The following is a 57671-nucleotide window of genomic DNA, read 5'->3' on the forward strand; positions in this document are numbered from 1 at the left end:
AGGGCCGAACCTGAAGGGCAAGTACTGCTAACCAATCCATTCAAACTGGCAGTAGTACTCGGACAAACATTTGCTTTGGTCGTAGCTGATAATGTTGGGGCTGTTGAGCCAGCATTACAAGTGCCACTACAATCGCTGCCTATTACTGTAACACCAGTAGTGTTTATCGCACCAAAGCAGTTATTGGCTATATCATGGCATACAGGATAATAAGTATCTGATCTAAAACGTTCCACTAATAGGTTCGTAGGGTCTTGCACTTTTGAAACAGTAGCAAGGGTTGGATACCATTCAAGAGTTGTTCCTGTTGGACAACTGCTTGTTACTAACGAGTTTAGATTTACACTGCCGCTTGGGCATGTAGTTCTTACGTTGTTTGTAGATAATATTGGGGCTGTTGTTCCTGCATTACAAATAGTATATGTTACGGATTCTATACATACACTATGTTCGTTTGTCTTATTGGCTCTGGTACTCGCTGTAAAACCAAAAATAGCACTTGTAGTGCCTAAATAGCTTTGTATATCAGTAGTGATTTGATTTACTAAATTTCCATCAACTTTTACGATTAAAGTTTTACTAGTGCTATTCCAATCAATTTCACAATTATGCCAGGCATTATTCTCAATATTGCCCAAATCTTTGGTACCTCCTAGCCTACCATAATATCCACGACCATTAGTAACAAAGCTAGTGCTATTTGGATAGGTGTCTATATCATCTAATTTAGTAGAACCATCATCTTCTACAACTACTAAAGAAGCATCTTTTTCTGTATCAAACTCTACGGCAAGAGAAAAGGCTATGCCAGAATATCCCATTAAACCATCAAAACTCCCACCACTAGACGCAGAACTAGGTGATCTAAATAAAAAAGCTATGCCATTACCGCCATCTTTAGAACCAAAAAATGATTTGAATTTTATATTAAAATTTTTGGTAAGATTGGCGGTTTGTTTACTCCATGCCTGACCTGCGGCAGATGCAACATCTGGTGTTAATTGTATGTAGCTATTCTTCGCTGAGGCTAATCCTGATAAATTAAACAATGAATTGCTAGGACACGTAGTTGGTACTTGTGCAATAGATTGTAACGCAAAAACAAAAAACGTCAAAAACAAAACAGTTGTTTTTGACATAAAAAATTTAAAAAAGGGTACTTTTTGCCATTCTATTTTCATTTCTTTAGACATAGCATACCGAATAGATAAATTAGTACTCATAATTGATAACATAGGTTTTAAAATGATTACAATCAAATAAAGTAGAGGTTTGGCTAGAGTACGAGTATTCTAGTTATTTGGTTGCGTCAAAAGAAAAGGTGAATCGCCAGCTACAATATTCTTATAGTTCTCTTTGATTTGATGCCGATTGGATAGTTCATGTATTTTGTGAACGCCAGCATCGCAATTGCCTTACTTTTTTTGAGAATGGATTCACGAGCCTATTTGATTACTCCATCCAACTCCCACAGGCTTTTGTTTTTTGTGGTTGAAGCTTGTTACAAAAAAATCCCCGCCGGCAGGACCAGCGGGGATTTATCTCTCTAACAGCCATAAAAACGAATACGATTAATGTTGTAACCATAATCTGTTATCCAATACGCCAGTCGATGGGTGGCCGTTGCAGCCGAGACCCATTAATTTTTTGCCGCTTCCAAAGTCACATTACCCAACAGGCCCGAAGGCATGGGTGTCCATTGGGCGGCGTTAAACGGTTTGTATTGAATGTCTACCATGTTGATTTCCTGAAACTTCTTCCATTCGGGCTGCTGCGTGTCGCGCAGGCGCATGTAGTTGGCCGAAAGGTTAGTGACCTCAATCACAATACGATTTTGTTTGTTTTTCAGGGTATTGGCAGGAATGTCGAGTCGAAAAGGTAGGCTCCAAGCTGTACCGATTTTTTGGCCGTTGAGGGTCACATCAGCCACTTCGCGGACGTCGCCCAGATCCAGGGTCATCTTTTGGGTCGGGCTAAAACCCTTGGGCAAATCAAAAGTGAGCGAATAGCGGGCCGTGCCCGAAAAATAACTTGCAGAGTCTGAAAGAGAAGCCCACGAACCGAGTTGAGTAAGGGTAGTGGCTTTGGGCAAATAGGGTTTTCCTTCCATAAATTCTAATTTCCAAGTGCCTTGGAGGGTTGCGGTTTTAACGTCGGCAAGAACTGGCCCGCGCTGGCGGACCGGTTTGGCGTTCAAGTGAACGTCGGCGAGGTTTTGAACCTCGCCGACGTTGGAATCCAAGTCCAAGCCCTCGCCGACGTTGGTGTCCAGCATCAAAAAGCAGGATTCCCCCGAAAGAAGTTTTAAGTACACCTGCGTTTTTCCGCCTTCTATCTTCATGGGCAACAGCGTAGTTTTGTCGGTCAGTGGTTGATAAAGGCCGATTTTTTTGGCAGGGGTGGAAAGCGTAATCCAATCTTCGCTGAATTTTTGGTCTTGGTTGGCAATGAAATAGATGACCTTGCCACCCTGCACTTTTCGAATGTATTTCAGCCCCTCTTTGGCCCAAGTTTCCTGACGGAGATTGGCGGAGGTCAGCAGAATTTCAAGTCCTTGAAGGCTTGGGAAGCTTTGGCCCGTCCACGTTTGCAACACTTTTTGAAAGGATTCACTTCGCTCTTTTTGCTCATGAAAACCCGTGGGTTGCTTTGGTAAATGTTCCATAAAAATCACTTTAACGCCCATTTTTGTCAATTCTCCCAGTCGCGCAAGCGTGGCTTGGGGCAGGTAAGTAGTGGCGGGAACGAGCAATGTTTTGTACTTGCCCGAAGCGTCAGGTTTGAACTGTTGGAGTTGATTATCTGAAATAAAATCAAACGCAAAACCATTGTTCCAAAGCCATTCGCTCAACTGCCCAAAAGGCAGTTTTAGCAGCCATTTGTCTACGTGATGGACTTCCAACAGATGGATGCCGCCGCTGGCTCGGGCTTGGGTGGCCCACAGGTCGTGAATGGGAAAGTACACCAGCAGGTCGTTGTCGGGTTGACTGTTCTGCAAAATCGTCTGACAGCGCTCTACGTATTGATTCAGGAGTGGATAATGTTTCCAAAAGTGCGAATTGATGCCGTAGTTGGTGGAAGCATAAAACAGCCAACCCGGATAGTCGGCATTTTTGGGCGAGTAGGTGGTGCCGTGGTAAAAAATATGGTTGATACCCGCCGTAAACAACTCATCAAGCTGGGGTTTGATTTGCGAAAGTGACACTTTAAAATGATTAGCGAGCCAAGTCGTTGATTCTGAGCTGACCAGTTTCTTGCCCGTCAGGTGCGCTGCCGAGCTAGCAAACTTCATCGCCAGCGGATTGGGCGTGCCGTAGCGGTCCACTTCGTATTGGTCATCCACACGCAGGCCTTTGATGGGGAAACGGCTGCTGCCAAAGGATTCGGTTTCGGGAATATCCGACAGGGCGTACAAATCCAACAGATTGCCGGGGGAGCCGTGGGCTTGATAGCGGGTTACAAAACCTTTTTGCCGCGACCAATCGGTCCATTTTTTGGCGTAATTCTCCGCCAATAGCTCCGACAACGTTTGGTGATAATCTATTTTGACCAAGGCAGTGGTGGTATCCGTAAAAGCGGTCCACTGGCTCTGGAGGTCGTAGCCGCGTCTTTTTTTGAATTCATTCAGAAAATCATCCGTCCAGTTGGCACCATAGACCTCGTAGGAATCGTTGTACATGGCACGAGGAAGGTCCTTGATGGTGGCAAACGCCGAATCAAAACGCTGCACGTACTTCGGAATGGCATCTATCGCAAACGGGTCGAGCACCAATCCAGCACCGCCGGGCGCGGCACGTTTGACGGCCTGCTTGGTCAAAACACTTTGGAGTTGGCCGTTGGTGTACTGCCATTTTTTTGCGGCCATGTCGGGCGTTACGTTCGGGCCACCGAAGGGCCAGCCTGTTCCGGTGGTCATGTCTACGCCGAGTCCGAGGCGCTTTGCTTCGCGGATGGTGTGCGTCAGCATCTGCATCCATTGCGGACTCAGGTAAGAAATGGCCTCTTTTTCAAGACCTTTGATGCCGTAAATCGGAATAATATGGACACCTCCCAGCCCCGCCTTCGCGAAGTTTTCGAGTTGCCAAGTGATGTCGCTCGCCGTAACGGTGCTGCCCATCCACCACCAGTAGGTCCAGGGTTTGACGGTATTGGAGACGGGCTGTGGGGTGTTGGTCTGGGCCGTGATGGATGGCCCTGCTGCCAAGGTAATTAAAAGGCAAAGGGAGATGATTTTTTTCACTTTCTATGGGGTTAATACATCATTACTTTTTCGCAAGAGGAATTGATACGTATAAATGTTTTTTTGCGAAGCTATCTACCTGTTTTTTTGCGGAAATGTTGAGGATGAATGCAATAAGCAAATTCAGACTGATTCCAAATTTTACGCAAAAATGTTGGAAATCGAACAATTTCAACGACTTGGTTGTAGTATTGTAACAAAGAAACTCAAGAATTATAACCTCGCATAACCAATATGAAAGATTTGATGCGTCTTCGGACCTCCCTCAAAGAAGAGTTGCAAATTGCCCTCAACGCCCAAGTGAAAATGGAAGCGGAGTCTTCGTCAAAATACTTGGCGATGGCGGCGTGGTGCGACCGGAATGGCTATTCAAACAGCGCGGATTTTTTCTTTACGCAAGCCGAAGAAGAGCGAGCGCACATGCTCAAAATCTTCAAATACATTGGCGATATGGGCGGGGTAGCCATTACGCCCGAAGTAACTAATATTCCGCAAGAATACCCCACGTTTCGGAGTGTATTCGAAACGGCGTTGGAGCAAGAAATTGCCGTGTCTCAATCCATCAATCGCATTGTGGGCATCAGCCGCCGCAATGATGATTATGCCACCGAGAATTTTATTCAGTGGTTTGTGAAAGAGCAAATCGAAGAAGAATACATCGCCCGCCGTCAGGTGGAATTGTTTGACGTCATCGGCGAAGAAGGCATTGGTCGCTTTACGATTGACATGGAAATCCCCAAAGTCACCTATCCGGGAGCCGCCGCCGAAGCGGAGTAGAAAGACAACATTTGTCAATCTGAAGGAATCTCAACATTCTAAAAGCGCGTCGCAAATTTTGTGACGCGCTTTTATTTTTGTCTTTATGTAAAAAATATTTGCTTAAATGTAAAGTTTATTTTACATTTGAATCGAAATTAAATTTTTAATCAATTTCCTATTAACAGCTATGGAAACCAAGTTACTTTTGCCCAATCGCTACAAGCGTCTCGGTTGGTTTATTTTTGTACCCTGTTTAATTCTCACTATTCTGAGTATTCTCCAACTAACTCCTGCCCTCAGCTTTTTTGATGATGGACACATTTTATCCCAATGGACTATGATACGAGTTGCGGAGAAAGGGTCTTTGAGTGCTTTTCTGGATAGTCAATCAAATGACATTGCGGGAGAAATTTTGATGACCCTCACAGCCATTGGTTTTTTCTTCGTGGCTTTTTCCCGGGAGCGTACCGACGATGAATGGATTATGAAAGTTCGGCTTGAATCGTTGCTTTGGGCTTTTTATGTACACCTTGGGGCCTTTTTTCTGTCGATTTGGCTATCTTATAGTTTAGCTTTCTTTGTAGTTCTATCTTGGAACATGCTCACAGCCCCGTTGGTATTTCTGGCGCGGTTTCACTGGATTGTATACGTAAAACCGTATTTGGAAGAAAGGAGAGCGACGGTATGAAAAACACCATTCACGTAGAGCGCGCCATCCGACGTATCACGCAAGCCGATTTGGCCGCCGCCGTGGGCGTATCGCGCCAAACCATTAACGCCCTCGAAGCGGCCAAGTACGTACCTTCGGTGGTGTTGGCCATGAAAATTGCCAACTATTTTGAAAAACCCGTCGAAGCCATTTTTGAATTAGGAGAGGAAGATTAACGCGTATTGCCAAAGTTTCATAACGGTCAGACGGTTCAAAACCGTCCGACCGTTATTTTATAATATTCGGAAGCCGCTAAAGCGTTGAGCCGACTCAAATTTATTTTGAGATGCGTCGATAAAAAAAACCGTGCGGTCGGTATTTATTAGTTCTTCAGGATTGTATTTTGTATTTTGCTCTTCAATCCTAAATCTCTATTAATGAACACTTTTTTGCGCGCCATCCTTCTTCTGCTGATTTGTTTTTCTTGTAAAGAAGAAACGCCTGCGCCTACCAAAACCGAATTGCTTACGGGCAAGCCCTGGAAATGGGTTGGGGGAGCGGTAACGCCGGCGTTTGATGTATTCAGCAACGGTAATCTCAACAATGGAGAGTATTGGAGCCAAGCGCCCAAATGTTGGCAGGACGATATTCGGGTGTTTACAACGGCGGGAAAATTCACGCATGAGGAAGGCGCTACAAAATGTAATGTAGCTGACCCCCAAATTTATGCGCAAGGAACGTGGCAATTTGACGCTTCTGAAAAAGTCGTTAAGATAAACGATAGTGCGCTGGGTGAACAAATGTGGGAAATACAGGAACTCACGGCCACATCCCTAAAAGTAGTGGAAGTTTACCAAGAAAAAGGTAAAACCTATACGTTTAACTATTCTTTTACGCGCTAAATGGCCACATCCTGCCATTTTCCACCCAATAATATTCGTACTTGCTCGTACCCTGCTGCTTTGGCTACTTGATATGCCAACGGAAACGACGCCGTGATTTCTTCGGGACGGTGGCTGTCGGAATTGATGCAAATCGGGATGTTTAATTCCTTCATGCGGTGGATAATCCACGGAGAAGGATACAGTTCTAAACCGCGTTTGTAGTTGCCTCGCGTATTGATTTCGGTCGTGATTCCTGCTTTGGCAATGGCTTGAAGGGTTTGCTCTACTTCTGCAACGTACCAACTTTCGGATTCATCAAACAAATGACGGGCGGCATTGTGCATTTTGATTTTATCCAAATGCCCCACCACCTGTGGAGGGTCGGTCTCGACCATTTGCCGAATAATACCGTAGTATTTTTGAATAACTGCCTGTATATCTCCGCCGTAAACCGTGTCCAAACATTCCAGAAATTCCACCGAACTGCCGTCAATTTCCCACGGTTGTCCGAATTGATTTAGCCCAACATAATGCACCGAGCCGACGCAGTAATCGAGTGTCGGAAAATCACTTGGCCCCACCATTTCAGGAATAAAATCTACTTCCAAACCCACGTAAAGCTCAATTTGACCTTCGTATTTGGCTTGTAGGGCGCGGGTTTCGGTCAGGTATTCGTCTAAGCGCTCGGCCTTCATGCTCCATTGATTTTCAAACGAAACGGGGCAGTGCGACGAAAAGCCAAAGGCGCGCAGCCCTTGGGCCAGCGCGCCTTGTACCTGTTGCTCTGGGGAGCCTTTGCCATCGCAATAGTGGCTGTGGCTGTGGTAGTTGGTGAGCATAGTGTATTATACTTACGGTAACGTACTGATTGCTTTTTCTAAACGACTGATTACTTCATCTTTCCCCAAAATCTCCATGGTAAGCATCAAGTCGGGGCCGTGGCCTGCCCCCGTGACGGCGAGGCGAAGGGCCTGCATTACTTTTCCCATTTTGATGCCCACTCGTTCAGCGGCAGCGGCCCAAATGGCCTTGGCCGAATCGGCCAGAAAATCACCTTCGTAGATTTTTAAATCTTCCACGTAGGCCGTGATGGCTTTGATGGCGTCGGCATTCCATTTGCTGGCTACGATGGCTTCTTCGTACTCCGTTGGCGCTTCAAAAAGGAAAGTCGTTTCGCTCAAAATCTCCTGCGGAAAAGTCACCCGCTCTTTCATCAGATGACAAACCTTTAATAACGTATCGTGACTTACCGCTGGCGCGTTGTGGCTTGCTTCCAAAATAGCGGCTAGTTCTTCGTCAGACTTTCCTTTCAAATACTGCTGATTGAACCACTTCGCTTTCGTAATGTCAAAACGAGCCCCTGCTTTGTGGATGCGCTCCAGCGAAAATGCCTCGACGAGCTCGCCCATCGTAAATAGCTCTTGCTCGGTGCCAGGGTTCCAGCCTAAAAAAGCTAAAAAGTTGATGATGGTTTCCTGCAAATACCCATCTTCCCTGAAACCACGCGCGATGGTCTCGGTAGCGGGGTCTTGCCACTGCAACGGGAATATCGGGAAGCCACCCAAATCAGCATCACGCTTTGAGAGCTTGCCGTTGCCTTCTGGTTTGAGCAGCAATGGTAAGTGCGCAAATTGGGGGGCGGTCCAGCCAAAATATTGGTACATCAACACGTGCAAAGGTGCCGAAGGAAGCCACTCCTCACCGCGAATCACGTGAGTAATTTCCATCAAATGGTCATCGACGATGTTGGCTAAGTGGTACGTGGGCATTCCGTCTGATTTCAGCAACACCTTGTCGTCGAGCGTAGAAGCATGAACAACTACCCATTCCCGAACAATGTCTTTGAAACGGATGTCTTGTTTTGGATCAATTTTGATGCGAACTACGTACGGGTCGCCGTTGGCGATACGTTGTTGAACTTCTTCGGCCGACAAAGTCAGCGAGTTGGTCATTTGCAAACGCGTGATGGCGTTGTACTGGGCTGCGTCGGCACCTGCTTCTTCGAGGCGTTTGCGCATAGCTTCAATTTCTTCGGCTGTGTCAAACGCGTAGTAGGCTTTGCCCGCCGCAATGAGTTGTTCGGCGTAGGTGCGATACATCTCTTTGCGTTCTGACTGGCGGTATGGTGCGTGTGGACCTCCAACCCCCTGACCTTCATCTATCTCAATACCTACCCACTTCAGCGCTTCCAAAATATAGTTTTCGGCTCCCGGCACGTAGCGATTTTGGTCGGTGTCTTCGATGCGAAGGAGCATTTTTCCGCCGTTTTTACGGGCAAATAAATAGTTATACAAAGCCGTACGAACACCGCCAATGTGAAGCGGTCCCGTAGGACTGGGAGCAAAACGAACTCTTACGGACATAGTAATCGTGATTATTTAATCGTTAGCCGCGGCAAATCCTAATAGCAAGAACGGCTAACCCCTAACTTTTAATTTTTTTGAGCGGGCAAAGTTACCACAAAAAGAAGTTCAATCGGGCAATTATGTACAACTTACTCAATAAGTTACTATTTTTAATCTCTAAACGCCAACCTTGTGTTCTGATGAAACGGTTGTTTCGGTTCTTGGTTTTGCTACTGCTCGCTGGTTCATTCCGAACCGAGTCGCCTGATTATTATGCTTTTCCATTGGAGCATTTTGTTCAACTCCCCGAATTGAAAAGTGCGGTGGATGCTCGCCGTCCCAATTATGCACTGTTGGACGCGGCTATTTTTCACCTGACCAACCAAACCCGTAGCCAATTTGGTATAAAATTACTTGAATACGATTCAGGGCTTCATCAAACGGCGCAGGGCTACGCGACCGATATGATTCAGATGGGTTTTTATGGACACAATCACCCTTATAGCCCGTCGCTGACCACGCTGGCCCAGCGGGTAAAAGTGCATACGTGGGCTTTTCTCAAAATAGGAGAAAATATAGGCCAGTATCAGCTCATTGATACTGCACCAGAGTACTGTTGTCGCAAAAAACGGGACGGTACTTTTGAGTATTTTGATTGCGAGAGCAAAACGGTTTACCACTCATACACTTACGAGGATTTTGCCCAGTATGCTGTTGGTGAATGGATGAAATCACCGGGCCACCGCCGAAATCTTTTAGACTCTACTTACACGCATCTGGGTACGGCCGTCCGAATTTCTAAAGACCCTTACGGCGCTTGCAGCGCGCCATTTGGTCGTTTTGTGCAGAATTTTGGCGTGATTAAACCAGAAGTCGCCAAACAATAACGCAGAAAAATCACCTTTTTTTCGGTTCTTTGTGCGCTAATAATTGCTAGTAGCCATGTCATTGCTCGATACTGTTGTTCACGAATTCCAGAAAGAAGCTTTTTTGATTTCTACCCAAAAGTCAAAATTAGACCTTGACTTGATTCATGATTATCTGTCAAAGCGTTCGTATTGGGCTGAGAACATCCCACGTGACATTGTTGAACGGTCCATTCAAAATTCGCTGAGCTTTGGCGTGTATTACCACGAAAAACAAATAGGTTTTGCTCGCGTAATCAGTGATTTTGCCACGTATGGCTACTTAGCAGATGTGTTTATTATCGAAACTTACCGTGGCCAGGGGCTGTCAAAATGGTTGATGGAATGTATATTTAATCAAATCCCCGAATTGCAGGGGTTTCGTAAATGGTCATTGGCAACGGCCGACGCGCACGGCCTGTATGAGCAATTTGGATTTACGACGTTGGCGCGTCCCGAACGCATGATGGAAAAAGTTAACTTTAAGAAATATAGTTAAATGCTCACAAAACGTATCATACCTTGCCTCGATGTGAAAGACGGGCGTACTGTAAAAGGAGTCAATTTTGTAAATCTCCGCGACGCTGGCGATGCCGTCGAACTCGCCGCCGTATATGCCGAGCAAGGAGCTGATGAGTTGGTGTTTTTGGATATTACGGCCACCGTCGAAGGGCGCGGAACACTCCTAGAACTGGTACGTCGCGTAGCGCATACCATTAATATTCCTTTTACCGTTGGTGGGGGAATCTCATCCAAAGCGGATGTTTCGGCGCTGCTCAACGCGGGTGCTGATAAGGTTTCTATCAACTCGGCAGCGGTCCGTAATCCCGACTTAATCAATGAGTTGGCATTGGAGTTTGGTAGCCAGTGCATCGTGGTAGCGATTGATACAAAGTCGGTTCACAGTTCACAGTTCGCAGTTCTTAGTGAATCCCCAATAGACTCATTCCTCGCTCCTCACTCCTCACTTCTCACTTCTAATTTTGTCCATACCCACGGCGGGCGCAAGCCGACCGAACTGCGCACGTTGGAATGGGCCAAGGAGGTAGAAGAGCGCGGCGCGGGGGAGATTTTGCTGACCTCAATGGATACCGATGGTACCAAAAATGGCTTTGCGTTGGAACTAACTTCTACCATATCGCGCAACGCTAACATTCCCGTGATTGCTTCGGGCGGGGCGGGCACAATGGAGCATTTTTATGAAGTATTTACCACTGGCTACGCTGACGCGGGCTTGGCGGCGAGTATTTTTCACTTCAAGGAAATTGAGATTCCAGCGTTGAAACAGTATTTGCACGAGCGGGGAATTCCGATGCGGATGTCGCGCTAACTCTGTTTGCGTTCAATAAACTCTTTTACGCTTTTTCGGTACGTGTCGCTGATTGGAATCCACACTTTCCCGATTTGTATTTTTTCTTTTTCGATGGTGTCAATCGCGTCAAATGATACTAGAAAAGAATGATGCACGCGGATAAAGTGATGAGGGGTGAGCTGTGCTTCCAAGGACTTCAACGTTTGGAGCGTCACCACCTTTTTTTCTTTGGTATGAATTGTGACGTAGTCTTTTAGACCTTCGATATAAAGGATTTCGTTGAGCCGGATTTTGACCAATTTGGTGCCGTCTTTGACAAAAATGGAGGCTTGTGTTTGGTCAATGGGAGCGGCGGTTTCGAGAGCGGGCGGCGGGGGCGCGGTGGAAAGCCGCTGCGTGGCTTTTTCGACAGATTTTAAAAACCGCTCCAGCGTAATGGGCTTTAGTAAATAATCCAACACATCCAGTTCGTAGCCTTCAATGGCGTACTCTGAGTAAGCCGTGGTAAGAATGACCAACGGTTTTTTTGGTAGTATTTTCAGCAGCGAAATGCCCGTGATTTCGGGCATTTGAATGTCAGAGAAAAGAATATCAACGGAGTTGTTGCGCAAAAACTCCAAAGCGGCCAATGGATTAGAAAACGACTTGGTCAGCTGTAAGTGACTTACTTTTAGGATGTATTGCTCCAATAAGTTTCGGGCCAGCGGCTCGTCTTCCACCACTACGCAGGTCAGGGTCATACCAAATTTAATTTAAGCCGTACGCGATATTCATCAGCGTTGTCTTCGATTTCGAGTTCAAAATTATCGGGATAACTCAATTCTAAACGTCTCTTTACATTTTTGAGGCCGATTCCAGATTGTTCTTCCTGATTTACCAAACTTTGGGGTAATTTGCTGTTGGCAACCGTATAGATGCAGGCCGTTCCTTCCAATAAAATATCGGCCGTAATCCACGCCCCTGAAAAATTGTTGCTCACGCCATGTTTAAAGGCATTTTCGAGAAAACTAATAAAAATCAAAGGCACAATCAGTACGCCGCTGGTATTGCCAGCCACCTCAAAATTGATGGGAATAGGCTCATTGAGGCGGAGTTTTTCGAGGCTGATGTAATTTTTCATGTACTCAATTTCCTTAATCAACGGTACTTTGGCGTGGTTGGAGTCGTAAATCATGTACCGCATCATCTGCGACAGTTTGGCAATCACTTCTGTGGTATTGGGGGAATTGGTAAAGGCCAAATAATACAGGTTATTGAGGGTATTAAACAAAAAATGCGGGTTGATTTGGGCTTTTAAGAAACGAAGCTCGGAGGTAAGTTTCTCATTTTCAATTTCTTTCTTTTTGGCTTCCAGTTCAAACCAGCCCTCGGCAAATTTGAGCATTCCTACAAAAATCACGATAAAGAGCGTACTCAATACAACATTAACCGTAAATTTATCTTCGTAGAAATAACAGATTTTTTGGGTATTGCCATCAATCAAATACCGTTTTAGCAGAATAAACGCCCGTACCAACACCGCAAACGGGATAGAAAATTCTACAACATAACGCACCAAACTTTTGTGTTTGAGAAATCGGGGAAGAAAGAAAAAATAATTGAGGTACACCACCAACGCCATGAAGAGGACTTCAAACGAAGTATTCTTAAACGCATCCCAAAAACTGACTTCCTGCCCTCGAATGGGAAAGCGAATTTGGTAAAAGAAAAAAGAGAAATAAACGCACCAAAAGGAAAGGTGTAAAAGTAAAATTCGGTGTCGTTTGATGAATACTTGCATGGTAGCAGGCAGGCGCAATGCGTAAAGTAAGATTCGCTAAAGCGGCTAAATTTCGGAAAAAGAAAGGTATTGTGCTAATTTCTGGGATTTAGTGGGGGATTTCTGCGCTTTTTTTCGGCATTCTTGGTATTTTAGTCGACTATTCAGCTGAATGGTTCTGCTTTACCGATTGGTCGAATAATCTACCGTGTGGCCGATTTGGTAGAGTCAATGGTCGAAAAGGTGCGGAGAAGTTTAAAACTTTATTTTTGATTTGTGCTCATTAAACTATTTGCTAAATCATTACAACCAAAACAACAATGAAAAAAATCACGCTAGTAGCCACGGCCCTTCTGATGTCATTCGCCACTTTTGCTCAAACATGGAAAGTTGACAAAGCGCACGCAAAAGTAGGTTTTACCGTAACCCACTTATTGATGTCGGAAGTGGATGGTAATTTCAAAGCATTTGATGCTACCATTACCTCCTCAAAAGAAGATTTTTCGGATGCGGTTTTTGAAGTTTCGGCCGATATAAACAGCATCGATACCGACAATGAGATGCGTGATAATGACCTCAAAAGCGAAAAGCATTTTGACGCGGCGAAATTTCCAAAGTTTACTTTCAAGAGCACTTCAATCTCTAAAGTAGCCGACAAAAAATACAAATTAACGGGCGACTTAACGCTTAAAGGCGTAACAAAACCGATTACGCTTGACTTAGCATTGACTGGAACGGGCATGAATGGCCGTACCAAAAAGCCCAAAGCAGGTTTTAAAATCACGGGTATCATCAAACGCACTGATTTCGGTGTAGGTAGTATGCCTGCCGCAGTAGTGGGTGAAGATGTAGAGTTGCGTGCCGTTGGTGAGTTTGAGCAGATGTAAGTATTGCGCTTAAAATAAGTAATAGAAGCGTCTGACGGTTTGGAACCGTCGGACGCTTTTACTTTTAGCCTAGTCAGTGGTTTGTGGTGAGTTAGATAAAATCACTGAGCAAGCCTTTGTTTTTCACCCGAATGCCTTTCTCCGTCATTTCTACCGTACAACAATCGTGAAGCGGGTCGTGGTCAAAAAACAGAATATAATTATTGTCCAATGCTTCTTTGAGCAGTGCTTCTTTTTCCTTCATGGTTTCGAGCGGTCGAACGTCATAGCCCATCACATAAGGTACTGGCAAATGAGCGTGCGAAGGAATCGTATCAGCCATAAAAACCACGGTTTGGCCCTTGTAGGCTATCTTCAACATGGTCATTTTTTCGGTGTGCCCATCCACATAGAGGGGTTGTACATTTGCCCCGAAGGGGTTTTCTATTTTATCCGAAAAATACAATTGTCCTGCTTCCTGAATAGGTAAAATGTTTTCCTTAAAAAACGTGGCTTTCTCACGTGCATTGGGAAAATTGGCTGTTTGCCAATGCTCCGAATGAGTCCAATAATGGGCCTTCGGAAACGTTAGTTCGTAGCCGCTACGGTCAGAATTCCACTTAACCCCGCCGCCGCAATGGTCAAAATGAAGGTGTGAAAAAATGACATCCGTGATTTCGTGCGCGCCAAAACCTGCTTTTTCGATAGATTTAACCAAATCTCCGTTGCCGTGGCGGTAATAGTACGACTGCCATTTGGGGTCTTGTTTATCACCCATTCCCGTATCAATGAGCATCAGCCGATTGCCTTCTTCGACGAGCAAACAGCGCATGTCCCAAGAGCAAAGGTTGTTTTCGTCGGCAGGAATCATTCGATTCCATATTGTTTTGGGCACAACACCAAACATCGCGCCTCCGTCGAGTTTGAAATGTCCAGCATCAATAACGTGTAGTTGCATGATAGTGAGTGATTGCGTAATTGGCCTAAAACAACTAAATTCTATCAAAACTTGTTATATTTACTGTATAAAAATTAAAAACTGATGACTGCCGTACTTGTCAATGAGTGGATGAATGGGGACACAGGACCCTTTACGTTGGAATTGGCCGATGAAATGGACGACAAAGCATTCTACAAATTTTGCCGCCGCAATGACCACCTTCGTTTTGAACGCAATCCCGACGGGACCATTTTAATTATGCCTAATACAGGAGGAAAAACAGGAATTAGAAACACAAAAATTGTTTCTCGATTAGACCTTTGGTCTGAATCATTTGGAGGAAAAGTTTTCGACTCTTCAACAGCTTTCAAACTTCCCAATTTTGCGACTCGCTCACCAGATGCCGCGTGGATTAGCGACGAGCGTTGGAACAGCCTGAATGAGGACGAACAGGAGCGCTTTCCTCCCATTGCCCCAGATTTTGTGGTGGAATTGATGTCGGCAAGTGATATCCTGAAAAAAGCCCAGGAAAAAATGCACGAATACATCGAAAATGGGGTGCAACTGGCTTGGCTTATTCAACCAAGCAGTCAAACCGTGTTTATTTATCGAATAGACGGAACGATTAGTAAAGTAGTTGATTTTGATAATAAACTATCGGGAGAAAATGTCTTACCCGAATTTGAGTTTTCACTAAAGCTGCTGCTTTAAGTACAGAAATTTCATCCACTTTTATATACAAACCTGAGAGCTTGATTGATGACCCACGACGCAAAAAAAATCCTCATCGTAGAAGATGACTCCCGTATTGCCCAAAATATAAGTAAAGGACTTCGTGAAAAAGGTTTTGAAACGGAGATTGCGTATGATGGACTCATTGGTAGTAAAATCGCCACCGCCAATCATTTTGATTTGGTCATTTTAGACATCAATTTGCCGTCTATGAATGGCTACGAAGTGTGTAAACTCATTCGCCAACGTGACCCCAATGTGCCCGTTTTGATGCTCACGGCCCTTGGCGAGCCCGACGATAAAATCGAAGGATTCAATGTGGGAGCCGATGATTATATCGTCAAGCCGTTTGATTTTCGGGAGTTGTTGGCGCGGGTTAACGTATTTCTCAAACGCTCACAGTCGGACGCCGACAACACAGGCGGTAATATTTTGCGCGTGGCCGACCTTGAAATAAATACCGATACCAAAATCGTGGTCCGGGCCAATCACGCCATCGACCTTACCCCCAAAGAATTGGCGCTTTTGGAGTATTTGGTGCGTAACAAAGGACGCGTTGTTTCCAAAACCGATATTGCCGAAAAGGTTTGGGACATGAATTTTGACAGCGGAACCAACGTAGTAGAAGTCTACATTAATTTTCTACGGAAAAAAATAGACCGAGATTTTGACACAAAGCTGATTCATACCAAATCTGGAATGGGGTACGTTTTAAAAGAAGATTCGTAAAAAAGGACTGAGAAGGTAACCAGTACTCACGCAATGACGCCTTCTGTGTAATCACCTGTTTTGGGGGAGTTGTTTCTCCTGCTTTACCGTTAAATTGCCGCACTTTTGCATCAAACCAATCGTTCATCACATGAAAACCTATATTTTAGCGGCAAGCCTGCTCTTCAGCAGCATTGCTTTTGCACAAAACCCGAGTAGTATGAGTTCAAATCCCCTGTTGCAGCCGTTTAATACCCCCCACCAAACGGCCCCCTATGACAAAATTAAGCCCGAGCATTTTTTGCCAGCGCTCAAAGAATCCATGGCAGAGGGGCGCAAAGAAATCGATGCGCTTATCAACAATCCTGCTCAGCCAACTTTCGAGAACACCATTCTCGCGCTTGAGCAGGGCGGCGGAAATGTGGGGAAAGTAAGCAGTATTTTGTTTCACCTTAACGGGGCTGAAACCAATCCCGAAATCCAGAAAACCATTCGGGAAGCCTCGCCGATGTTGACCGAATATGGCAATGACATTACGCTCAATGACAAGCTTTTTGCGCGGGTTAAAGCCGTTTGGGACCAACGCGATAAGCTGAAATTGGATACTGAAAGCGCGATGTTGCTTGAAAAAACCTACAAAAGCTTTTCCCGTAACGGGGCCAATTTGAACGACGCTGACAAAGAAAAACTTCGTGGAATCAACAAAGAACTGTCGCAGTTGTCCATCAAATTTGCCGAAAATAACTTGGCCGAAACCAACGAATACGCTCTCACGGTCACCGACGAAAAAGACTTGGCTGGTTTGCCTGATTTTGTAAAAGAAGGTGCCAAAGCAGCGGCTAAAAAAATGAATAAAGAAGGCTGGGTGTTTACGTTGCAAGCCCCGAGTTATGGGCCGTTTATGCAATATGCCGAAAATCGCGACCTTCGTAAAAAACTCTTTTTGGCGTTCAACGCGCGCGGATTTGGCGGAGGTAAAAACGACAACCAAGCCAATATCGCCCAAATTGTCAAACTTCGTTATGACAAGGCCAAGTTGCTAGGGTACGCAACTTGGGCCGATTATATGTTGGAAGAGCGCATGGCCAACAGCAAGCAAATTGTTATGGACTTCCTGAACGACGTGAAGAAGTACGCCGAACCCGCCGCTGCCAAAGAATTGGCTGAATTGACGGCCTACGCCAAGAAAAACGGTTTTACGGAAGACAAACTCCAGCGTTGGGACGTGTCGTATTATTCTGAAAAACTGAAGAAAGAAAAATACGCCATCAACGACGAATTGTTGAAGCCTTATTTCAAACTCGAAAACGTACTGGATGGTATTTTTACGTTGACCAACAAACTGTACGGCATCACATTCAAAGAAAATAAAGAAATCGCGGGTTGGCACCCAGAAGTGAAAACGTATGAGGTGTTTGACAAAGACGGTAAATTTTTGGCGGTTTGGTACGGAGATTATTTCCCCCGTCCTGGCAAACGTGCTGGCGCGTGGAATAACAGCATTCAGGACCAGTGGGTTGAAAATGGCAAAGAGTTTCGGCCACACGTGGTCAATGTGTGTAACTTCTCGCGACCAACCGATAGCAAGCCTTCCTTGTTGTCTTTCAGTGAAGTAACAACGCTTTTCCATGAATTTGGACATGCCTTGCACGGGATGCTGGCCAACGGCAAATACCAAACAACCTCGGGTACCAGCGTGGCGTGGGACTTTGTAGAGTTGCCGAGTCAAATCATGGAAAACTTTGCCGAAGAGCCAGAAGTATTACGGATTTTTGCAAGACATTACCAAACTGGCGAAGTGATTCCACAGGAATACATCGACAAAATCCGCGCCAGCTCTAATTTTATGGCGGGCCTCGCCAATATGCGTCAGGTAGGTTTGGGCATGATTGATATGGCGTGGCACAGTACCGTTCCCAATGGTGAAACCGTGGTGCAAATCGAAGAAAAGGCCGACGTAGGCGCTAAACTATACCCTAAAACCGAAGGAACGAGCGTTAGCACGGCGTTTAGTCACATTTTTGCGGGGGGGTATTCGTCTGGTTATTATAGCTACAAATGGTCTGAAGTGTTGGATGCCGATGCGTTTGAGTTGTTCAAAGAAAAAGGCATTTTCAATCAAGAAGTGGCGCAATCATTCAGGGATAATGTACTCTCAAAAGGCGGTAGCGAAAAGCCAATGGTGCTTTATAAGCGCTTCCGTGGCCGTGAGCCCAGACCTGAAGCAATGCTAAAGCGCGCTGGTTTGACTTTGTAACTCCTTAAAATACAGCAAAAAGGCAGGTTTTCTAAAAGCCTGCCTTTTTTGTATTTATGGGTTTTATTTTACTACCCAATAGTTGCCGCGATTTTCTCAATCCCTGCCAAAAGTGCTACTAAATCTTCCTTTGTTGTGAGGGGATTCATCAACGATACCCGTAAATATAATTTTTCATGCAGGGTGGTTTGAACAATGTAAAAATTGCCCTCTTCCAATAATCGTTGCCTAATCACCGTGTTGATTGAATTGTACGCTTCTGGGTTTTGACGCTCTCCCACAAACCGAAAACACACGATATTGCTTTGTGGCTCAACGCCTAATTCAAAACGTGGATTTGCTTGTAATATTTTGACGAAATCATGCGCTAAGCCGTGAAGTGTGTCTACGTTTTCGGCAAAGATTTCTTCGCCGTAGGCTTTCAAAATGGAATATATTTTGACGCTCATCATCAGCTTGGTACATTCAAAGGTGCGTTTGCCTGAGTTGAACCATTCCTGTGAGCCCTGATTAGCCCACAAATACTGCGCTTTTTGGTGAAAGGTTTTAAAAGCATCGTCTCCGTTTTTGAAAATAAGCGTCGTGGCTAGCGCAGGTGTCATGAGCATTTTGTGCCAATCAATCACGACCGAATCGGCAAGGTTGATGCCTGCGACCAATGATTTGTATTTTTCGGAAAATACCACCGCACCGCCGTGCGCCCCGTCGACGTGAAACCAAAGGTTGTGTAGAGCGCAAAATTCGCCGATTGCCTTCAAATCGTCGTACGAGCCTGTGGAGGTTGAGCACGCGCTTCCGATAACCGCAATAACGCTTAAACCCTTGTTGGACGCTTGTTGGTAATAGTCCTCCAAGAGTTCGGTGCGTAGTTGAAAACGCTCGTTTGTCGGAATTTTTATGATGCCTTTGCTGCCCATTCCCATGATGCGTGCCGCCCTGTCGATGCAGTAGTGGGCTTCTTCCGAAACCATCACGGCCAAGCGCCCGCTGTGACCCTCTTCCCACACATCGGTGGGGGCTTTAGCCGCACGGGCAGCCAACAAAGCCGTCAGGTTGGCCAAGGTGCCTCCCGAGGTTAACAAGCCTGAGGCGTGGGCCATGAAGCCGATTTTATTGGCCAATAAATCACTCAAAATTCGTTCTAATGGGTTGGAAACCAGTCCCATTTCATAAACCGCCATGCCGTTGTTGAGCATTCCCGTCAAAAGCCCCGTCAATGCCGCAATGGGCAACGGAGGTGATACTTGATGGCCCATGTAGCGGGGGTGATGCAAATGCGTGGATTGCTGAATTACTTTCTCAAAAAAAGCCAATGTATTGCCCTTTCCCTCCTCAAAGTCCTGCTGCCAAACTTCCAGATTCTCTTCTGGTAAACGGTACGGAATCACCGTTTTTAGGATTTGATTTTGGGCGTTGGAAAGATAATCTGCCAGCATATCCACCAATTGGTGGGCTTCTTGGCGAAAATGTTCAGGCGAATAGGCTTGTGTAAGATTCATGTTGAGGGTATGAGTTGCGGTTCTGGCTACAAAACAAATCACTATATTTGATACTAAAAAATGCTTAATTTTTACTGATTAATGCTGAATACGCATCAGTTTGGGTTATGTAGAAACCTTCCACAAGCTTTGCCGTGATTACGGTGATTTTATTTCCAAAATCGTCCATGAATCGGCCTATTCTGCGTCGGTGCTTCGATTGGTAGAAGCGGGAATTGGTATTTCAATCGAGCCAAAATCCACGCTTCGCGGTCAAAATCTCCAAATTAAGTCGGTGGAATTATCGGACATTGCCCAAAAAGCGGATATGAAAATGCTGTGGTTGGAGGAAAGGTCGGAAGAATTAAAGTCAATATTACAACTCGTCGAAAGTAGTGTTTTTGATTTCTTATTTGACATAAAATAAGATCATTTGACTAAAATCATTTTTTTTGTATTATTGAAAGATTTATTTTGACTTTACTAAACCTTTATGTGAATGAAACAGTTTAATTCTACGGCTGAGAAAGAAAGCTATTATGCCAAACGCCGCCAACGCGGACTTATCGTCGGGGCCATAGGCGGGGCTATATTGGGCCTTGGATTTCTTATTCAATACATTCTATACATGCAGGGACATTCCTTCAATGGCGTGATGTATACGCTCACCAGCATCGGTATTATTATGGTTCTTTACGCAGGAGTAGAGATTTTTGGATGGTAAATCGCGGCTATAATAAAGACATAATATTCTGATAAAGAATGCCCTAGGGCTGTCGATTTAATCGTTTTCTGAGAATTCGTTCGGCAATCAATAGGAACAAAACGGCGTTAAAGGGGAGGAGCACCTGTTGTATAAGGGTAGGATTAAGTGTTTGGTCCCAACTTTGTAATTGCTCAGTCCATAGATTTGTGGATTGTGTTTCTCCCAAAATGGACACCCCAACCAACGTGAGTATAAGCATCATTGAAATAAAGATAAAAGGCACCCATTTTGCCAACATGGTGCGTGTAGAGCGAGATTTATCGGATGCCCATTGGCGTATCACATTATTCTCAAAAGCCATCGAAGGACTTTCAAGGTGCATCGTTTCTAAATCATTATGCAGTTGCGACAATTCGATAAAGTACTCGCAGTACGCGGTATCTGTTTTGAGCCAATACTGGTGCCGTTGCCGCAATTCTTCGGTTGCAGTGCCATCGAGTACCTCAAAAAGTTCGTCGTCGTTGGGTTTTTGCATGAGTTTTTAGTACAAATTGTTTACTTCTTCTCCCAATTGCTTCCGTAAGGTGTCGGCCAAACGTTTGCGCGCGCGATGCAATTTTACTTTTATCGTTTCGGCCGATATTCCGGTTATCTCCGCAATTTCTTCCAACGATTGTTCACGCAAATAAAATAGCGTAATCATGGTTACATCGTCGGCCGAAAGTTGCTTCATCGCCTGCTGAATATTTTTGATACGCTCCTTCTTATGAAGGTTTTGGGGGGTATCTGTCACGGCATACGCCAAGGCATTGGTTTCGGTGATTCCTTCCGTCGGTTTTTGTCGTCGTTTGGCGCCCAAAGCGGCGTTGAAAACGATTCTGTAAAACCAAGTCGTAAATTTAGCGGTTTGGTTAAATTCTTTCAACGCGCCAAAAGCCTGTAAAAAGGCATCCTGCGCAGCTTCTTCGGCTTCTTCGCGGTGATTGAGAATCCGATATGCTACCGTAAAAGCAAAATCTTTGTGGCGTTGAACCAAGGCCCGGTAGGCCGAGGTCTCGCCCGCCAAAATTCGCTCAATGAGTTGTATATCTTTCAGATTTTCATTCACAACGGATTGGATGCTAAAAGGTCGAATAAGGTTACGGCTAAGTTTGGATTTTTTCAGGTAAAAGTTTTTTTAGGTATACCGTAACCTTCCGCAAACCTTTTTCATCCTATGCCCAAAGAAAATTGTTCAACACTTAAAAATAAGTCATTATGAATCCCCTTATTATTCCGCTTATCTCTGTTATTGCTGGCCTGATTATGATTGTTTTTCTCCGGTATTTTCAAAATATGGAACGAATGTCGATGATTGAAAAAGGGCTAAATCCTTTTGATAATCAATCATTGAAACGCAGTCGTATCAGTCCTGACAACACCCTTCGATTTGGGTTGTTGCTTGTAGGAGCGGGACTAGGTTTATTGATAGGTGCTATTATAGCTCCCTATACCCAAAGCGAAGGTATTCAGGTAGCGCTTGTTATGATTTTTGGTGGAGCAGGCTTGTTGCTTTCTTATGTCATTCAGATAAAGAATGACAAGAAAGCTCAGGAGTAATCAAAGGATATATTATAAAAGCGGGTTGGTGATGAGCCAACCCGCTTTTATGTTAGATATCTTCTATCCTGAACAAATGGAACGGCAGAAAATACGGGTCAAGCTCAATGTAATTGTATTCGCCTTTCCACACGTATTTAGAGCCTGTAATTAGGTCATGCACGATAAAATCTTCCCAACCCGCTTTGCCGATTTTTTGGAGTGGAATCTTCACCATATTGGCTCGTCGATTGTAACCATCTAAATTGACTACGCACAATATACGATTGCCGTCGGGGTGGGTTTTGAGATAGGCTAGCAGTTGGTCGTCGTTAATGTCGCAAAAAGTAATGTTGTTGGTATACTGCAACGCAGGGTTTTCTTTACGAGCGCGATTGACCAGCGTAATGACATAGGTAAGCTTATTGGTTAGCTCCCAATCCCAATGTTTTATCTCGTATTTTTCGGAGTTCCAATACTCTTCTTTGCCAGGAAATGCCTCGTGGACCATGTATTCAAAGGTGGGCCCGAAAATTCCATAGTTGGAAGACAAGGTTGCCGCCATAAAATAGCGAATCAAGAAATTAGGCTCGTGCCCTTGTTGCAACAACGGTGGGTTAATATCGTGCGTATTAGGCCAGAAATTTGGGCGGAAATAATACTGCAAGTCGGTTTGGGTCAACTCCGTCATGTATTCAATGAGCTCCTGCTTGGTATTTCGCCAGGTATAATACGTATACGACTGCGAATACCCTCCTTTAGCGAGTTGTTGCATGACTTTAGGGCGCGTAAATGCCTCCGCCAGAAAAAGCATATCGGGGTATTTCTGCTTGGTTTCGGCAATAATCCATTCCCAAAAAGCAAATGCTTTGGTATGTGGATTGTCGACCCGAATGATTCTAACGCCCCATTCTGCCCACACAAATATAATCCGACGAAGTTCTTCCCACAGGCTGGGCCACGCTTCCGTTTCGAAGTTAATTGGATAAATATCTTGGTATTTTTTTGGCGGATTTTCGGCGTATTGAATGGTGCCATCTGGGCGAATCTTAAACCATTCGGGATGATTTTTGGCCCAAGGATGGTCAGGAGAACATTGGATGGCCAAATCCATCGCAATCTCCATGTCGTGGGCTTTGCAGGCCTTTACCAATGCTTTAAAGTCTTCGAGGGTGCCGAGTTCGGGGTGAATGGCATCGTGGCCGCCCAATTCTGAACCTATCCCGTAAGGAACGCCAGGCTCGCCTGGTTGGCAAACTACGTTGTTGTTTTTCCCTTTTCTGAATTGATGGCCAATGGGATGAATAGGGGTTAAGTACAGCACATCAAACCCCATACGCTGGATGCGGGGCAAAAGGTCAATCACGTCGTGGAAAGTTCCGTGTTTGCCGGGTTCTTTTGCGGCTGAGCGCGGAAACAAAGAGTACCAAGAAGAGAAGCCTGCTTTGGGTCGGTCTACCCATATTTTCAACTCATGGTAGTGCGTAACGTTTTCGCGGTCTGGATATTTCGCAATCCACCCGACAAGGGCCTCACTGATGGCCCAAAGTACGGCTTCATCATATTGCTGCTCATTTCTGAAAATCTTTATTGTGTCCAGAATAACAGCCTTATCTTCGTCGGAGGCTTGTTCTACTATTTTTTCGAGCAAAGTAGCTCCTCCTAAAAGTTCGCTATTTACGTGTTGAGCGTCACGGATTTTGAGTTTTATTTCGTGCTCCCACGACGCCAAATTGTCTACCCAAGCTTGGATAGTATAGCTATAAAAGCCTTCTTTTTCTACCACAAATGAGCCGCCCCAACGGTCATTGGTAATGAATCGCATGGGAACTTCGCTCCATTTATCTTCAAGAGCATGTTTATAAAGCAGACGCGCGGCGATTTTATCGTGCCCGTCGCAGTAGATATCAGCTTCGACTTTAATGATTTCTTGGGGCACCGATTTAATAAAAAAGCGACCTCCCTCCAGTTCAGGGGTAACGCTCTCTACTATCACACGGTTTCTTCCTTGAATATCGGCGAGATTTATCATAGGTTATTTGGTTTTAAACCCTAAACCTAAAAAAATACCCCGACGTGAACAAGCGTCGGGGTAGGGCAATTGCTATTTTATTTAACTAAAATCCTATTCTTTGTCGTTCAGAAGTAGTTGAAGCATCTTTCTGTATGAGGTCAATGATCATTCTGCCCGCTATTTTCTCGCGTAGATATTGATTTTCAAGCCGTAATTTCTCGTTTTCAATTTGGAGTTTTTCTACTTCGAGTTGTTGTAATTCCTGCTGGAGTGGGGTAGTTTGGCCCATTAAAACCGCAACACTTATGTTTAACACTTCCGCAATTTGATAAAATCGGGAAAGGGTCAAATCAGTTTTGCCTCGTTCAATATCACCGTAAGCAGTGGTGGAAATGCCCAGTGAATCGGCCATGTTTTCTTGGGAGAGGCCCTGTTCAAGGCGATAGAGACGGATTTTTTCAGCAATAGTTTTCATCTTGACCTAAAAACCACAAAAGCCACGCGAAGGTTCGCGTGGCTTTCATTTGTCGTACTCGTTGGGGCGAATTATTTCGCAGCAGTAGTATCAACAGCAGCAGTAGTATCAACAGCAGCAGTATCAACTGTAACAGTAGTATCAACAGCAACAGCTGTAGTATCTGTAGTAGCAGCTTCTTCAGTTTTACCGCCACAAGCTGCAAGAGTTACCATACCAGCTACGAACAAGAATGCAAATGCCTTTTTCATTATTTTGTGATGTTTTAAGGTTTCCTTGACAAAGGTAAATCCTTTTTTAATATTAACAATACTTTTCTTAAAAAAAAATTAAAAAATACTTAAAAAGAAAATTTTTTATTAAAAAAATCCAATAGATGTTGTCAAATCCCCCTTTTTTTTACAACTCTCTGCTGAGAGCTACGGGTAAAAACTTAAAATTTACACCAATCCTTTCAAGAAATCAGGCATTAACCCAAACACAAGCGTAATGATTGTGGTGGCTATCAATATCAAACGATAGAAAGGGGACACTTTGATGGTGCTCAACTCTCCTTCGCGCATGTAGGAAGCAATGATGGCTTTGAAATAATAATAAATACCAACGGTAGACATCAAAATGGCAATGACCAGCATCCATGTAAGGCCTCGGTCGGCGGCGCTGGAAAAAACAAAAAACTTACCCCAGAAACCAGCCGTTAGCGGTATTCCTGCCAGCGACAGCATAGATACGGTTAATACAAAAGCCAATAAGGGATTCTTTTTGCCTAAGCCATTGAAGGCCTCAAAACGCTCGGCATTTTCGTACGAATGAACGCCTGTTTCTTTGGCTACTAGCATCAATACTCCAAACGCGCTGATGGTGGCAATAGAATAGGCCAGTGAATAAAATACAATGGCACTTTGAGATTGGTTGGTGAGGGCGGTTAAGCTCAAAAGCAAATAACCCGCGTGCGAAATGCTTGAATAGGCCATCATCCGTTTGAAACTTGTTTGATAGACCGCCGTAATATTGCCTGCCAATAGGGTCAAGACGGTAATAACTGCGAGGGTCATCCACCAAAAACTGTAAATTCCCGAAAAAGAGCCCGATAATAAGCGATAAATGGCCGCAAAACCTGCTGTTTTGACGATTGTTGACATATACGTCGTGAAAATCGTAGGAGCGCCATCGTATACGTCAGGGGTCCAGAAGTGAAACGGTGCGGCAGATACTTTAAACAACATTCCGATCAACAGCATCAACAACCCGACATAAAGCATGGCAGAGGGTGCATTGTTGACCAGCACATAGCCTTTGATAGCGGTAAGGTTAAATGAGCCCGTTGCGCCGTACAATAAGGCCATTCCAAAGAGCATAATCCCCGTGGCAAATGCCCCCATTAAAAAATACTTGAGCGCAGCTTCGTTGGAACGAAGGTTCTTTTTATCACTTCCTGTTAAGATAAACATCGAGACCGATAGGATTTCGACGCCGACAAAAAGCATGATTAGGTTTTCGAAGCCAATCATCATCACGGCACCTACCAATGAAAACAACATGAGTGTGTAGTACTCAGCTGGCTGCGCCGACTCGTCATCCACAAAGCCACGGGTAAGGGCCACAATCAAAAAGGCGGAGAATATAACAATGCCCGAAAACGCCATGGTAAATTTGTTTTCGAACAACATATTTTTAAAATACAGCGATGGCATATCGTTCCAATGGAGAAAATTGGCCACTAACACAATTGCCAGTACTAAAAGGGTAGCGGGAAGCAAAAGGTTTTTTGATTTTTGGAAACCCAAAAACAAAACCACAAGGCCCAGTATAGAAAGAAGTACGATTGGAAGCATTTTAGTAATGTTTCAATTTTAGAATGTAATGTGGTAATCTCAGATGACCGAATGGGCAAATCGAGCCGCCCGTTTCAATTTAGTAATGAATCATTTGTAAAAGGTTACTGACGGCAGGCTCGGTCAATTTCAAAAACGAATTGGGGTATAAGCCCATCCAAAAGACCATTATAACCAACGGAACCAACACCGCGCGCTCACTGAAAGATAAGTCAGCGAAGTGCTCGGTAAAAGATGTTTTATTGCCAAACATTGATTTTTGAAAGAGACGAAGCATATACACCGCCCCTAAAATGATGGTTGTTCCTGCAATGGCTCCCAACCAAATATTTGATTCATATACCCCTTTCAATAACAAAAACTCACCAACAAACCCGTTCGTTAAGGGGAGTGCAACGCTGCCAAGCATCAAAATCATAAAATATACGGTGAGGTTGGGGGTACGTTGGGTAATCCCGCCAAGCTGCTCAATATTTCGTGTTTTGGTTCTTGAAAAGATGATTTCCACGATGAAAAACAAACCCACTACGTTGATACCGTGGGCAAGCATTTGAATTAAAGCCCCCTGAACCCCGCTCAGGGTTTGTGAGAATACCCCTGCTGACATCAGACCTACGTGTGCAAAAGAAGAATAGGCAATAAGGCGTTTCATGTCGCGCTGTTGGATGGCGATGATAGACCCGTACACAATTCCAATGACCGATAAAACAATAGCCGTGGTGCCCCAAGTTTGTAAACCCAGCGGGACGATTGGCAAAATAAAACGAATAACGCCATAAACCCCCATTTTGAGCATAATCCCTGCCAATAACATGGTGGCGGGTGTAGGAGATTCTGTATAAGTGTCGGGCTGCCAAGTATGAAAAGGGAATACGGGCATTTTGATGGCGAAGGCGATGAAAAACGCCCAGAATATCCAACCTTGCTTTTGAGCATCCAACGCCAATTTGTAAAAAGCGGTGATTTCGGAAGTATGTCCTTGGGTACCCGTGGTTTGGTAGTATAAATACACCAACGCTACCAGCATAAACAAACTTCCAAAGATGGTGTAAACGAAAAACTTAAATGTGACTTTGATGCGGTTTTCGCCTCCCCAAACGGCGGCCAAAAAGTAAATAGGTATTAATGCCGCTTCAAAAAACAAGTAAAATAAAAAGGCATCAGTGGCGGTAAATACTCCCATCAATGCCGATTGCATAAACAAAATCAACGCGTAAAAGGCCGAAGCATTTTTGTACGGCTGACGGAATGTAGAGAGTATAATAAGGGGTGTCAGGAAGGCTGTCAGCATGACCAGCAATAAACTGATGCCGTCAATGGCGCCAGCAAATAAAATTCCTGCGGACTTAATCCAAGGATAGCTGAAGCTAAATTGCGCGCTGGCGTTCGCTTGGAATTGCGTAAAAATAAAAATTGCCAATCCCAATTCAACGATGGACCCTGCCAGAGCAAGTTGTTTAGCGCTGTTGTTTTTTGTACTTAAGGAAACTATACCCGCAATCAACGGGATGAGTATGAGGGAAAGTGTAAGCATAATTCACTTATATCGTTAAACTATTTTATTCGTTCGTTTAAATGTGTACAAAAGTATTCAATAGCCAACCAATTGACTCTTTAACGGGTGTATAATAAACAGGACTCATCCAGGCATAGTCACCCTTAAAATAATAGGTTGGGAAAAAAAAGGATATAGAAACCGCGGTTATTACAACATTCTTCACAAAAACGGGGCTTTCGGTTTTGTGAAGCATTTTTAAGGAAATAAACAGGAGCGGGAATATTAAGGTTAAACTTTTGGTTGTGTCAAGAATACTGAACGACACTACCAATGCTCCTAAAAAAGTGATAAATGCCAACAAAAACCATTTGAAATCTACACTTAGGCGACTTTGATAGGCATATACTACAAAAAGGATGAGAAACAGCCAATATCCTTCAAAAGGTAGCAACATTCCCAATGGTATGTGATTAAACTGTTCGTAAAGGCACCAGAAATAATCAGCTCCTGTGCTTCGAGGGTGTAATTTATATGACTCTGTTCCTTTGATAAAATGGATAAACAAATAATATCTGACCCCAAAATAAAGGAAGAGATTGACGATATAAACCAACGAGAATGCATTGAATTTTTTAGGAATGTACAACTTCCACCATAATAGCAAGATTGGTGAAAATAGGAGCGTGCGCTCGTCAGACCAGAACCCTAATAACAAACTCAAAAACAACACAGGGATGTTTCGGGTAACAACGGCCAATAGGGTGAAAAAATAGGCGAATGGAATCAGCCAAGTAGAAACATCCCAAAAGAAATCCTTCCCTAAAAAGATAAAACTAAAGCCAAGACAGAAATAACTTGAAATTAGTTTGTCGGCCGTAATTTCGTACGCTAGCTTAAGTACAAGGTAAAAAAAGGTAATGCCAAATAAATGTTCAATCAAGGTGAGTAAACCAACTACCCGTATTTTGTGCGTGGTGTCTAAGATCCCCGCAATCAATACAGGGGTGAGTCTGTATTGTTTATTGTGCTCATTGGTCCCCAATCTTTCTTTATTTTCACCAAATGGGTCTTTTACTTTTTGGTGAATAAAATCCCAAGAATAGTCGTGGTTTTTAAGGTTTGAAAAGTAATAGTAATGAGGAAACGAGAAAAACAACACCAACAAAAAAGAAACAGCCGTAACTCTGATTTTCCAAAATTTACCAACCAATAGGTACGAAGAAACCAGACTGTCGCTTCGTGCTATCAGAGATGATAAATAGGTTTGAATCATTGCAATTGCGTTTTTAACTGTTTATAGCCCTTCGTTAGATTTCAGAAGAAGAAAATCTTACTTCAACAAAAGATTCCAAGCTAAAATCACCAAAATACCAAGAACCATGGCAAAAACATAAAAGCCTGTTTCTCCCGTTTGTAACAAACGCAGACGCCCCGACAGGAACTGTACCAAACGGCCCGTGCCGTTTACCACCAAATCAATCAGGAATTCACCGAAGCTATACAGCAGGTCTGATAACTTGCGCATGGGATTGACAAACACAGCTTCGTAGAATTCGTCGACGTAATACTTGTTTTGTAAAACCTTGGGGAAGCCAGTTACGTCTTTGTCGGCGGCAGGAACTACTTTTTTGCTCATAAAAATATTATAAGCAAACAAAATAGACAAGACCGCTGCCCCTACCGATACTCCCATCAGGATATACTCGGTAGAATGCTCCAAATGGCCTTCAAACAAATCAGGGTTGACCTGCTTTGACAACTCAAACAGCGGGGCCATAAAATGCGCCAGCGATTCTCCGCCGCCCAATACATGAGGAATGTTTAACAAACCACCTGCGGCTGACAATACCGCCAGAATAATCAGTGGAATGGTCATCGTTGCGGGTGACTCGTGCAGGTGATGCTTCTGGTCGTGCGTACCACGGAACTCTCCGAAAAACGTCACAAACAGCAAACGAAACATGTAAAAAGCGGTCATCATGGAGGTAAACAAGCCAATTCCCCACATGATTTGATTGTGCTCAAATACGTGCGCTAAAATTTCGTCTTTTGAGAAAAAACCCGAAAGTGGGAAGATTCCCGAAATAGCCAAAGTGGCAATTAAAAATGTCCAGAACGTGACGGGAAGGTGCTTACGCAAACCACCCATGTTACGAATGTCTTGCTCGTCAGACATGGCGTGAATCACGCTTCCTGCGCCCAAAAACAAAAGGGCTTTGAAAAATGCGTGCGTCATAACGTGGAACATTGCCGAGGTATAAGCGCCTACGCCCAACGCGAGAAACATGTAGCCTAATTGACTAACGGTTGAGTAAGCCAGCACTTTTTTAATGTCGTTTTGGTACAAACCTATGGAGGCTGCCACTACCGCAGTCAACAATCCAATGCCTCCTACCACGCCCAGTGTAGCTGGCGCAAGCGAATACAGCACGTTGGAACGAATCACCATGTAAATCCCCGCCGTCACCATCGTAGCGGCGTGAATCAGGGCTGATACGGGCGTTGGGCCAGCCATTGCATCAGGCAACCATGTATAAAGAGGTATTTGGGCTGATTTTCCCATTGCACCTACGAAGAGCAAAGCCGTAATGGTCACAATGATGGTGTCGTTGATGCTAAAACTACCGTTGGCAGCTTTGGCAAAAACCTCAAGGTATTCAACTGAGCCAAAGGTTTGGATAATCATGAAAATACCCAACAAAAAGCCTAAATCACCGATGCGGTTCATGATAAAGGCTTTGCGGGCAGCGTTGTTGTAGTTGGTCACTTTGTTCCAAAAACCAATCAATAAATAAGAACAAAGTCCTACTCCTTCCCAACCAATAAACATAATGACGTAGTTGGAACCCATCACGAGCAATAGCATGAAGAACAAAAATAAGTTGAGGAAGGCAAAAAACTTCCCAAACCCTTCGTCGTGATGCATATAACCCATTGAATAAATGTGAATCAATGAACCTACGCCCGTAACGACCATGAGCATCAGAAGCGATAGCTGGTCTATTTGGAAGGCAAAAGGAATGGTGAGCTGGCCAATGGAAATCCAATCAAAAAGTTTTACCACCTGTGGTTGACCATCAAAGGCGCTCCACGCTAAAATTGAAATGGCAAACGCGCCGAGCGATGCCGCCGAGCCGATAACGCCTGCAAGGCTTTTTGGAACATGACGAAATCCAATCCCATTGATGATAAAACCAATGAGCGGCAAAAGAGGTATTAAAAAAAGTAAGGATGAGTTCATAAATTGCTCAATTTGAGAATTTAAAAATTTGAAAATAGCCGATGTCGTATCTCCAAATCAGAAAATTACCACTTCAACTTGTTCAGGAATCCAATGTCAATAGTACGCGTATTGCGATAAATCATTACGATAATCGCCAACCCTACGGCGACTTCGGCCGCGGCTACCGCCATAATAAAAAAGACAAAAACCTGACCTACCGGGTCGGATTTATAGGTCGAAAAAGCGATAAGCAACAGGTTGACGGCATTGAGCATCAATTCGATACTCATGAAAATAATAAGCGCATTACGACGGGTCAATACACCCACAATACCGATGATAAACAAAGTCGTTGCTAACAGAACGTAGTTTTGTAAAGGGATAGATTGAACAACGTCGGGAATTGACGGGGTAGCTAATGGGAACATAGTGCAGTTAGGTCGAAAGAAGTCTTATTGGTCAACGAGGATTTTCCAAAAACGTGGCAAATTTACTGAATAATCGTACTTGCCCAAATCCGAACTCCAAAAACTATGTCGACTCAGTCGAACCTTTTGGTAATTCCGTCCTGCAATAGTACGGCAAGAATCAACAGGAATCAAAGATATTAAGTGTTTTTACGCGAAGGGCCCATGATCCAACGTTTGAGTGTTTTTTGTAAATTACTGCCAAGCCAAGCATCAAACAACTTGTCTCTTATGCCAGTAGGAGGTACTTTAGGAGCACTTTCGGTGTTGGCTGACAGCACTAAATGAAAGCTACGGCTATCTGCCCCACTGTATTTTTTTCCTCCCCGAACGAATTGTGTATTAAAAAAATCGACAAATAAAGGAAGGTGTTCAAAGCCTAGCTCAGAAAAACGCTGAAGCCACCACTCACGCTGACGAACGGTTTGGTGCAGATTTATGCCGTTTACAATATCGTCGACTGTAGCAATACTCATAATCCAAAGACCGTGATTGGCCAAATGTTTTTTAACATGACGCGCCACGGCCTCTATTTTATCCTCAGAAATATGCTCCATCAGCTCCCACGATGTGATCAAATCAAAGGCAATAGGCGTTTTGCTTTCGCCTGTTTGGACAGAAACCGTAAAATCGTCGGTAACATCACAGGTGAAAAGATTGCCAGGAATAGTAGCCCACTCGGCTCGTTTGAATTTTTTTGAATAATCACTTCCGTCCAATCCAACGGCTAAACAACCATCGTCTAAGCAGTCTTTTACAAACCCTCCACCTGCACAGCCAATGTCTAATATTTTTAGAGGCGCAGGATAGGAATAGAAAATTTGGTAGATTTTTTGATTAAAACGATAATTTTTGCTGTTGTCACGAGCGGTTCCCCAAGGCATCAGGTGGTCGGGAGAGTCAAATGCAATTGGTTTTTGGGCCTCAACGATAATACGGGAAAACTCTGTAAACTTAAAGGCGGTTGGGCTGGACATGGAGTGGAAAATTAGTGAATAAAGTAAAATCAGGCTTGTGGACTTTGGTTGTTAATTCAAAAATTTCATTTGATACGATTGGAAATTTTGCTGCTAATGAGTTTTATATCATGCACTTTAAGCAAAAGATTACTCCCAATGTATACAAAACTGGCAACCGTAATAAGGAGGAGCCCCACAAAAAAACTCTTTATTTTATCGTAATCAAATACTTCTCCCCAATAATTATTCAAGCTCCATACTACACCTGTTCCGACCAATAATGCCAATGTGATTTTAGCGATTTCCCGTAATTCATACAGGCCCAAATAAACCCTTTTCCAGTACCAAACGGTTAGGATAGGAACAAGCGACATCAGAAAATTATGAACAAATACCTGAAGCATGACCCCGTTGAAGCCAAGTGTACGGATGGTTGCGTAGCCGATTAAAGCCGAAATAACGTGGATAACACTCCAATAATAATATAATACCTCCGGACGTACGACGCTGACCGCCAATTTACGATAAATCATATAAGGCCCTGACCAAATCATGGATAGGAAAAAGATACACAACAATTCGTAAACCGCCGTTACATCATGAGAATTAAACTTAGCGCCTCCCCATAATGTCCAAAGAAGGTATTTTCCACCTGCCCAAAAAGGCAACAAAATCATAAATCCGATGAAAAAGGAGAAATTCAGGTTTTTAGAAACAAAGGCTTTAATGGATTGCCCGTTGTTTTGATTTAGTAGCCGATTGATTTCATTGAAAAAAACGGTGCTGATGGGCATCATAAACACACTGGCAACTTTTCCATAAATTATTTCGGCATAACGATAAATGGCAAAACTGCCAGGAGGTAGGAGCGATAGGGCAGCGTTGAAGAGAAATATATACAGTTGGACACTTACCATATATGTAGAAGTAGCTGATAGTGTACGTACTAAATCTCGCAAGGGGAAATAAGGATTTCGCAGTAGCCATGAATGCCGATAACCTATTTGCCGTAAATAATAAATGGTTGTAAAAAACTGAGCTAAAACGCTGATAAACAAGCCTGATATTAGGCTCGTTACGTTTTCTGAAGTTCCCCAGATTACCAAAATTAATATATTGGTAATCAGAGAAATCGTGTTGGTAAACTCTACCTTTCCGTAAATGTTTTCGGCATTGAGCAATCCTTGGAACAAATTAGTGGCTATCTGAATGGGCATCAAAAATCCCGTAATGCAATAGATTTGCCAAATTCCCCATTTTGTCTCTTCCGTAAAACCAGGGACTAATAAATTGATGATGCCCGTTCCACTAGCGACAAATACCAAAGTCAACAAAAGCGCAATACCTGTCATGTAATTACAGAGCGTAGCAATAATTGACATGGCAGCGTTCTTTCCGGCTTCTTGTTTGACTCGGTGGTAGCGAGAAACAACGATTTCGATTAACTGTCCTGTATTGACAAAACGCGAAACGGCAGTTCCCAATAATGACGCCGCAAAAAATGCTTCGACCTGCGCAGATGTACCAAAGATGTACACCGTCAGCGTCGAAACAGCTACGTTGAGAATGATATTAAGGGTGTTTAGGCTAAATAAAACACCTATGTTTCGATAGTCAAGCGACAAAGCAAAAGAAACGGTTTATGGATTGACAGTAATAATGGAATTTGTATGGTATAATTTAGGCTTATCGCCCGTTTGTAGCCATTCAATTTGGGCATTTATCATCGAAATATGACAGTCGTATACTTCTGCTTCCAGCCCTTTTTTAAAATAACGCCGCTGTTGCAGCATCGCAAGCCAATCATTGCGAGTCGATGAAGTAGGAAATACATAACGACGGGGACCATGGCTTAGTACGGCGTAGAAAGCTTCTTTGGAAGAAGGGGGAAATTGGAAATGAGCTTCTTTAAGCAACCAATAATTTCCACATACAACTTTATCTACTTTTGTTTCTTCGTTGCGTTCACATTGGGGCGTTGGTTTAAACTTCAGAACGGTAGCGATTTTGAGCTGTTGCGCTAGATCATACCGCAAAGGTACAACGTACAATCCTGTTTGATGGGCTTTAAGGGTTGTTTCTCCAAAACGAGGAGTGCCGTCTATGGTATATACATCTAGTTGATTGTGCAAAAAATTATAATAATTGGCTACGGTCATCCATTCAGTAGTAAGCCGTAAGCCAATATCTCTAAAATAACTCAAACCCGTTATCACTCCGATGACCATCCAAGAAAAAAAAGAAAGCCACCGACTGAGACTGAACGTAATCAGCCGAAAGCACATCAAAAAACTCAGAGCCATGGCTAAAGAGGAATAATGCCGATAGCGGCCTCCGATGATGATACTCATGCCCTTCTCTGCCCGAAACAATGCCGCAGATAGCGCCGTCAGGAAAATGAAAGCCATCAAGGATAGTAGGATTAGTGCTGTGCGGTCGTTATTTTTTATGTAATTCCTCAGCATTAAAAAGGTTATGATTACTACTAGGCAGCCTGCTGATACTGCCATGATTTGACCGCCAAGTCCACCAATGAGTGCTGCATAAGACCCGATAAAAGCAAAAAAATTTAAAGGGACTAATGCCAAATTGCTGAATTCAAATGTCCCCGAAACGGGGTGTTGGCTCAAAATATAAAAGTAGCCTAAGCAACTGATTGATCCCGCCAAGAGCCAAGTAAGGTATTGATTTAGAGGACGTTGGTGCATAAACAAAATAAAGACCCCAACTGGCCAAATCATCATGCCGCTTCCATTACTGAACTGCGCTAAAATAGCCAATGGAATAGCACCGAACCATTGCTTTGGGTTGGCCAATACAAAGATGGAAAGGGTGACAGGAATTAAAACCCAAATATTGGACCATACAGCCATGGCCCAAAAGGTAGTGGGCGAGTATTGAGGGTTAAGAAAAGCCAACACCACTAAAAAAAAATACACAGGAGGAAAACGTAGAGATGGCCGAAACAGCGTATAAAGCAATCCCAACTCAAGAAAGGATAAAACATTGCCCGCCAAAATAATACCACGAAAACTGACGTGCCCAGTCAGTTCATAACTTAACCACCCCGCTATTCTTGTCATGATGATAATGTGTTCGCTATGCGGCAGAAACAACGATTTGAATTTAGTCCAAGCGTCGGCTTTTTCGTAGGTTAGCAGGTAGCCTAAAATCGCATCGTAGTCATCAATATAGGGAACATCCACCGCGTGGAGGTTTAGATAATAGAAATACCATCCTAAGTAAATTGCGACCAGCAGGAGGAGCCAATAAAAACCAGTAGAGGAAGATTTTTGTAAATACACAAGCGTACTATTACACGTTTTTATGAATTATTGACCTAAAATCCATTCTGCAAACTCCCGCACGGCCCCGTCGCCGCCTTGGGTTTGGAGCAATAAAATGTTAGGAATTTTTTTGACGGCTGCCCGTGCATTGGCAGGGCAGGCTGGCAAACCTACGGCTTTCAATAACTCCAGACAGTTAATATCATCTCCAACGTAGGCAACCTCGGCCAAGGTAATGCCCATTTCGGCGCAAATTTCCTCGGCAGCGGCTAGTTTTCCACCGTCGCGCTTGCCTTGATATAGATAATCGGCCTTCATCTTTACCGCACGACGCGCCACGATTTGGGTATTTTCGGAAGTAATAATCCCCGTTTTGATGCCCGCATTACGGAGCAGCTCAAACGCCATTCCATCGTAAGTATGGAAACGTTTAAATTCATCACCGCTTTCGGTGTAGTACATACTTCCGTCTGTCAATACACCATCTACGTCTGTCAAAAATAATTTAATGTCATTCATTTTATATTGTTGATTACCAAGCTGTCCACCCTCCATCTACCATCAAAACGGAGCCAGTCATGTACGTAGATTCGTCCGATGCCAGTAGCGTAAAAGGCCCGCGCAGTTCTTCACGGTTGGCCATGCGTTGCAGCGGCGATAGTTTAGCAAAATTGGTTAAGAAAGCCTCGTCGTGGTTATTGAAAATCCCGTGAGGGACTACGGCGTTGCACCTAATGTTGTTTTTGGCGTAAAAAGTGGCAATGTAACGCGTAAAATTAGGAATAAATGATTTGGAAGCGATGTAATCAATGGGTTTGTAGTTTTGCGTACCCTGCCCAAAATCGTATAAATCCTGATTGGGAGCCACCACCGAGTAAGTGGAAGCCACGTTGATGATGTTGCCGTAGCCCTGAGCCAACATCTGGCGGCAGGCGGCTTGGGTCACGATGATAGTGCCCGTTAAGTTTACATCTACCGACCGCCGCAGTAGGTCAAGCGGATAATTTTCAAATCGGCTTTGATTGACCTTCGACATACCCGTTTTGTCAAACTTAGCGTCAATCGCGGCGTTGTTGACCAAGACGTCGAGGGTTCCAAAATGGGCCACGATTTTGGCGATTCCGTCGGCCACTTGTTGCTCGTTGGTAATGTCCATTTCAACCACGATAAAATCAGCGTCGTCAAAATGAGTGTGCAGCCACGCCACGGTGTCGTAGTCAATCCGAACGTCGGTCCATGCTACTCGCGCCCCTTCGTTCATGTAGTGTGTGCAGATTTCTTTGCCAATCAGCCCGAAAGCACCCGTGAATAAAATGGTTTTCCCCTTTAACTTTTGCATCGTTTAATTACACATTTTTAGAATTACATCTGACTCCCGCAGGTACTGTTCGGTGAGCGAGGCGGTAGAAGACAGGGTTGTATTCTTTAAAAAATCAATGGTTTGTTGTCGAAACATTTCATTGCGCTCAAAATCAGGCTCTTCGATTGTTTCGACACCGTAGGGTGTCTGAATAATGATTTTATTCTGAAAATAATCGAACGTCACAAAGGCATCATCAAATACCAGTTCATAGGTTCTTTTGGGCACTTTTTGGTAATAATTCAGTTGCACAGCCCCCGTGACTCCGCTGGGGTATTCGAGCAAAAATGATGCCCCAGATTCTACGTTTACTTCTAATTTGGAGCGATAGTTATAGGACCGCTGCCAACGAAGCGGTAACTCTCCAACCAACCAACTGACAATGTCGAGGTCATGGCTGAGCGTGAGGGCTACGCCGCCGCCCAATTCGCGTTTGGCCGCGTACGAATCGCGATAATCTTCCCAAGGGTGCCAATTGGGCAAATATTCCCCCCAGTATGTGCTGAAGGACAGTAGATTACCAAAACGTTTGTCGTCAATAACGGATTTCAGTTGTAGCATCAAAGGATGATAGCGCAGCATATACGCTACTTGGACCAAGCTGTTGGTTTGGGCCGCCTCTTGCTTCAACGCTTGGATTCCTTCGGGATGGTTTGCCAGCGGTTTTTCAACCAACACGTGAACCCCGCGTTTTACACATTCAACGGCTTGCGCAAGATGTTGCGCTGTGGGTGTACAAATGATGGCCGCGTAAGGTTTAATGACCTCAATCTCATGAAAGTCAGTGAAGCAATGAACACTTTCATTCTGTATATTTCTTAACGGTAACATCCGTTGTCGGTATACATGAATGTTTTGATAACCAAGTAATTGCAGGATTTCAATGTGGCGCTCACCGATAGAGCCAGCGCCAATGACCAAGAGTGAAAGTTGGGTAGAGAGGCTCAATCGTTTACTAAGCTATTTTGAAATTTAACACACTCCAATCGCTGCATTACTTCTTCTGCCTTGAGGAAGCTGTTCATGTCATCAATGTCGATGGCGTAGTCAAAAGGCAAAACGTACGGTAAAATAGGGTAGCCCGACATGGATTTTTTCTCCAAAATAACGGATGGCCGAATCACATCCAGCGTACCGATTTGCCAATGCACAGGCGGCAATTTTTGCCGAGGCTCATTATAAGGTTCTGGCAACGTCGGATGTTGCAGTAGCGGACGCATAGAAGCCGTATCTTCGTCATACAGCCACATTTTATAAGGGGTAATGGGCGCACTCGTAATCATGCGCAGGCTGTCGGCTTCGGGCGTATCAAGGAGGCGCTGAATGGCCTCCTCCATGTGCTGGACTGTACGGATAGGCGACGTGGGACGCAACTGAACCACCAAATCGGGGGCATAGCCTTCGTTATCCAACAACCATTGTAGGGCGTGGGTAAAGACGTCGATATCGGTACTTAAATCTTGGGCAAATTCAACTGGCCGCAAAAACGGGACTTCGGCCCCGTAACGGGCGGCTACGGCGGCGATTTCTTTCGAATCCGTAGAAATGATGGTTCTGGTAATGGAAGGCGTATCGAGCGCAGCCTTCACACTGTAGGCCACGAGCGGATGCCCCGCCAGCGGAAGCAGGTTTTTGTGGGGAAGGCCTTTACTACCTCCCCGCGCCTGAATAATGGCCAGTACGTTGGGTCGTGACAAAATATAAAAAAGTTGAATGATTAAACGGTTGGCGTTTTTCGGTATTTGAGTTTGTTGCGCTGCTCGGCCTCAATATCCAGAATTTCGGTGCTTTTATACGTAAGCGCCTGCTGAATGTGGTGCAAATCACGGACTAATTTTTGTAAGCCGGGTACTTCCAGTGAGGCCGCGTGGTCGGTGCCTTTCCATGTACGATCTTTGGTGAAATGGCGCTCAATCCAACGAGCTCCTAGCGTATAAGCGGCAATATCGGCCGCAATACCGAGATGGTGCCCCGAAAAACCGATTTCCTTTACGCGATTGCCGTAAACATCGTATAGACGATTGATTTCCAGTAAACAAATGTCTTTGAAAGGTACGGGGTAGCCAGAGGTGCAGTTGTAGAGCACGAGCCGGGTTTGGGCCTGATTGGTTTCTTCAAAGAAAGCAACGATTTCTTCAATTTCAAGAAGAGTGGTCATGCCAGATGAAATGTGAATATCGCCCGCGTAGCCGTCACGCAGCAATGTCAACATTTCATAGTTGTTGTTGCAAGCCGACGGAACCTTGATAAAATCTGGTTTGAGACCAATGATTTCGTGGGCCGAGGTCATATCCCAGACCGAGGTAGCGTAGCCGATACCGATCGACTCGGCGTAGGTTTTGAGGTCGGCGTGTTGTTCCCAGGTCAATTCCAAAAATTCGCGGTGGGCACCGTAGGTGTTTCCGTAAGAGTTGTAAGGAGTAGGATGCGGCGAATTATATTGCTCTTCCGTTAAGAGTTCGCGGGCGTTGCGTTTCTGAAATTTAGCATAATCGGCCCCGCACTCTTTCGATAATTTGATTAACTCCTTCGCAATCCCAAAGTCGCCCATGTGGTTACAACCGATTTCGGAAATAACGAGCGGTTTACGATAGTCAAAACTGAATCCCATGGATTATGTCGTTACTTGTTAAGTTCTTCTGTTGGACTTAAATTCTTTACAAAGGTAATGGTTGGTTTGTAGTTTTGGTCTTTTGCTGTTTTTCTATGTCATTAATTCCACGCTCACGCTTACCTTTGCAATAAACAATTAGAATAACCAGAGAAAATCGTTGCTTTGTACAGAAGAAAGCCAACGAGCCAAGAAACTTTTTATTCTGATTTGAGTTTTAAAATTGTGTTGAGAAAGTATTGTAAAACTAAAGGCTCCACCGTTGCGTAAGTAGAATAAATTGAGTGCTTATTCTCAAAACGGCAAATTTAATCAGCTTATTTCTTTTGTATCTATCAAAAAAATGACTTCATCTGTTTCTGAATCAATTCCGACTACGCAAAAAAAGCTCGGAAAAACGGGCGTATTGATTGTTAATTTAGGCACTCCCGATAGCCCATCCACCCCCGACGTACGTAAGTACCTCCGTGAGTTTCTGATGGATGGTCGCGTTATTGATATTCCTTATATTCAGCGTTTTATGCTGGTCAATTTGATTATTGCGCCCTTTCGCGCGCCCAAATCAGCGAAGGTATATAAAGAACTATGGTTGCCTGAGGGGTCTCCCTTGAAAATTTATGGCGAACGGGTAGAAAAATTATTGCAGGATGAGCTGGGAGATTCTTACGTGGTAAAGTTGGCAATGCGTTATCAGAATCCTGCGATTGAGGTTGGCTTATTAGAGTTCCAGAAAATGGGCTTGACAGAAATTATTGTTGTTCCATTCTTTCCACAATATGCTTCGGCCACGACGGGTTCGGTGTATGAAGAAGTGATGCGCGTATTGGCAAAATGGCAAGTGATGCCAGAGCTTCGCTTTGTCAATCAATTTGTGAATCACCCCAAATTTATTCAGGGGTTTGTGCAGAATGCCCAAAAATACATGGCAGAGTACGAATTTGATTATTTCTTGTTTAGCTACCACGGTTTGCCCGAGCGGCAGATCAGCAAAGGAGATATAACTGGCAAGGTATGTCGTTTGGGCGAATGTTGCGGCTCGCTTACTGCCATGAATCAGCATTGTTACCGGGCGCAGTGTTTTGAAACCACGCGTTTATTGGTCAAAGCGCTAAATATTCCTGAAGGGAAATACGTGACCAGTTTTCAGTCGCGCCTTGGTAAAACGCCCTGGGTACAACCCTATACCGAGGATACAATCAAAGAATTGGCAAGTAAGGGAATCAAAAGCGTGTTGGCATTTTCGCCCGCGTTTGTTTCCGATTGTCTCGAAACTACCATTGAAGTAGGCGAAGAATACAAAGAGTTGTTTGAAGAATCGGGTGGAAAACATTGGCAACTCGTCGAAAGTCTCAACGACAGCCCCATTTGGATAGAAACACTGGTGGATTTGGTAAAAAACGCCTGAGGAATTATTCTTTTATAAATTTACCAGTGACTATTTTGTCGGCTATCGTTCTGATAAGATAAGTTCCTTGCGGCAGACTCCCTACATTAAACTCGTGGATGTGCGTCAGATACCGCTCGGGTTTCTGGTATTCGTCCACGATTTTTCCTTTTACATCAATAAGTTGAAATAAGACTTTAACCGGCTTAGTTGCGGAATAAGAAACCTTCACTCTGTTTTGTGCGGGAGAAGGAAAAATTTGCAAAAAATCTTTAGGCTCGGATTCTATACTTGTAATTACTCCATTACCCGGATATTCAAAAGGCGGAATGATGACTGGGTCACCTCCTTGGTCGATTACCTGTAATGTCACTTCCCGTTGGGTTTCACTGATTCGTGCGCCCTCACGCCATTCTTCCACAATAATGGCATACGCGTAGTTGCCCACTTGCACAGGTGCATTCCATGTAAGCTCACCCGTTTTTGAATTGATTTGAAAGACACCTTCGCGGGTGACTTCATTTGGATACCGGTAATCAGCAATATCTTTAACAGTACAAGTGCCTGGCTGGCTTTGTTTGCTGACTTCTAAACGATAAACTAAGCTATCTCCTTCTGCATCAACGGCATTCACGTTATCCCTAAATACTTGTTTTGAGTAAGCGGCTTGGGTTCCCACTACGGAATTCAGCACAGGAGTAGCGTTTATAAGGTTCGTTGCAAAGGTAGTTTGGATATAAAAAGGGGTATTAACGGAATTGAAATTGGCGAGGCCACCATTCCGATTTTCGATGGCTACCGAAACCGTGTAAGTGTTGGGAGTGGCGTAGGTATATTGAGTGATGTAGGTATTTAACGATACTTCTGGTGTTACTTTTATTCTTGACTGGCGAGTGGCCGTAAGGGTTTGTTTTCTTTCTCCTACACAAACACTAATACTGTTCTGGCCGTCATTGGCCAAACTTCCCGAGACTTCATCACAATAAAGCAATACCCTGATTTCGTACGTTAGCCCTTGAGTTGTGAGGCGTCGGGTGCGGATTTCTCCCCCGAGCAAATGCGAAGCATACGCTGAGTGAAGCAGGCTGAATACACAGACGAAAGTAAAGAATTTTTTCATGGTGCAGTCGAGTAGTATTATTACGTAAACGACTGACCATCAAAAGTTATTATACGATATTGAACGACTTTACCCCAGTTTCTTGCCCAGTAACTGATTGACCACTTTAGGGTCGGCGCTTCCTTTTGATTTTTTCATGACTTCACCCACAAACAAGCCCATCAGGCCTTTTTTGCCTTTTTTGAACTCCTGCACTTTATCGGCCATTGCGGTCAAAACTTCATCGACGATGCCTTCCAAAGCGCTGGCGTCACTGTTTTGCAGCCAATTGTTTTGTTTGGCTACCTCTAGCGGATTTTGCGTTGGATTTTCGAGCAAAATCGGTAAAAGCTTGTGCGAAGCCGTCGTGTGGCTTACTTGATTACTTTCCACCAATTTGATTACTTCTGCCAATTGAGCAGGAGAAAGTGGAAATTGGTCGGCTGTCTTATCGGAATTTTCGTTTAAATACGTTTTGACAGGCCCTAAAACCCAATTGGCAGCCGCTTGGTAATTTCCAGCTTTGGTGCTCAATTCTTCAAAATATAAAGCTACCTCTTTGGTGTCGGTCAATGTAGTCGCGTGGCCTGCCGAGAGCCCGTATTTTGTGGTAAATTTCTCAAACAATTGACGCGGCAGAGGCGGCATTTCGTCCTGAATTTTGGCCATCCATGCGTCTGAAATAAACACTGGGGCTAAGTCAGGCTCAGGGAAATAACGGTAATCGTTCATGGTTTCTTTCACCCTCATCCCTGAGGTTTCGCCCGTTTCTGGGTCAAACATACGCGTTTCCTGCAAAATAGTTTCCCCATTTTCCACCATTTCCACCTGCCGGCGGAACTCCGTTTCAACGGCCTTCATTACGTTCCGGATGGAGTTCATGTTTTTAACTTCCACCTTCGTGCCCAAGGCCAAAGTCCCCTTCAAACGAACCGAAACGTTGAGGTCACAGCGCAGCGAACCTTCTTCCATGTTGCCGTCGCAGATATCAATAAACCGAACTAACTGCCGAACGGCGGTCAAAAAAGCGCCAGCTTCTTCCGCAGAACCAATGCAGGGGTCGGTCACCATCTCGATGAGGGGGGTACCAGCGCGGTTATAATCTAATAAAGTATCGGTCAAAGCACCATCATGGACTGACTTGCCAGCGTCTTCTTCTAAATGGATATGATGAATTTGCACCGCTTTCTCGACCATTTTTCCCTGTTTATCTTTGTACATCACTGGAATTTGGCCGCCCACACAAATCGGGAATTTATCCTGCGAAAGCTGGTAACCTTTGGGAAGGTCGGGATAAAAATAGTTTTTGCGGTCGAAAATTGTATTTCGGGTAATAGAACACCCACATGCCAAGCCCATACGCACGGCATACTCAACGGCTTTTTTGTTCAACTTGGGCAAGGTGCCCGGATGTGCCAGCGTAATCACGCTGATGTTGGTATTGGGCTCACTGCCAAAGTGATTGGCATCAGACGCAAAAATCTTGGTATTGGTCTGCAATTGGCAATGTACTTCCAGGCCAATCACAATTTCGTATTTGGCAAGTACTTCGGGCGCTAGGTTGAGTGTATCGGTCATATTTACGCTGATGCTTTCTGATGGGATAAAAGCATTCACAAAATTTTTTGCAAACATAACTATTCTGCGTATAAAATTTTTTAATAGTATGCTTGCATACTATTTTTGTTTCTCCTAATTTTGTACACAAGCAGAACAATAACAAAATTCCTAAAGACCATGATAGCAGTAGAAAATCGCGCCGGTATTAAAGGAGGAGAATTCCTGATTAAAGACACCGACGCTTCTCAAGTATTTATTCCCGAAGAGTTTACCGAAGAGCAGTTGATGATTGCTCAATCGTGCCGTGATTTTTTAGCTACTGAAATTTGGCCGCGTGTGGAAGAAATAGACAAAGCCAAGTCGCCCGATTTGATGTCATCATTGATGGACAAAGCTGGTGAGTTAGGGCTTTTGGGTACGGCTGTTCCTGAAGAATACGGCGGTTTTGGAATGAGTTTTAATACTTCTATGCTCGTCGCAGAAGCCACGGGTGCGGGCAATTCTTTCTCGGTAGCTCTTTCGGCCCACACGGGCATCGGAACGTTACCTATTTTATACTACGGAAACGACGACCAAAAATCACAGTACCTGCCCAAACTTGCTTCGGGCGAGTGGAAAGCCGCTTACTGTCTTACCGAGCCTGATTCGGGTTCGGATGCCAACTCGGGCAAGACCAAAGCGGTGTTGAGCGAAGATGGCAAAAGCTATATTTTGAACGGGCAAAAAATGTGGATAACCAACGGCGGTTTTGCCGATGTGTTTATCGTTTTTGCCAAAATTGACGAAGGCGGAAAAACCGATAAAAACCTGACGGCGTTTATCGTAGAAAAAACCTACGGAGGTATCACCATGAACGAGCCCGAGCATAAAATGGGCATCAAAGGCTCCGATACGCGTCAGATTTTCTTCAATGACTGTCATGTGCCGGTTGAAAACATGCTTTCAGACCGTGGTAACGGTTTCAAGATTGCGGTGAATATTCTGAACATCGGTCGTATCAAATTGGCCGTGGCGGCGGTAGGCGGAGCGAAGCAGGTTGCTACGCAAGCGATTCAATACGCCAACGAGCGTAAACAATTTGGTATTGCCATCAGCACGTTTGGCGCGATTAAACATAAGTTGGCCGAAATGGCCGTGAAGCTGTACGCTTCAGAATCAGCTTCCTACCGGGCAGGTCAGAACATTGACGATGCCATCGCTGATTTGAAAGAAAAAGGCCTTTCGGATGCCGAAGCAAAATTGAAAGCCTTGGAGCAGTTTGCGATTGAGTGCGCCATGATGAAAGTACATGGCTCAGAAGTGCTTGATTATGTGGTAGATGAAGGTGTTCAGGTGTACGGTGGCATGGGCTTTTCAGCCGATGCGCCCATGGACCGCGCGTACCGCGATGCCCGTATCAATCGCATTTTTGAGGGTACCAACGAAATCAACCGTATGTTGACGGTCGATATGCTACTCAAGCGCGCCATGAAAGGGGAGATTGACCTGATGGGGCCTGCTATGGCGGTGGGTAAAGAAATCATGTCTATTCCTGATTTCAGCGTGAGCGATGACGAAACCCCGTTTGCTGCCGAGAAGAAAGTGATCAAAAATTTGAAAAAAGCGGCTCTGATGGTTGCGGGTGCAGCGGTGCAGAAATTTATGATGAAACTTTCGGAAGAGCAGGAAATCCTGATGAACGTGGCCGACATGGCTATCGAAATTTACGCGGCTGAATCAGCGATTTTAAGAACTGAAAAACTCATTGGGATGAAGGGCGAAGCTGCCTGCGCATTGCAAAAAGATTTAGCAATGTGCTACTTGCACGAAGCGGTGGAGAAAATCAACAGCGCTGGCAAGTCTGCCATCATGGGCTTTGCCGAAGGCGATGAGTTGCGCGTAATGCTGATGGGCTTGAAGCGGTTCACTAAGATTGAGCCCATGAACACTAAAAATGCCCGTCGTCGCATTGCTGATGCGATGATTGCCGAAAATAAATATGTATTCTAAAAATTTACCTGTGTCAGCCGGTTCAAAACCGTCCGACACAGGTGTTATCAATTCATTTGACGGTCTCAAATCACGCACTGATAAACTAATAACCGTTTAATAAGTAGATAGTTAAGAAAGCCGCCTGCCCTTTGGTAAGCGGCTTTCTACTTTATAACTTTAGCGTAAATTCTAATGTCATGAAAACGACTACGCTAAAGTTTTTAACCCTGATTATCGGATTAAGTACTTTTACTTTTTCTGTAACGGCGCAAAATTATACCCGCCAGCGGGATTGGGTGGTGGCGCCGTTGTACGGTATCGGGTTGGTTATTCCCTCCCGAATCACGCTATTGAGCGGTACTGAAGCCCCGTCGAATGCCTGGGTTTCGTCGTATCGGGGAGAATTGGTCAAGAGTGATGGCACAACCTACACACGCAACTACCGTACAAGCCTCTGGGGCTTTGAGACGTATTATCGTTGGAAAGACCGGCGTTCTGAAAATCGTTGGTCAATTGGTCTGAGTACCGCTTGGCAACGGCAGGTTTTTAAGCTGAACCATCCGTTCAACTTTGAGTACAAAGGCCATAATCTGGTTTCAACAGTATGGAATTTTAATTACCTACGAACTGGTTTAATGTTGCGCCGAACTTGGATGAAAGAATGGGCCGGGACGTACTTTCAGCTGGGAGGGTATTATTCAACCTTGTTTTATCGAAACACTGCCGACGGCCGCGAAAAGATGGAAGAATTGACGGGAGGGTACATCGAAGGCGGTACTGGAAATCGTACTACAACCTACAATCTGCAAAAAGGAGTTCCGCTCATTGTTCCTGAAATTGGGATGGTTTATGGCGAAAACAGCGGGATTGAGTTTAGCATTGCTTACTATCATCCTTTACAAAGTGTTATTCAGGCCGAAACCACTTTTTATAGAGATAATCTGACCGTTGGGGTAAGTAATACCAACGTATCGCAGCGTGTTTTGATGTTTAATGTAAAATTGCCCATTGCTTTTGTTTCCAAACGAAAGACTATCTCTCGTAATCGGACAGAGGCCATACCTAAGCCAGAGCCCGAAGTAAAACGGGAAAAGCCCAAAAAAGAACCGAAGCCAAAGCGGGAACGCAAACCCAAAAAAGAGCGAGCTCCGAAACCTGAAAAGAAAGTTGAGCCCGAAATCAAGCCCGTGCCTAAGCCTGTTCCAGCATCGACGCCCTATGACGCTGCGCTCATCAATAAACCGATGGTCATGGATAATCTGTATTTTGAACTGACCAAGTCAGATTTGTTGGAAAGCTCACATAAAGAACTAGACCAAGTGGCGGAATGGATGAAAGCCAACCCCAGCGTCGAAATTCGTTTGGAAGGACATACGGATAAAATCGGTGATGCCGAAAAAAATCTGATTCTTTCCCGCGACCGGGTCAATGCCGTACGCGAGTATCTGATTCGAAAAGGGGTAAGCTCGGCGCGTATTGCTACCAAAGGCTATGGTGATACGCGACTGGTCTGTAAACCAAGCCCGTGCGACAAAAACCGCCGCGTGGAAATGGTGGTTACTAAACGATAAAATAACCTTAAATGAGGTCTCCTCTGGTAAGGAGAAGACCTCATTTAGCAGTTTGAATAATAATGATTCCTTTAGAACCTCTGGCGCCGTAGGCTGCGCTGTTGCCGTACTTGACCATTCCGATTCTTTTGATTTGTCGAACGGATAAGGAGCTAAGTGTTTCAATAACAAATTGAGAATTATCCGAAAACTGACCATCAATTTCCAAGGCAGGAGTGCTGTTGCCCGAGCCATCCACGTTGGTATTGTTACCTGAAAAGGCAATGGAATAGCCTGAACCGTCAAAAACTACTTTCAATCCTGGAATACGGCGTAACAACTCAAAAACGGTATAAGAATTATCTCTTTCTTCAATTTTGACTTCATAATCAAGATTCACAAGTGTTTGTTTTTCTTCCAATTGGGGTGAAACTTTCCGCTGATAGCTTGCGCCCTGCGCCGCATTCATCGATTGGCGAATGGACCATTGTATCTGTTGTGTGGCAAAATTCATCGGAAGTGATTGACTTTTCAGGGCAATGGGTTTAAGTGTAGTCAATGAATCCACGGGCGGGGCATCAGTGGGGATGTAATCGTTGGGAAGCAAATTGGCAAATCCCTCCTGTCCCCAAAAATCATACATAGTCATGCCGTTTGGGCTTGTTATCCAACCATTTTCGTTAAAACTCAGGTACCCGTTGGGTAAAACTAAACGAGAGTATTTATACGGTCGGTCAACGAACACCGAGCGAGCATCGAACCGATGAAGCGCAAAAATAAAAAGCATTTGGTTGGAGTGCAGGATGTACTGTTCTGTTTCAGGATTCCAAAAACATATTTCCTGTGCAGAAATCTCTTTGAAATTACCATCGGCGATTTCTTGAGAAAGCAAAATGCGGTGAAGATACACTTCGCTGACTCGACGGGAGGTATACAGCTCAAATCCGTTCTCTTTCGTTTGATTTTGGGTTAGTGAAACCAGAAAATTTCGAAATGAATTGCGGTAAGCGAGTTCCCGATTTCGCTGTTGCCTTTTTTGTATTTTCTCATCTTCGGGCGGAATTTCCTGAAAGAATTTATTGCCCGCAAAAAACGTTTTTTCGCCATCCGACTGAAACGCCTCCATGTGAAACATAATTTTGAACCCCATAGCACTGTTTTGAAGAATAATAGGCTCCGTAGCAGTGGCAATTACCTGTTTGCGAACATTATCGTATGACAAACGCACCGCTTCTGGGTTGAGAATGAGGCAATTCTTGGTAAATGGAGATTCACCTTTGAGCCCATTGGCAAAAATCTGCCAGTGTTTTTTCCATTCTTTGTCCATTTTGGCTTTGACCTTCACTTCAGCGAGAATGTTGGACGACGTCAGCTGAAAAGTGTACGTTTGGTTTCTTTCGCTTTCGCGCTCAATGATCTTTTTGACCGATTTATAGCCAACGAATGATGCAACCAGCTCTACTTTTTTGAATCGAAAAGGAATCTTGAGGGTATAATTTCCCTGCGCGTCGGCGGTGGTGGCAATCGAGGTATTGTTGACATACACACTCGCAAACGGAACAGGCGTATGAGAGTTTTCAATTACTTTTCCCGTAATCATCCACGTTTGAGTGAATGAAAAAAAAGGAGTAAGAAGGAATACAAGAAGTTGTTTCATGAAAGGCTGCCAATGGTCTTGATAATGAAAGTACAAACAGCCTGACTTTTAATTGTTTATAACGTAATTAAAATCTTTTCCACTACTTCTGGATAATATTTATGCTCTAATACCTGCACCTTAGCAGCCACGTCTTCGGGCGTATCGGTGGGTGTCACTGGGCAAGTGGCCTGAAAGATAATGTCGCCTTCGTCGTACCGTTCGTTGACATAATGTATTGAAATACCAGATTCGGATTCTTGTGCTGCAACTACTGCTTCGTGTACAAAATGCCCGTACATGCCTTTGCCGCCGTATTTGGGCAGCAAAGCAGGGTGAATATTGACGATTTTGTTGGGAAACGTGTGTACCATTGCTTCGGGTATCAACATCATAAAACCCGCTAGTACTACCAAGTCGATGTGTTCGTTTTGAAGGATTTTGACTACTTTATCGGTTTCGTAAAACGTTTTTCGGTCAAACAAAATGACAGGGATGTGCAGTCGACGCGCTCGCGCAATCACGCCCGCTTGGGGATTATTGGATAGAATAAGGCTCACTTCTATTTCAGAATGATTGGCGAAGTGCTCGGCAATTTTCTCGGCGTTTGAGCCAGAGCCTGAGGCAAAAATAGCAAGGCGTTTTAGGGCCATTGAGGGTAAATGATTGGTGGTTTGAGGGAGCAAAGTTAGCTTTTTGTCAAAGTTAATGGTTCATAATTTGTGAGAAACGTATAATTTCGCTCCCTTGTATAGACATTCCTAGTCTGGGAGAGCTCGTCTTAAAGACTTGGAATGTCTTCTGTATCTGACTCAATTTCTGCTATGCAACTCCTCGAAGTAGGCCAAAATCCTCAGCGTCAACGTGAATTTTTATTGCTTCCCGTTCGGCTCTATAAAAATAATCCGTATTGGATTCGTCCGTTGGATAAAGACGTCGAAGATACGTTCAATCCGCAAAAGAATAAAAACTTCAAAGACGGAGAATGCATCCGCTGGATTGCCGTGGACGATGACGGGCAGACCGTTGGCCGGGTGGCGGCGTTTGTGAATCAAAATACGGTCATGAAAGGCAACGACCAGCCCACGGGCGGAATGGGCTTTTTTGAGTGCGTTGAAGATGAAAAAGTCGCGTTTACGCTGTTTGACGCCTGTAAAAGATGGCTTGCCGAACGAGGTATGGAAGCCATGGACGGCCCCATCAATTTTGGCGAGCGCGACCGCTTCTGGGGCGTGCTCATCAATGGCTTTGACAAAGAGCCGCTATACGGCATGGGCTACCATTTTCCGTATTATCAAACGTTTTTTGAAGCGTACGGCTTCCAAACGTATTTCGAACAGCTGACTTTCTTTTTGTTGATGCCCAAAGATCGTTTCATGGAGCGTGTCAATCGGGTGTTTTTTGAACGTGCGGAGCGGATTTTGACCATGAAAAACTACGAGTTTAGACATATCGACAAAAAACAATTGGACAAATACGCGGAAGATTTTCGGATTGTTTATAACAAAGCTTGGGCAAAAAACCTAGGAGCAGAAGACATGACGCCCGACAAAGCGCGCGGAATTATGCAGCGAATGAAGCCGATTTTGGACGAAGAATTGATGTGGTTTGGGTACTATGAAGGCGCGCCGATTGCTTTTTTTATTATGCTTCCTGAGTTGAACCAAATCTTTAAACACGTCAACGGAAAGTTGGATTTGATTGGTAAATTGAAATTTTTATATCATAAACTATTGAAAACCAACCATAAAGCCTTTGGGGTGATTTTTGGGGTAGTCCCCGAATTTCAAGGGCGTGGTGTAGAATCGGCGATTGCGCTGTCGGCTTCTAAAGTGGCTTGGCGTCCCAACTATCAGTATACAGAGTTGGAAATGAACTGGATTGGAGATTTTAACCCTAAGATGATTCGTTTTGTAGAGTTATTGGGCGGTACGCCCCACAAAGTACACGCTACATACCGGTATTTGTTTGACCGTACCAAAGAGTTCAAGCGGCATCCCGCTATTTAGCAAAAATTACTGCGTGACTTGAAAAATACCGTACGCACTAACGCCTAAAATAGAAACCACACTTATCCAAAAAAAGACGTCGTAGACGCGGGTAGGAATAAGCGATTGTGGAAGCTGACGGTAGCGGAACTGCAAGGCGGCCCAAACGACCAATAAAAGTAAAATGGACGTAGCGATACCCCCCAATAATACCATTAAAACCGGCATTTTGATGATGAGGTACAACGCACACCAAATGATGGGAAAAGCCCAAGAAAGAAGGCCGATAACACGTTTTTGAGATACAGAATCGTTGAATTTTACCCAACCGATTTGTCCGAAAGCATCTCCGAATATACGCGACCAACTGGCCGTAGCGGTAAAAAGCGTAGAGTAAAGCACAAAAAAAGCCCCAATCAAAAACATCACTTTGGCCCAAGGACCGAGGGTTTCGGTAAAGAGTTTAGAGAGGGTTTCAATCATGGCATATCCTTCGGGGACTTCTCCGTGCCTGTGAAGTAAGGCAGCCCCCAGCAGGTAAAAAGCGGCAGTGACAGTGGTGTAAACCACCATTGAGCAAACGGCATCTAGGTACATTACTTCAATCCAGCCCTTGGCGCGAGCGGCCCATTCGGGCGAGCCGTCGTTGGGGCCCGTGTAGGTAGCGTAGCCTTTTTCGATGCACCAATAATTGTAAAACATGATTTCATCACCGCCTACGCCCGTGATACCAAACGCCCCGATAGCCACCATAACGGCCGAAGGAGGAAGCGAAAAGGTTAATCCGCTTGCCAGCTCACTCCAGCGGATAGCATACGGTGTTAATTGTAAAGAAATGAGGGAAACTAAGATGGTAATCGTAAATAAAATAATCATCACCAAAGCCCCGATTTCAACTGATTTATAAAATCCCTGATACACCAAAGCGGCCGTAATTAAACTCGCCGTGATGGCCCATACGTTGGTGGATAAAATGGGGAAAACCATGTTGAGTACAATGGCTACGCCTCCTACAATGCCTCCTACCTGAAGCAGTTTCAATCCTTGCAATGACAGCCACGCCCAAATAGACCAATGCGCTTTTCCATAGTGTTTACCTTTGAGGGTATTGAGGGATTGCATGGTAGGAATACCCGTATAAATGGCGTTTTTGCCAAACTCCAGTTGAAGCGTAACTTTGACCAAACAACTTACCAAAATCACCCAAAATGTAACAAAGCCTGCTTTTGCTCCTAAAGCAGTTGTCGCAATGAGTTCGCCAGAGCCAACGATAGCGGCCGATAAAATAAATCCAGGCCCTAAGTACTTGAGTCTTTGAAAGAATGTTTGAGGAGGTTGCATCAGAAACAGTCGGCGATTTATAGTTTTAAAGCAAACGTTACCCGCGTGTTACTGTTTTTTATTTTTTGCCGATTGATTGAAAATTAATGGGTCAATGACCTAAACAACAGGGGCGCTATTTTAAAAATTCTTCCCAAAGGAGTTTGGTGGCGACGCCCAAAAATACCAATCCCGTAGCGATATTGATGTAATAAATTACTTTAATCGTCAGCAATCGACGCAGGCGATTTGCGTATACTGCCAAGGCCGATTCAGTAGCCCCCACTCCCACGAGACTCATGCTAAAAAACACAATCATTTCGCTCAGGTCGTAGCGACCTTTGGTGCGGAGGTAAGCGGCAATGGCCGCCCAAGACATAAAATTGATGGGGTTGAGGGCATTTAGCGCTACACCTTTTAGAAAATATTTCAGATTAGAACGGCGGCGGCTGCGGTTGTCGGCGTGGGTTTTGGGTTCTAGGGTGGGTACTTTAAGGAAGTTTCCGATGGCTAAAATGACCAAAAAAATGATGCCAATGGCGCCAATCCACTTATCAAAATGATTGATTTGTGGTAAAAAAGAGGTTCCAAAAATGGCCGTAAAAATAAAAAAAGCATCGCTGGCTACGACGCCCATCGCAATCTGAACCCCGCTACGATAGCCCCGCTCAATACTCGTTTGTATCAACGCAAAAAACACTGTCCCGAAGGTCAGACACAAGATAATACCCGCAATCAATCCGTATATAGCTGCCAAAAAAAGGGGCATAAATAAACTGTTAAGATTAAAAGTTAAGAACAAGGTGATTAATAAGCGACATACATTCGCCGCTATGCATTAAATTCCCCTCAGCCTTGCGACCTTTAAAAGGCCCATCACACTCAAAGAATCTGTAATCTCTGACCGCATGACCATTTCGATGGCTTCTTTTAACGGAATTCGCGCCACATGAAGCTGCTCGGTGTCTTCGGGCTGTTGTTGGGCTTGGGTGAGTTGTTCGGCAATGTACAAAAAGCCTTCTTCATCGCCGACCGAATTTGACAGGTGAACCCGCGCAATCTTCGTCCATTGGGCGGCAATCAGGCCTGTTTCTTCCAAGAGTTCACGTTTGGCGCCTTCAATTGGGTCTTCGTCCATTGGGCCACCGCCTTCGGGAATTTCCCAAGAATATTCTTCCAACGGATAGCGGTATTGGCCCACCAAATACGTAAATCCTTCGTCGTCGATGGGAATGACGCCAATGGCTTTATTTTTATAATGAACTACACCGTAGATTCCTGGGCCGCCGCTCGGGTTGAGCACTTCTTCGTGCCGTACTTGTATCCATTTGTTATCGTATACTACGCTGGAAGTCAGGGTTTTCCATGGATTTTCTGTTTCAAAAGAAAGTGACATAACGGGCTGTATTTCTGATAAAGTTTGTTGAATGAGAAAAACGACGTTTTCCTGTAATGGTTAGAATTAATGTAAGGTTCTGGGGGTAAACTCGTAACTTTGAGCCCAAATTACCCTAAAAAAGTCGTGCAAGTTAGCCAAAATTCTAAATTCCGTTGGATTATCGTCTCGCTTAGTTTGAGTATAATTCTGATGGCAATCAAGTTTACAGCCTATTATTTAACGCGTTCCAATGCCATACTAAGTGATGCTTTGGAGTCGATTATCAACGTCATTGCGAGCAGCTTTGCCTTCTATAGTATTTATCTTTCTTCTCAGCCCAAAGACAAAGACCACCCTTACGGACACGGAAAAATTGAGTATTTTTCGTCGGGTTTTGAAGGCGCGCTTATTATCATTGCGGGGGTTTGGATTGCCATTGAAGCCGTCCAGCACCTGTTGCATCCGCAACCGATTCAGCATTTAGATTGGGGACTTTGGTTGATTTTACTGACCGTTGTTCTCAACGGAGTTGTTGGGTATTATCTCCAAAAAGTAGGTAAACGTACTCGCTCAGAAGCACTCATTGCCGACGGTAAGCACCTCATGACCGACAGCCTGAGCAGTGTTCTTATTTTGATTGGGCTAGGCCTCTTGATATTGACGGGTTTGCAGTGGATCGACAGCGCGGCATCGTTGGTGTTGTCGTTGGTTATATTTTACAATGGTTTTATGCTTATTCGGGGGTCGGCGGCGGCTCTAATGGATCAAACCGACCCCGAGTTGATGGAAAGTATCGTCAATATCCTCAAAAATCACAAGCGCGACTACTGGATTGATGTGCATAACATGCGTATTCAAAAATACGGCTCTGACCTGCACATTGATTGCCATTTGACCTTGCCATATTATTGGGATTTACGTCAGGTACACGAGGCAGTACATGAATTTGAGGAAGCACTGGAAAAAGACGCGGGAGGGTATGTAGAATTTTTTGTTCACGTTGACCCCTGTTTACCAGAATGTTGTAAATATTGTCGCTTGGCAGATTGCCCCGTTCGGGCTAAGGCCTTCAAGCGGGACATTGATTGGAGTATTCATAACTTATCCAAAAACCAGAAACACTTTGTAGAGCCAGATGAAGGCTTATAAAAGTTTTTTAAATTTTTAAATAAGTTTAAAAGGTGTATATTGTGCTGATAATTAAAGTGTTATGGTGTAATATTTTAATTGCCTTAAAATTTAACATAGTGTTTTGGAATCCGATTTCTTAACTTTGTGTTAACAAATCGTCACACACTTCACACTCCCTGATGAGCGACGTCATAAAACACGAATGCGGCATTGCCCTCATTCGACTCCGAAAGCCGTTTCAATACTATATTGATAAATACGGCACACCCCTCTACGCGGTTTATAAGCTTCATACATTGATGGAAAAACAGGTAAACCGAGGCCAAGATGGTGCCGGTGTAGCCAACATCAAGCTCGAAGTTTCGCCGGGTAGCCGCTATATCAGCCGCTACCGCTCGGTAGACCCCCAACCCGTAGCTGAGATTTTTAAGAAGGTCCAGAAGAAATTCAAAAAAGCCTTTAAAGAACTCAAAGGGGACCAAAAAGACCTCCGTTACGATGCCAGTTGGTTGCAAGAAAACGTAGCATTTACGGGCGAAGTCTGGCTTGGCCACCTGCGCTACGGTACCCACGGCGCCAACGAAATCGAGAACTGTCACCCGATGCTACGCCAAAATAACTGGCGAAGCAGAAACCTAGTGGTGGCTGGCAACTTCAACATGACCAACGTAGACTCGCTTTTTGATAAGCTCGTTTCGTTGGGACAGCACCCCAAAGACCGCGTGGATACCGTCACGGTCATGGAAAAAATCGGTCACTTTTTGGACGAAGAAAACCAGCGCGTTTTCGACCGATTCAAGGGCATTTACGAAAACCCCGACCTTTCTGACGTCATCGAAGACAACATGGACATGGTGCGTGTGTTGCACCGTTCGTGCCGTGATTTTGACGGGGGGTTTGCCATGTGCGGCATGACTGGCTCGGGGCAGGCTTTCGTAGTGCGCGACCCCTCCGGAATTCGTCCGGCGTATTATTATGCCGACGATGAAGTGGTGGTGGTAGCTTCTGAAAAACCAGCCATCAAGGCCGCTTTTGATGCCAATTACGCAGATATTAAAGAAATTACGCCAGGTCATGCGTTGATTATTGATAAATACGGTGAGTACGACCAACACCAGATTCTGAAGCCGCTTGAGAAACGTTCGTGTAGTTTTGAGCGGATTTATTTTTCCCGCGCTTCCGATCCCGATATTTACCACGAGCGCAAGCAATTGGGTAAACTGTTGATTCCGCAGATTCTGGAAGAAGTCGACTACGACCTCGAAAATACCGTTTTCTCTTACATCCCCAATACCGCCGAAACGGCGTTTTTTGGATTGGTAGAAGGACTCGAAGAATACTTAGCCAAACAGCGCAAAAAAGCAATTCTGGACGGAAATCTGTCGCCCGAAGAGCTGGATAAAGTGCTGTCGTTCCGCCCCCGAATCGAAAAACTCGTTTCTAAGGATGTCAAGCAGCGTACCTTTATTACGAGCGATGCCGCCCGTGACGAAATGGTGTCGCACGTGTACGACATGACCTACGAGGTAGTTAAAAAAGGCGTGGATACCATAGTGGTAGTGGATGATTCGATTGTGCGCGGTACTACTTTGGAGAAGAGCATTTTGCGGTTGTTGGACCGCCTCGGCCCCAAGAAAATCGTGATTGTATCGTCGGCTCCGCAGATTCGTTATCCCGACTGTTACGGCATTGATATGTCGAAAGTAAAAGACTTCGTTGCTTTCCGGGCCACGCTGCAACTCCTGAAAGAGCGCGGTTTGGATAACCTTCGCGACGAAGTATACGCCCAGTGCGTGGCCTCGCTCGAAACCGACAATGCGTATGAGCAAAACTACGTGAAAGCTTTGTTTGAGCCATTTACGCCCGAAGAAGTTTCGCGTAAAGTAGCGGATATTGTTCGTCCTAAAGACTTAAAGGCTGAATTGTCTATTATTTTCCAAACGGTAGAAAACCTCCACGAAGCCTGCCCCAACCACAGCGGTGATTGGTATTTCACGGGAGATTATCCTACGCCAGGCGGTAACCGCGTCGTAAACAAAGCCTACGTGAACTTCTACGAAGGTCGCGGAGTAGTGAGAGCGTATTAAGCGTTAATTGTTAACAATTATCCATAAATATAAACCCCTGTCAGCAGAAATGTTGATAGGGGTTTTTGTTTGTGTTCTATCGAAAAAAACACGTTTACATTTTTACAGTTGGTGATTTTTCGGTTTTTTAATGAGATTTAGGCCTTTTCCTTCTTATACAAAGGCTTATTGTTAAAATACTCACTCCATGAAATCCCTTACTCGCCGTCGCTTTCTCCACTCATCAGGCATAGTGGTCGGGGCAGTGCTGTTGCCTCAATTCAAGTCGACTCCCAATGCATTACGTTTAGGCGGCCCCATTTTTCTGAAAAGCGATGACCCCGTAGAATTGGCAAAAGAGCATCGGCGTTTGGGATACAGCGCAGCTTATGTACCGAAGGTGGAACTAAAAGATACCCCGCGCATTGCGGCGCTTCGCAAAGCCTTTGCGGCGCAGAATGTGATCATTGCCGAAGTGGGTGCGTGGGTCAATATGCTAGACGCTGATGCCGAAAAACGGAAGAAAAACATGGCTTACGTGACCGAGCGGCTGGCGTTGGCGGAGGAAATCGGTGCGCTGACGTGCATTGACATTGCGGGTTCGTACAATCCCAAACACTGGGACGGGCCAGATGCAAGAAATTTGACCAAAGAATATTTTGATGCCACGGTTGAAAACTGCCGAAAAGTGATTGATGCCGTCAAACCTAAAACGGCCAAATTTGCCCTCGAAATGATGGG

54 protein-coding genes (1 of these 54 running past the window's edge) are annotated in these 57671 nt (G+C 44.5%); 21 read left to right on the plus strand and 33 right to left on the minus strand.

All coding sequences use genetic code 11. From position 1 onward, the window contains the following. Together NCI00_RS13060 and NCI00_RS13065 are read right to left on the minus strand one after the other, a co-directional pair. Window positions 1–1259, minus strand: a 1259-nt coding sequence (locus NCI00_RS13060) for an L-type lectin-domain containing protein (RefSeq protein WP_253528193.1), incomplete at its 3' end; no start/stop codon positions are given. 380 nt (window positions 1260–1639) lie between these two features. Then, complete coding sequence (locus tag NCI00_RS13065; protein ID WP_310586774.1) at window positions 1640–4240, minus strand: glycosyl hydrolase; 2601 nt, start codon at window positions 4238–4240, stop codon at window positions 1640–1642. A gap of 234 nt (window positions 4241–4474) precedes the next feature. On the opposite strand from NCI00_RS13065, the gene NCI00_RS13070 reads away from it, so the two are divergent. The 4 genes from NCI00_RS13070 (at window position 4475) to NCI00_RS13085 (ending at window position 6550) form a co-directional block, all read left to right on the plus strand. Then, complete coding sequence (locus NCI00_RS13070) at window positions 4475–5017, plus strand: ferritin (protein ID WP_166558692.1); 543 nt, start codon at window positions 4475–4477, stop codon at window positions 5015–5017. A 169-nt stretch (window positions 5018–5186) separates the two neighbouring features. Then, complete coding sequence (locus NCI00_RS13075) at window positions 5187–5687, plus strand: hypothetical protein (protein ID WP_253528194.1); 501 nt, start codon at window positions 5187–5189, stop codon at window positions 5685–5687. Then, window positions 5684–5884 (plus strand): helix-turn-helix transcriptional regulator, encoded by a 201-nt coding sequence (locus NCI00_RS13080; protein WP_013927914.1) that lies wholly within the window; start codon window positions 5684–5686, stop codon window positions 5882–5884. The genes NCI00_RS13075 and NCI00_RS13080 overlap by 4 nt, the downstream gene beginning before the upstream one ends. Before the next feature lie 201 nt (window positions 5885–6085). Then, window positions 6086–6550 carry a hypothetical protein gene (locus NCI00_RS13085; RefSeq protein WP_253528195.1) on the plus strand — a complete coding sequence of 155 codons (465 nt, stop codon included), beginning with the start codon at window positions 6086–6088 and terminating at the stop codon, window positions 6548–6550. On the opposite strand, the gene NCI00_RS13090 is transcribed toward NCI00_RS13085, so the two are convergent. Together NCI00_RS13090 and gltX are read right to left on the minus strand one after the other, a co-directional pair. Continuing rightward, window positions 6547–7371 carry a histidinol-phosphatase gene (locus tag NCI00_RS13090; protein WP_253528197.1) on the minus strand — a complete coding sequence of 275 codons (825 nt, stop codon included), beginning with the start codon at window positions 7369–7371 and terminating at the stop codon, window positions 6547–6549. The genes NCI00_RS13085 and NCI00_RS13090 overlap by 4 nt on opposite strands. Window positions 7372–7383: 12 nt before the next feature. After that, complete coding sequence (gene gltX, locus NCI00_RS13095) at window positions 7384–8895, minus strand: glutamate--tRNA ligase (protein WP_253528200.1); 1512 nt, start codon at window positions 8893–8895, stop codon at window positions 7384–7386. Between the two features lie 182 nt (window positions 8896–9077). On the opposite strand from gltX, the gene NCI00_RS13100 reads away from it, so the two are divergent. The 3 genes from NCI00_RS13100 to hisF are packed head-to-tail and all read left to right on the plus strand — an operon-like array spanning window position 9078 to window position 11112. Next, a complete protein-coding gene (locus tag NCI00_RS13100; RefSeq protein ID WP_253528202.1) occupies window positions 9078–9764 on the plus strand; it encodes a CAP domain-containing protein in 687 nt (228 codons plus the stop codon). A gap of 55 nt (window positions 9765–9819) precedes the next feature. Further along, a complete protein-coding gene (locus NCI00_RS13105; protein ID WP_253528205.1) occupies window positions 9820–10281 on the plus strand; it encodes a GNAT family N-acetyltransferase in 462 nt (153 codons plus the stop codon). Beyond that, window positions 10282–11112 carry an imidazole glycerol phosphate synthase subunit HisF gene (gene hisF / locus NCI00_RS13110; protein ID WP_253528207.1) on the plus strand — a complete coding sequence of 277 codons (831 nt, stop codon included), beginning with the start codon at window positions 10282–10284 and terminating at the stop codon, window positions 11110–11112. Here the strand turns inward: hisF and NCI00_RS13115 are convergent. Both NCI00_RS13115 and NCI00_RS13120 read right to left on the minus strand, forming a co-directional pair. Continuing rightward, window positions 11109–11834 (minus strand): LytR/AlgR family response regulator transcription factor, encoded by a 726-nt coding sequence (locus NCI00_RS13115; RefSeq protein ID WP_253528209.1) that lies wholly within the window; start codon window positions 11832–11834, stop codon window positions 11109–11111. The genes hisF and NCI00_RS13115 overlap by 4 nt on opposite strands. Beyond that, window positions 11831–12874, minus strand: coding sequence for a sensor histidine kinase (locus NCI00_RS13120; RefSeq protein ID WP_166558701.1), 1044 nt, complete (start codon window positions 12872–12874; stop codon window positions 11831–11833). Before NCI00_RS13120 ends, NCI00_RS13115 begins: the two co-directional genes overlap by 4 nt. Window positions 12875–13173: 299 nt before the next feature. Here NCI00_RS13120 and NCI00_RS13125 point away from each other — a divergent pair, with 299 nt between their 5' ends. Further along, window positions 13174–13740, plus strand: a complete 567-nt coding sequence (locus tag NCI00_RS13125) for a YceI family protein (RefSeq protein WP_253528211.1) — start codon at window positions 13174–13176, stop codon at window positions 13738–13740. A gap of 91 nt (window positions 13741–13831) precedes the next feature. Here NCI00_RS13125 and NCI00_RS13130 read toward each other — a convergent pair whose 3' ends face one another. Continuing rightward, window positions 13832–14677: an MBL fold metallo-hydrolase gene (locus tag NCI00_RS13130; RefSeq protein WP_253528214.1), complete on the minus strand. Its 846-nt coding sequence runs from the start codon at window positions 14675–14677 to the stop codon at window positions 13832–13834. An 84-nt stretch (window positions 14678–14761) separates the two neighbouring features. Here NCI00_RS13130 and NCI00_RS13135 point away from each other — a divergent pair, with 84 nt between their 5' ends. From NCI00_RS13135 to NCI00_RS13145, 3 genes are all read left to right on the plus strand, one after another. Then, window positions 14762–15370 carry a Uma2 family endonuclease gene (locus tag NCI00_RS13135; protein ID WP_253528216.1) on the plus strand — a complete coding sequence of 203 codons (609 nt, stop codon included), beginning with the start codon at window positions 14762–14764 and terminating at the stop codon, window positions 15368–15370. A gap of 48 nt (window positions 15371–15418) precedes the next feature. Continuing rightward, window positions 15419–16120 carry a response regulator transcription factor gene (locus NCI00_RS13140; RefSeq protein WP_114459701.1) on the plus strand — a complete coding sequence of 234 codons (702 nt, stop codon included), beginning with the start codon at window positions 15419–15421 and terminating at the stop codon, window positions 16118–16120. Window positions 16121–16250: 130 nt separating this feature from the next. Next, window positions 16251–18356 (plus strand): M3 family metallopeptidase, encoded by a 2106-nt coding sequence (locus NCI00_RS13145; RefSeq protein WP_253528218.1) that lies wholly within the window; start codon window positions 16251–16253, stop codon window positions 18354–18356. Window positions 18357–18427: 71 nt separating this feature from the next. On the opposite strand, the gene NCI00_RS13150 is transcribed toward NCI00_RS13145, so the two are convergent. Continuing rightward, entirely contained in the window at window positions 18428–19855 is a 1428-nt protein-coding gene (locus NCI00_RS13150; protein ID WP_253528220.1) for a pyridoxal phosphate-dependent decarboxylase family protein, read from the minus strand. Window positions 19856–19955: 100 nt separating this feature from the next. Here NCI00_RS13150 and NCI00_RS13155 point away from each other — a divergent pair, with 100 nt between their 5' ends. Beyond that, window positions 19956–20261: a type 2 periplasmic-binding domain-containing protein gene (locus NCI00_RS13155; protein ID WP_253528223.1), complete on the plus strand. Its 306-nt coding sequence runs from the start codon at window positions 19956–19958 to the stop codon at window positions 20259–20261. Window positions 20262–20333: 72 nt separating this feature from the next. Beyond that, window positions 20334–20558 carry a hypothetical protein gene (locus NCI00_RS13160; RefSeq protein WP_253528226.1) on the plus strand — a complete coding sequence of 75 codons (225 nt, stop codon included), beginning with the start codon at window positions 20334–20336 and terminating at the stop codon, window positions 20556–20558. A 43-nt stretch (window positions 20559–20601) separates the two neighbouring features. On the opposite strand, the gene NCI00_RS13165 is transcribed toward NCI00_RS13160, so the two are convergent. Both NCI00_RS13165 and NCI00_RS13170 read right to left on the minus strand, forming a co-directional pair. Beyond that, entirely contained in the window at window positions 20602–21075 is a 474-nt protein-coding gene (locus NCI00_RS13165; RefSeq protein WP_253528228.1) for a hypothetical protein, read from the minus strand. A 6-nt stretch (window positions 21076–21081) separates the two neighbouring features. Continuing rightward, window positions 21082–21648 (minus strand): RNA polymerase sigma factor, encoded by a 567-nt coding sequence (locus NCI00_RS13170; protein ID WP_253528231.1) that lies wholly within the window; start codon window positions 21646–21648, stop codon window positions 21082–21084. Window positions 21649–21797: 149 nt separating this feature from the next. On the opposite strand from NCI00_RS13170, the gene NCI00_RS13175 reads away from it, so the two are divergent. Further along, window positions 21798–22139 carry a DUF6249 domain-containing protein gene (locus NCI00_RS13175; protein WP_166558712.1) on the plus strand — a complete coding sequence of 114 codons (342 nt, stop codon included), beginning with the start codon at window positions 21798–21800 and terminating at the stop codon, window positions 22137–22139. A 52-nt stretch (window positions 22140–22191) separates the two neighbouring features. Here the strand turns inward: NCI00_RS13175 and NCI00_RS13180 are convergent, their stop codons facing one another. The 16 genes from NCI00_RS13180 to NCI00_RS13255 form a co-directional block, all read right to left on the minus strand. After that, window positions 22192–24150, minus strand: coding sequence for an alpha-1,4-glucan--maltose-1-phosphate maltosyltransferase (locus NCI00_RS13180; RefSeq protein ID WP_253528234.1), 1959 nt, complete (start codon window positions 24148–24150; stop codon window positions 22192–22194). 85 nt (window positions 24151–24235) lie between these two features. Further along, a complete protein-coding gene (locus NCI00_RS13185) occupies window positions 24236–24607 on the minus strand; it encodes a helix-turn-helix domain-containing protein (RefSeq protein ID WP_253528237.1) in 372 nt (123 codons plus the stop codon). A gap of 71 nt (window positions 24608–24678) precedes the next feature. Then, entirely contained in the window at window positions 24679–24858 is a 180-nt protein-coding gene (locus tag NCI00_RS13190) for a hypothetical protein (RefSeq protein ID WP_166558715.1), read from the minus strand. A gap of 189 nt (window positions 24859–25047) precedes the next feature. Beyond that, window positions 25048–26442, minus strand: a complete 1395-nt coding sequence (locus tag NCI00_RS13195) for an NADH-quinone oxidoreductase subunit N (protein WP_253528240.1) — start codon at window positions 26440–26442, stop codon at window positions 25048–25050. Between the two features lie 79 nt (window positions 26443–26521). Further along, window positions 26522–27976, minus strand: a complete 1455-nt coding sequence (locus tag NCI00_RS13200) for a complex I subunit 4 family protein (protein WP_253528242.1) — start codon at window positions 27974–27976, stop codon at window positions 26522–26524. A gap of 37 nt (window positions 27977–28013) precedes the next feature. Then, a complete protein-coding gene (locus NCI00_RS13205; protein ID WP_253528244.1) occupies window positions 28014–29213 on the minus strand; it encodes a hypothetical protein in 1200 nt (399 codons plus the stop codon). 57 nt (window positions 29214–29270) lie between these two features. After that, window positions 29271–31181 carry an NADH-quinone oxidoreductase subunit L gene (gene nuoL, locus NCI00_RS13210; protein ID WP_253528246.1) on the minus strand — a complete coding sequence of 637 codons (1911 nt, stop codon included), beginning with the start codon at window positions 31179–31181 and terminating at the stop codon, window positions 29271–29273. Window positions 31182–31246: 65 nt separating this feature from the next. Continuing rightward, window positions 31247–31591: an NADH-quinone oxidoreductase subunit NuoK gene (gene nuoK / locus NCI00_RS13215; protein WP_013928043.1), complete on the minus strand. Its 345-nt coding sequence runs from the start codon at window positions 31589–31591 to the stop codon at window positions 31247–31249. Window positions 31592–31770: 179 nt separating this feature from the next. Beyond that, window positions 31771–32607 carry a class I SAM-dependent methyltransferase gene (locus NCI00_RS13220; protein WP_253528248.1) on the minus strand — a complete coding sequence of 279 codons (837 nt, stop codon included), beginning with the start codon at window positions 32605–32607 and terminating at the stop codon, window positions 31771–31773. 65 nt (window positions 32608–32672) lie between these two features. Continuing rightward, window positions 32673–34214: a murein biosynthesis integral membrane protein MurJ gene (gene murJ / locus NCI00_RS13225; RefSeq protein WP_253528250.1), complete on the minus strand. Its 1542-nt coding sequence runs from the start codon at window positions 34212–34214 to the stop codon at window positions 32673–32675. A 15-nt stretch (window positions 34215–34229) separates the two neighbouring features. Then, window positions 34230–35894, minus strand: coding sequence for a hypothetical protein (locus tag NCI00_RS13230; RefSeq protein ID WP_253528252.1), 1665 nt, complete (start codon window positions 35892–35894; stop codon window positions 34230–34232). Between the two features lie 27 nt (window positions 35895–35921). After that, window positions 35922–36395, minus strand: coding sequence for a 3-deoxy-D-glycero-D-galacto-nonulopyranosonate 9-phosphatase (locus NCI00_RS13235; protein WP_253528254.1), 474 nt, complete (start codon window positions 36393–36395; stop codon window positions 35922–35924). A 13-nt stretch (window positions 36396–36408) separates the two neighbouring features. Then, window positions 36409–37215: an SDR family oxidoreductase gene (locus NCI00_RS13240; RefSeq protein ID WP_253528257.1), complete on the minus strand. Its 807-nt coding sequence runs from the start codon at window positions 37213–37215 to the stop codon at window positions 36409–36411. A 3-nt stretch (window positions 37216–37218) separates the two neighbouring features. Continuing rightward, a complete protein-coding gene (locus NCI00_RS13245; RefSeq protein ID WP_253528259.1) occupies window positions 37219–38184 on the minus strand; it encodes a Gfo/Idh/MocA family protein in 966 nt (321 codons plus the stop codon). Beyond that, window positions 38181–38933 carry an acylneuraminate cytidylyltransferase family protein gene (locus NCI00_RS13250; RefSeq protein WP_166558726.1) on the minus strand — a complete coding sequence of 251 codons (753 nt, stop codon included), beginning with the start codon at window positions 38931–38933 and terminating at the stop codon, window positions 38181–38183. Before NCI00_RS13250 ends, NCI00_RS13245 begins: the two co-directional genes overlap by 4 nt. Before the next feature lie 20 nt (window positions 38934–38953). Beyond that, a complete protein-coding gene (locus NCI00_RS13255; protein WP_253528261.1) occupies window positions 38954–39847 on the minus strand; it encodes an N-acetylneuraminate synthase family protein in 894 nt (297 codons plus the stop codon). Between the two features lie 343 nt (window positions 39848–40190). Here NCI00_RS13255 and hemH point away from each other — a divergent pair, with 343 nt between their 5' ends. Next, on the plus strand, window positions 40191–41252 hold the full coding sequence (gene hemH, locus NCI00_RS13260) for a ferrochelatase (RefSeq protein ID WP_253528263.1): 1062 nt from the start codon (window positions 40191–40193) through the stop codon (window positions 41250–41252). Window positions 41253–41256: 4 nt separating this feature from the next. Here the strand turns inward: hemH and NCI00_RS13265 are convergent, their stop codons facing one another. Beyond that, the gene (locus NCI00_RS13265; RefSeq protein ID WP_253528266.1) at window positions 41257–42351 is read right to left on the minus strand and encodes a T9SS type A sorting domain-containing protein; all 1095 of its coding nucleotides are present in this window, start codon (window positions 42349–42351) and stop codon (window positions 41257–41259) included. 69 nt (window positions 42352–42420) lie between these two features. Further along, window positions 42421–43908, minus strand: a complete 1488-nt coding sequence (gene gatB / locus NCI00_RS13270) for an Asp-tRNA(Asn)/Glu-tRNA(Gln) amidotransferase subunit GatB (RefSeq protein WP_253528353.1) — start codon at window positions 43906–43908, stop codon at window positions 42421–42423. Between the two features lie 159 nt (window positions 43909–44067). Here gatB and NCI00_RS13275 point away from each other — a divergent pair, with 159 nt between their 5' ends. Both NCI00_RS13275 and NCI00_RS13280 read left to right on the plus strand, forming a co-directional pair. Then, a complete protein-coding gene (locus tag NCI00_RS13275; protein WP_253528268.1) occupies window positions 44068–45879 on the plus strand; it encodes an acyl-CoA dehydrogenase FadE in 1812 nt (603 codons plus the stop codon). Between the two features lie 179 nt (window positions 45880–46058). Further along, window positions 46059–47432 (plus strand): OmpA family protein, encoded by a 1374-nt coding sequence (locus tag NCI00_RS13280; protein ID WP_253528270.1) that lies wholly within the window; start codon window positions 46059–46061, stop codon window positions 47430–47432. A gap of 40 nt (window positions 47433–47472) precedes the next feature. Here the strand turns inward: NCI00_RS13280 and NCI00_RS13285 are convergent, their stop codons facing one another. Both NCI00_RS13285 and purN read right to left on the minus strand, forming a co-directional pair. Then, window positions 47473–49068 (minus strand): TonB-dependent receptor, encoded by a 1596-nt coding sequence (locus NCI00_RS13285; protein WP_253528272.1) that lies wholly within the window; start codon window positions 49066–49068, stop codon window positions 47473–47475. 56 nt (window positions 49069–49124) lie between these two features. Next, on the minus strand, window positions 49125–49700 hold the full coding sequence (gene purN / locus NCI00_RS13290; protein WP_253528274.1) for a phosphoribosylglycinamide formyltransferase: 576 nt from the start codon (window positions 49698–49700) through the stop codon (window positions 49125–49127). A gap of 171 nt (window positions 49701–49871) precedes the next feature. On the opposite strand from purN, the gene NCI00_RS13295 reads away from it, so the two are divergent. Next, a complete protein-coding gene (locus NCI00_RS13295; RefSeq protein WP_253528355.1) occupies window positions 49872–51056 on the plus strand; it encodes a hypothetical protein in 1185 nt (394 codons plus the stop codon). 6 nt (window positions 51057–51062) lie between these two features. On the opposite strand, the gene NCI00_RS13300 is transcribed toward NCI00_RS13295, so the two are convergent. The 3 genes from NCI00_RS13300 to NCI00_RS13310 form a co-directional block, all read right to left on the minus strand. Continuing rightward, on the minus strand, window positions 51063–52376 hold the full coding sequence (locus NCI00_RS13300; protein WP_253528277.1) for an Nramp family divalent metal transporter: 1314 nt from the start codon (window positions 52374–52376) through the stop codon (window positions 51063–51065). 115 nt (window positions 52377–52491) lie between these two features. After that, window positions 52492–53124, minus strand: a complete 633-nt coding sequence (locus NCI00_RS13305) for a LysE family translocator (RefSeq protein WP_253528280.1) — start codon at window positions 53122–53124, stop codon at window positions 52492–52494. 69 nt (window positions 53125–53193) lie between these two features. Then, window positions 53194–53751 carry an NUDIX domain-containing protein gene (locus tag NCI00_RS13310; protein ID WP_253528283.1) on the minus strand — a complete coding sequence of 186 codons (558 nt, stop codon included), beginning with the start codon at window positions 53749–53751 and terminating at the stop codon, window positions 53194–53196. A 126-nt stretch (window positions 53752–53877) separates the two neighbouring features. Here NCI00_RS13310 and NCI00_RS13315 point away from each other — a divergent pair, with 126 nt between their 5' ends. From NCI00_RS13315 to NCI00_RS13325, 3 genes are all read left to right on the plus strand, one after another. Then, window positions 53878–54882: a cation diffusion facilitator family transporter gene (locus NCI00_RS13315; protein WP_253528285.1), complete on the plus strand. Its 1005-nt coding sequence runs from the start codon at window positions 53878–53880 to the stop codon at window positions 54880–54882. Window positions 54883–55043: 161 nt separating this feature from the next. Further along, complete coding sequence (locus NCI00_RS13320; RefSeq protein ID WP_166558740.1) at window positions 55044–56951, plus strand: amidophosphoribosyltransferase; 1908 nt, start codon at window positions 55044–55046, stop codon at window positions 56949–56951. A gap of 187 nt (window positions 56952–57138) precedes the next feature. Further along, on the plus strand, window positions 57139–57671 hold the 5' portion of the coding sequence (locus NCI00_RS13325) for a sugar phosphate isomerase/epimerase family protein (RefSeq protein WP_253528301.1). It continues 391 nt past the right edge of the window; the window shows 533 of its 924 coding nt (coding positions 1–533); its start codon is at window positions 57139–57141; the stop codon falls past the right edge of the window.

It is taken from the genome of Runella salmonicolor (assembly GCF_024158025.1).
GTDB classification, from domain to species: domain Bacteria; phylum Bacteroidota; class Bacteroidia; order Cytophagales; family Spirosomataceae; genus Runella; species Runella salmonicolor.

Coding starts and splice junctions, on each gene's coding strand:
- NCI00_RS13310 (WP_253528283.1), bottom strand. CDS start 53,751: ATGTCACTTTCTTTTGAAACAGAAAATCCATGGAAAACCCTGACTTCC.
- NCI00_RS13145 (WP_253528218.1), top strand. CDS start 16,251: ATGAAAACCTATATTTTAGCGGCAAGCCTGCTCTTCAGCAGCATTGCT.
- gatB (WP_253528353.1), bottom strand. CDS start 43,908: ATGACCGATACACTCAACCTAGCGCCCGAAGTACTTGCCAAATACGAA.
- NCI00_RS13300 (WP_253528277.1), bottom strand. CDS start 52,376: ATGCAACCTCCTCAAACATTCTTTCAAAGACTCAAGTACTTAGGGCCT.
- NCI00_RS13075 (WP_253528194.1), top strand. CDS start 5,187: ATGGAAACCAAGTTACTTTTGCCCAATCGCTACAAGCGTCTCGGTTGG.
- NCI00_RS13190 (WP_166558715.1), bottom strand. CDS start 24,858: ATGAAAAAGGCATTTGCATTCTTGTTCGTAGCTGGTATGGTAACTCTT.
- NCI00_RS13285 (WP_253528272.1), bottom strand. CDS start 49,068: ATGAAACAACTTCTTGTATTCCTTCTTACTCCTTTTTTTTCATTCACT.
- NCI00_RS13205 (WP_253528244.1), bottom strand. CDS start 29,213: ATGATTCAAACCTATTTATCATCTCTGATAGCACGAAGCGACAGTCTG.
- NCI00_RS13130 (WP_253528214.1), bottom strand. CDS start 14,677: ATGCAACTACACGTTATTGATGCTGGACATTTCAAACTCGACGGAGGC.
- NCI00_RS13165 (WP_253528228.1), bottom strand. CDS start 21,075: ATGCAAAAACCCAACGACGACGAACTTTTTGAGGTACTCGATGGCACT.
- NCI00_RS13120 (WP_166558701.1), bottom strand. CDS start 12,874: ATGCAAGTATTCATCAAACGACACCGAATTTTACTTTTACACCTTTCC.
- NCI00_RS13295 (WP_253528355.1), top strand. CDS start 49,872: ATGCAACTCCTCGAAGTAGGCCAAAATCCTCAGCGTCAACGTGAATTT.
- NCI00_RS13090 (WP_253528197.1), bottom strand. CDS start 7,371: ATGCTCACCAACTACCACAGCCACAGCCACTATTGCGATGGCAAAGGC.
- NCI00_RS13115 (WP_253528209.1), bottom strand. CDS start 11,834: ATGACCCTGACCTGCGTAGTGGTGGAAGACGAGCCGCTGGCCCGAAAC.
- NCI00_RS13085 (WP_253528195.1), top strand. CDS start 6,086: ATGAACACTTTTTTGCGCGCCATCCTTCTTCTGCTGATTTGTTTTTCT.
- NCI00_RS13200 (WP_253528242.1), bottom strand. CDS start 27,976: ATGCTTACACTTTCCCTCATACTCATCCCGTTGATTGCGGGTATAGTT.
- NCI00_RS13070 (WP_166558692.1), top strand. CDS start 4,475: ATGAAAGATTTGATGCGTCTTCGGACCTCCCTCAAAGAAGAGTTGCAA.
- gltX (WP_253528200.1), bottom strand. CDS start 8,895: ATGTCCGTAAGAGTTCGTTTTGCTCCCAGTCCTACGGGACCGCTTCAC.
- NCI00_RS13175 (WP_166558712.1), top strand. CDS start 21,798: ATGAATCCCCTTATTATTCCGCTTATCTCTGTTATTGCTGGCCTGATT.
- NCI00_RS13105 (WP_253528205.1), top strand. CDS start 9,820: ATGTCATTGCTCGATACTGTTGTTCACGAATTCCAGAAAGAAGCTTTT.
- NCI00_RS13180 (WP_253528234.1), bottom strand. CDS start 24,150: ATGATAAATCTCGCCGATATTCAAGGAAGAAACCGTGTGATAGTAGAG.
- NCI00_RS13125 (WP_253528211.1), top strand. CDS start 13,174: ATGAAAAAAATCACGCTAGTAGCCACGGCCCTTCTGATGTCATTCGCC.
- hemH (WP_253528263.1), top strand. CDS start 40,191: ATGACTTCATCTGTTTCTGAATCAATTCCGACTACGCAAAAAAAGCTC.
- NCI00_RS13100 (WP_253528202.1), top strand. CDS start 9,078: ATGAAACGGTTGTTTCGGTTCTTGGTTTTGCTACTGCTCGCTGGTTCA.
- nuoK (WP_013928043.1), bottom strand. CDS start 31,591: ATGTTCCCATTAGCTACCCCGTCAATTCCCGACGTTGTTCAATCTATC.
- NCI00_RS13080 (WP_013927914.1), top strand. CDS start 5,684: ATGAAAAACACCATTCACGTAGAGCGCGCCATCCGACGTATCACGCAA.
- NCI00_RS13305 (WP_253528280.1), bottom strand. CDS start 53,124: ATGCCCCTTTTTTTGGCAGCTATATACGGATTGATTGCGGGTATTATC.
- NCI00_RS13275 (WP_253528268.1), top strand. CDS start 44,068: ATGATAGCAGTAGAAAATCGCGCCGGTATTAAAGGAGGAGAATTCCTG.
- NCI00_RS13265 (WP_253528266.1), bottom strand. CDS start 42,351: ATGAAAAAATTCTTTACTTTCGTCTGTGTATTCAGCCTGCTTCACTCA.
- NCI00_RS13150 (WP_253528220.1), bottom strand. CDS start 19,855: ATGAATCTTACACAAGCCTATTCGCCTGAACATTTTCGCCAAGAAGCC.
- NCI00_RS13160 (WP_253528226.1), top strand. CDS start 20,334: ATGAAACAGTTTAATTCTACGGCTGAGAAAGAAAGCTATTATGCCAAA.
- NCI00_RS13185 (WP_253528237.1), bottom strand. CDS start 24,607: ATGAAAACTATTGCTGAAAAAATCCGTCTCTATCGCCTTGAACAGGGC.
- NCI00_RS13140 (WP_114459701.1), top strand. CDS start 15,419: ATGACCCACGACGCAAAAAAAATCCTCATCGTAGAAGATGACTCCCGT.
- NCI00_RS13255 (WP_253528261.1), bottom strand. CDS start 39,847: ATGGGATTCAGTTTTGACTATCGTAAACCGCTCGTTATTTCCGAAATC.
- NCI00_RS13240 (WP_253528257.1), bottom strand. CDS start 37,215: ATGCAAAAGTTAAAGGGGAAAACCATTTTATTCACGGGTGCTTTCGGG.
- NCI00_RS13280 (WP_253528270.1), top strand. CDS start 46,059: ATGAAAACGACTACGCTAAAGTTTTTAACCCTGATTATCGGATTAAGT.
- NCI00_RS13135 (WP_253528216.1), top strand. CDS start 14,762: ATGACTGCCGTACTTGTCAATGAGTGGATGAATGGGGACACAGGACCC.
- NCI00_RS13320 (WP_166558740.1), top strand. CDS start 55,044: ATGAGCGACGTCATAAAACACGAATGCGGCATTGCCCTCATTCGACTC.
- nuoL (WP_253528246.1), bottom strand. CDS start 31,181: ATGAACTCATCCTTACTTTTTTTAATACCTCTTTTGCCGCTCATTGGT.
- NCI00_RS13220 (WP_253528248.1), bottom strand. CDS start 32,607: ATGTCCAGCCCAACCGCCTTTAAGTTTACAGAGTTTTCCCGTATTATC.
- NCI00_RS13195 (WP_253528240.1), bottom strand. CDS start 26,442: ATGCTTCCAATCGTACTTCTTTCTATACTGGGCCTTGTGGTTTTGTTT.
- hisF (WP_253528207.1), top strand. CDS start 10,282: ATGCTCACAAAACGTATCATACCTTGCCTCGATGTGAAAGACGGGCGT.
- purN (WP_253528274.1), bottom strand. CDS start 49,700: ATGGCCCTAAAACGCCTTGCTATTTTTGCCTCAGGCTCTGGCTCAAAC.
- NCI00_RS13235 (WP_253528254.1), bottom strand. CDS start 36,395: ATGAATGACATTAAATTATTTTTGACAGACGTAGATGGTGTATTGACA.